At 72.5% G+C, this 56,207-nt stretch carries 48 protein-coding genes, 1 tRNA gene and 1 pseudogene; 29 read left to right on the top strand and 21 right to left on the bottom strand.

The window, feature by feature from the left end:
* Positions 1 to 51: 51 nt before the first annotated feature.
* Both HJG45_RS28975 and HJG45_RS28970 read left to right on the top strand, forming a co-directional pair.
* Positions 52 to 477: pseudogene (locus HJG45_RS28975) on the top strand (amidohydrolase family protein); the annotation flags it as partial.
* A gap of 40 nt (positions 478 to 517) precedes the next feature.
* Positions 518 to 919, top strand: a complete 402-nt coding sequence (locus HJG45_RS28970) for an amidohydrolase (protein ID WP_254452710.1) — start codon at positions 518 to 520, stop codon at positions 917 to 919.
* A 13-nt stretch (positions 920 to 932) separates the two neighbouring features.
* On the opposite strand, the gene HJG45_RS22155 is transcribed toward HJG45_RS28970, so the two are convergent.
* Together HJG45_RS22155 and HJG45_RS22150 are read right to left on the bottom strand one after the other, a co-directional pair.
* Positions 933 to 1,895, bottom strand: a complete 963-nt coding sequence (locus HJG45_RS22155; RefSeq protein ID WP_171615165.1) for an MBL fold metallo-hydrolase — start codon at positions 1,893 to 1,895, stop codon at positions 933 to 935.
* A gap of 50 nt (positions 1,896 to 1,945) precedes the next feature.
* Entirely contained in the window at positions 1,946 to 2,923 is a 978-nt protein-coding gene (locus tag HJG45_RS22150) for a D-glycerate dehydrogenase (protein WP_171615163.1), read from the bottom strand.
* Positions 2,924 to 3,053: 130 nt separating this feature from the next.
* On the opposite strand from HJG45_RS22150, the gene HJG45_RS22145 reads away from it, so the two are divergent.
* The 4 genes from HJG45_RS22145 (at position 3,054) to HJG45_RS22130 (ending at position 9,089) form a co-directional block, all read left to right on the top strand.
* The gene (locus HJG45_RS22145) at positions 3,054 to 3,845 is read left to right on the top strand and encodes an SDR family oxidoreductase (RefSeq protein WP_171615161.1); all 792 of its coding nucleotides are present in this window, start codon (positions 3,054 to 3,056) and stop codon (positions 3,843 to 3,845) included.
* Between the two features lie 159 nt (positions 3,846 to 4,004).
* Positions 4,005 to 5,270, top strand: a complete 1,266-nt coding sequence (locus HJG45_RS22140) for a Zn-dependent hydrolase (protein ID WP_171615159.1) — start codon at positions 4,005 to 4,007, stop codon at positions 5,268 to 5,270.
* A complete protein-coding gene (locus HJG45_RS22135; protein ID WP_368040654.1) occupies positions 5,267 to 7,375 on the top strand; it encodes a hydantoinase/oxoprolinase family protein in 2,109 nt (702 codons plus the stop codon). Before HJG45_RS22140 ends, HJG45_RS22135 begins: the two co-directional genes overlap by 4 nt.
* Before the next feature lie 49 nt (positions 7,376 to 7,424).
* Positions 7,425 to 9,089 carry a hydantoinase B/oxoprolinase family protein gene (locus HJG45_RS22130; protein ID WP_171615158.1) on the top strand — a complete coding sequence of 555 codons (1,665 nt, stop codon included), beginning with the start codon at positions 7,425 to 7,427 and terminating at the stop codon, positions 9,087 to 9,089.
* Positions 9,090 to 9,339: 250 nt separating this feature from the next.
* Here the strand turns inward: HJG45_RS22130 and HJG45_RS22125 are convergent, their stop codons facing one another.
* The gene (locus HJG45_RS22125; protein ID WP_171615156.1) at positions 9,340 to 10,572 is read right to left on the bottom strand and encodes an ABC transporter substrate-binding protein; all 1,233 of its coding nucleotides are present in this window, start codon (positions 10,570 to 10,572) and stop codon (positions 9,340 to 9,342) included.
* Between the two features lie 165 nt (positions 10,573 to 10,737).
* Between HJG45_RS22125 and HJG45_RS22120 the strand changes: the two genes are divergently transcribed.
* Positions 10,738 to 12,198: an amidohydrolase family protein gene (locus HJG45_RS22120; RefSeq protein ID WP_171615154.1), complete on the top strand. Its 1,461-nt coding sequence runs from the start codon at positions 10,738 to 10,740 to the stop codon at positions 12,196 to 12,198.
* 250 nt (positions 12,199 to 12,448) lie between these two features.
* Positions 12,449 to 14,131, top strand: a complete 1,683-nt coding sequence (locus tag HJG45_RS22115) for a thiamine pyrophosphate-binding protein (RefSeq protein ID WP_171615152.1) — start codon at positions 12,449 to 12,451, stop codon at positions 14,129 to 14,131.
* Positions 14,132 to 14,140: 9 nt separating this feature from the next.
* On the opposite strand, the gene HJG45_RS22110 is transcribed toward HJG45_RS22115, so the two are convergent.
* Positions 14,141 to 15,091: a LysR family transcriptional regulator gene (locus tag HJG45_RS22110; protein WP_171615150.1), complete on the bottom strand. Its 951-nt coding sequence runs from the start codon at positions 15,089 to 15,091 to the stop codon at positions 14,141 to 14,143.
* A gap of 278 nt (positions 15,092 to 15,369) precedes the next feature.
* Here HJG45_RS22110 and HJG45_RS22105 point away from each other — a divergent pair, with 278 nt between their 5' ends.
* Both HJG45_RS22105 and HJG45_RS22100 read left to right on the top strand, forming a co-directional pair.
* Positions 15,370 to 16,539 (top strand): acyl-CoA dehydrogenase family protein, encoded by a 1,170-nt coding sequence (locus HJG45_RS22105; protein WP_171615148.1) that lies wholly within the window; start codon positions 15,370 to 15,372, stop codon positions 16,537 to 16,539.
* Position 16,540: 1 nt separating this feature from the next.
* Positions 16,541 to 17,668 (top strand): CaiB/BaiF CoA-transferase family protein, encoded by a 1,128-nt coding sequence (locus tag HJG45_RS22100; RefSeq protein WP_171615146.1) that lies wholly within the window; start codon positions 16,541 to 16,543, stop codon positions 17,666 to 17,668.
* A 38-nt stretch (positions 17,669 to 17,706) separates the two neighbouring features.
* On the opposite strand, the gene HJG45_RS22095 is transcribed toward HJG45_RS22100, so the two are convergent.
* Positions 17,707 to 18,549, bottom strand: coding sequence for a transglycosylase SLT domain-containing protein (locus HJG45_RS22095; RefSeq protein WP_171615144.1), 843 nt, complete (start codon positions 18,547 to 18,549; stop codon positions 17,707 to 17,709).
* Between the two features lie 551 nt (positions 18,550 to 19,100).
* A complete protein-coding gene (locus HJG45_RS22090) occupies positions 19,101 to 19,985 on the bottom strand; it encodes an N-formylglutamate amidohydrolase (protein ID WP_171615142.1) in 885 nt (294 codons plus the stop codon).
* A gap of 113 nt (positions 19,986 to 20,098) precedes the next feature.
* On the opposite strand from HJG45_RS22090, the gene HJG45_RS22085 reads away from it, so the two are divergent.
* The 3 genes from HJG45_RS22085 to HJG45_RS28485 all read left to right on the top strand — a co-directional run bounded on the left by HJG45_RS22085 (position 20,099) and on the right by HJG45_RS28485 (position 22,261).
* A tRNA-Val gene (locus HJG45_RS22085) sits at positions 20,099 to 20,173 on the top strand.
* Positions 20,174 to 20,534: 361 nt separating this feature from the next.
* Entirely contained in the window at positions 20,535 to 20,765 is a 231-nt protein-coding gene (locus HJG45_RS22080) for a hypothetical protein (protein ID WP_171615140.1), read from the top strand.
* A complete protein-coding gene (locus tag HJG45_RS28485) occupies positions 20,762 to 22,261 on the top strand; it encodes a methyl-accepting chemotaxis protein (RefSeq protein WP_217363004.1) in 1,500 nt (499 codons plus the stop codon). Before HJG45_RS22080 ends, HJG45_RS28485 begins: the two co-directional genes overlap by 4 nt.
* A gap of 49 nt (positions 22,262 to 22,310) precedes the next feature.
* On the opposite strand, the gene HJG45_RS22070 is transcribed toward HJG45_RS28485, so the two are convergent.
* From HJG45_RS22070 to HJG45_RS22055, 4 genes are all read right to left on the bottom strand, one after another.
* On the bottom strand, positions 22,311 to 23,459 hold the full coding sequence (locus HJG45_RS22070) for a thiolase C-terminal domain-containing protein (RefSeq protein WP_174890539.1): 1,149 nt from the start codon (positions 23,457 to 23,459) through the stop codon (positions 22,311 to 22,313).
* Entirely contained in the window at positions 23,459 to 23,875 is a 417-nt protein-coding gene (locus HJG45_RS22065) for a Zn-ribbon domain-containing OB-fold protein (protein ID WP_171615139.1), read from the bottom strand. The genes HJG45_RS22070 and HJG45_RS22065 overlap by 1 nt, the downstream gene beginning before the upstream one ends.
* Positions 23,876 to 23,950: 75 nt before the next feature.
* Entirely contained in the window at positions 23,951 to 24,826 is an 876-nt protein-coding gene (locus HJG45_RS22060; protein ID WP_171615137.1) for an MBL fold metallo-hydrolase, read from the bottom strand.
* 68 nt (positions 24,827 to 24,894) lie between these two features.
* A complete protein-coding gene (locus tag HJG45_RS22055) occupies positions 24,895 to 27,183 on the bottom strand; it encodes a methyl-accepting chemotaxis protein (protein WP_171615135.1) in 2,289 nt (762 codons plus the stop codon).
* Positions 27,184 to 27,341: 158 nt separating this feature from the next.
* Between HJG45_RS22055 and HJG45_RS22050 the strand changes: the two genes are divergently transcribed.
* The 5 genes from HJG45_RS22050 (at position 27,342) to HJG45_RS22030 (ending at position 34,383) form a co-directional block, all read left to right on the top strand.
* Positions 27,342 to 27,983 (top strand): flavin reductase family protein, encoded by a 642-nt coding sequence (locus tag HJG45_RS22050; RefSeq protein WP_171615133.1) that lies wholly within the window; start codon positions 27,342 to 27,344, stop codon positions 27,981 to 27,983.
* Between the two features lie 365 nt (positions 27,984 to 28,348).
* The gene (locus HJG45_RS22045) at positions 28,349 to 29,935 is read left to right on the top strand and encodes an ATP-binding protein (RefSeq protein ID WP_171615131.1); all 1,587 of its coding nucleotides are present in this window, start codon (positions 28,349 to 28,351) and stop codon (positions 29,933 to 29,935) included.
* Entirely contained in the window at positions 29,932 to 30,309 is a 378-nt protein-coding gene (locus HJG45_RS22040; RefSeq protein WP_254452709.1) for a response regulator, read from the top strand. The genes HJG45_RS22045 and HJG45_RS22040 overlap by 4 nt, the downstream gene beginning before the upstream one ends.
* A gap of 259 nt (positions 30,310 to 30,568) precedes the next feature.
* Positions 30,569 to 32,833, top strand: coding sequence for a penicillin acylase family protein (locus tag HJG45_RS22035; protein ID WP_217363003.1), 2,265 nt, complete (start codon positions 30,569 to 30,571; stop codon positions 32,831 to 32,833).
* A complete protein-coding gene (locus HJG45_RS22030) occupies positions 32,830 to 34,383 on the top strand; it encodes a GH3 auxin-responsive promoter family protein (RefSeq protein WP_217363002.1) in 1,554 nt (517 codons plus the stop codon). Before HJG45_RS22035 ends, HJG45_RS22030 begins: the two co-directional genes overlap by 4 nt.
* A gap of 39 nt (positions 34,384 to 34,422) precedes the next feature.
* Here HJG45_RS22030 and bfr read toward each other — a convergent pair whose 3' ends face one another.
* The 4 genes from bfr to HJG45_RS22010 all read right to left on the bottom strand — a co-directional run bounded on the left by bfr (position 34,423) and on the right by HJG45_RS22010 (position 36,970).
* On the bottom strand, positions 34,423 to 34,923 hold the full coding sequence (gene bfr, locus HJG45_RS22025; RefSeq protein ID WP_171615129.1) for a bacterioferritin: 501 nt from the start codon (positions 34,921 to 34,923) through the stop codon (positions 34,423 to 34,425).
* 156 nt (positions 34,924 to 35,079) lie between these two features.
* Positions 35,080 to 35,271: a (2Fe-2S)-binding protein gene (locus HJG45_RS22020; RefSeq protein ID WP_171615127.1), complete on the bottom strand. Its 192-nt coding sequence runs from the start codon at positions 35,269 to 35,271 to the stop codon at positions 35,080 to 35,082.
* 485 nt (positions 35,272 to 35,756) lie between these two features.
* Entirely contained in the window at positions 35,757 to 36,152 is a 396-nt protein-coding gene (locus HJG45_RS22015) for a VOC family protein (protein ID WP_171615125.1), read from the bottom strand.
* A 26-nt stretch (positions 36,153 to 36,178) separates the two neighbouring features.
* A complete protein-coding gene (locus HJG45_RS22010; protein WP_171615123.1) occupies positions 36,179 to 36,970 on the bottom strand; it encodes an HpcH/HpaI aldolase/citrate lyase family protein in 792 nt (263 codons plus the stop codon).
* A 138-nt stretch (positions 36,971 to 37,108) separates the two neighbouring features.
* Here HJG45_RS22010 and HJG45_RS22005 point away from each other — a divergent pair, with 138 nt between their 5' ends.
* Positions 37,109 to 37,810, top strand: a complete 702-nt coding sequence (locus HJG45_RS22005; protein ID WP_171615121.1) for a nitroreductase family protein — start codon at positions 37,109 to 37,111, stop codon at positions 37,808 to 37,810.
* Positions 37,811 to 37,841: 31 nt separating this feature from the next.
* On the opposite strand, the gene HJG45_RS22000 is transcribed toward HJG45_RS22005, so the two are convergent.
* Positions 37,842 to 39,458 (bottom strand): cisplatin damage response ATP-dependent DNA ligase, encoded by a 1,617-nt coding sequence (locus HJG45_RS22000; protein WP_171615119.1) that lies wholly within the window; start codon positions 39,456 to 39,458, stop codon positions 37,842 to 37,844.
* Positions 39,455 to 40,645: a ligase-associated DNA damage response exonuclease gene (locus tag HJG45_RS21995; RefSeq protein WP_171615117.1), complete on the bottom strand. Its 1,191-nt coding sequence runs from the start codon at positions 40,643 to 40,645 to the stop codon at positions 39,455 to 39,457. The genes HJG45_RS22000 and HJG45_RS21995 overlap by 4 nt, the downstream gene beginning before the upstream one ends.
* 288 nt (positions 40,646 to 40,933) lie before the next feature.
* On the opposite strand from HJG45_RS21995, the gene HJG45_RS21990 reads away from it, so the two are divergent.
* From HJG45_RS21990 to pdeM, 4 genes are all read left to right on the top strand, one after another.
* The gene (locus HJG45_RS21990; RefSeq protein ID WP_171615115.1) at positions 40,934 to 41,989 is read left to right on the top strand and encodes a sensor histidine kinase; all 1,056 of its coding nucleotides are present in this window, start codon (positions 40,934 to 40,936) and stop codon (positions 41,987 to 41,989) included.
* A gap of 103 nt (positions 41,990 to 42,092) precedes the next feature.
* On the top strand, positions 42,093 to 43,652 hold the full coding sequence (locus HJG45_RS21985; protein ID WP_171615113.1) for an FAD-dependent oxidoreductase: 1,560 nt from the start codon (positions 42,093 to 42,095) through the stop codon (positions 43,650 to 43,652).
* Positions 43,653 to 43,937: 285 nt separating this feature from the next.
* Positions 43,938 to 46,505, top strand: a complete 2,568-nt coding sequence (locus HJG45_RS21980; protein WP_171615111.1) for a ligase-associated DNA damage response DEXH box helicase — start codon at positions 43,938 to 43,940, stop codon at positions 46,503 to 46,505.
* A 127-nt stretch (positions 46,506 to 46,632) separates the two neighbouring features.
* Positions 46,633 to 47,376, top strand: a complete 744-nt coding sequence (gene pdeM, locus HJG45_RS21975; RefSeq protein WP_171615109.1) for a ligase-associated DNA damage response endonuclease PdeM — start codon at positions 46,633 to 46,635, stop codon at positions 47,374 to 47,376.
* On the opposite strand, the gene HJG45_RS21970 is transcribed toward pdeM, so the two are convergent.
* Positions 47,354 to 47,959, bottom strand: a complete 606-nt coding sequence (locus HJG45_RS21970; protein WP_171615107.1) for a fasciclin domain-containing protein — start codon at positions 47,957 to 47,959, stop codon at positions 47,354 to 47,356. The genes pdeM and HJG45_RS21970 overlap by 23 nt on opposite strands.
* Positions 47,960 to 48,286: 327 nt before the next feature.
* On the opposite strand from HJG45_RS21970, the gene HJG45_RS21965 reads away from it, so the two are divergent.
* A complete protein-coding gene (locus HJG45_RS21965) occupies positions 48,287 to 49,003 on the top strand; it encodes a metallophosphoesterase (RefSeq protein WP_171615403.1) in 717 nt (238 codons plus the stop codon).
* Between the two features lie 110 nt (positions 49,004 to 49,113).
* Here the strand turns inward: HJG45_RS21965 and HJG45_RS21960 are convergent, their stop codons facing one another.
* From HJG45_RS21960 to HJG45_RS21950, 3 genes are all read right to left on the bottom strand, one after another.
* Positions 49,114 to 49,590 (bottom strand): GNAT family N-acetyltransferase, encoded by a 477-nt coding sequence (locus HJG45_RS21960; protein WP_171615105.1) that lies wholly within the window; start codon positions 49,588 to 49,590, stop codon positions 49,114 to 49,116.
* Between the two features lie 67 nt (positions 49,591 to 49,657).
* Complete coding sequence (locus HJG45_RS21955) at positions 49,658 to 50,422, bottom strand: creatininase family protein (RefSeq protein ID WP_171615103.1); 765 nt, start codon at positions 50,420 to 50,422, stop codon at positions 49,658 to 49,660.
* Positions 50,423 to 50,510: 88 nt separating this feature from the next.
* Positions 50,511 to 51,155, bottom strand: a complete 645-nt coding sequence (locus tag HJG45_RS21950) for a DUF6134 family protein (RefSeq protein WP_171615101.1) — start codon at positions 51,153 to 51,155, stop codon at positions 50,511 to 50,513.
* Positions 51,156 to 51,298: 143 nt separating this feature from the next.
* Between HJG45_RS21950 and HJG45_RS21945 the strand changes: the two genes are divergently transcribed.
* From HJG45_RS21945 to HJG45_RS21925, 5 genes are all read left to right on the top strand, one after another.
* Positions 51,299 to 51,847: a histidine phosphatase family protein gene (locus HJG45_RS21945; RefSeq protein WP_171615099.1), complete on the top strand. Its 549-nt coding sequence runs from the start codon at positions 51,299 to 51,301 to the stop codon at positions 51,845 to 51,847.
* A gap of 131 nt (positions 51,848 to 51,978) precedes the next feature.
* A complete protein-coding gene (locus HJG45_RS28965) occupies positions 51,979 to 53,373 on the top strand; it encodes a CHAD domain-containing protein (RefSeq protein WP_171615097.1) in 1,395 nt (464 codons plus the stop codon).
* A gap of 176 nt (positions 53,374 to 53,549) precedes the next feature.
* Positions 53,550 to 54,869, top strand: coding sequence for a citrate synthase (gene gltA / locus HJG45_RS21935; protein WP_171615095.1), 1,320 nt, complete (start codon positions 53,550 to 53,552; stop codon positions 54,867 to 54,869).
* A 357-nt stretch (positions 54,870 to 55,226) separates the two neighbouring features.
* Complete coding sequence (locus tag HJG45_RS21930) at positions 55,227 to 55,415, top strand: hypothetical protein (protein ID WP_171615093.1); 189 nt, start codon at positions 55,227 to 55,229, stop codon at positions 55,413 to 55,415.
* 76 nt (positions 55,416 to 55,491) lie between these two features.
* Positions 55,492 to 55,923, top strand: coding sequence for a hypothetical protein (locus tag HJG45_RS21925; RefSeq protein WP_171615091.1), 432 nt, complete (start codon positions 55,492 to 55,494; stop codon positions 55,921 to 55,923).
* 165 nt (positions 55,924 to 56,088) lie between these two features.
* Here HJG45_RS21925 and HJG45_RS21915 read toward each other — a convergent pair whose 3' ends face one another.
* Positions 56,089 to 56,196, bottom strand: a complete 108-nt coding sequence (locus HJG45_RS21915; RefSeq protein WP_408902020.1) for a transposase domain-containing protein — start codon at positions 56,194 to 56,196, stop codon at positions 56,089 to 56,091.
* Between the last annotated feature and the right edge of the window lie 11 nt (positions 56,197 to 56,207).

The raw sequence follows: 56,207 nt of genomic DNA, 5'->3' as shown, positions 1-56,207 counted from the left end.
GATCATGGCCTGGCAGGGGTCGGCGAAGGCCGCCGCGGGGAGGGACCGGGCATGCGCGAGCGGAGTTGCCAGCCCCCGGACCCCGCGCCGCGCCGACCGCGCTTCCAGCCGCCGCCCGGCGCCTGCGACGCGCATTGCCACGTCTTCGGCCCGGCCGACCGCTACCCCTATGCGGCGGGCCGCGCCTATACCCCGCCCTATGCGCCGGCCGAGGCGCTGCGCCGGCTGCACGCCCTCCTCGGCATCGAGCGCGCGGTGATCGTGCAGGCGAGCTGCCACGGCACCGACAACACGGCGATGCTGGACGCGATCGCCGGATCCGGCGGCGCCTGGCGCGGCGTCGCCATCCTCGATGCCGGCGTGACCGATGCCGAGCTCGACCGGTTGCAGGCCGGCGGCGTGCGAGGCGTGCGTTTCAATTTCGTCTGGCATCTCGGCGGCGCCCCGGACCTCGCGGTGTTCGATGCGGTGCTCGGCCGCATCGAGCGGCTCGGCTGGCATGTGGTGCTGCATCTCGATGCCGAGGACATCCTGGAGCACGCCGCGCATCGCCCGGCTGCGCGTGCCCTTCGTCATCGACCATATGGGCCGGGTGCAGGCGCGTGGCGGGCTGGGGCAGGCGCCCTTCCGGGCCTTGCTCGAGCTGCTGCGCAACCCGCTCGCCTGGGTGAAGGTCTGCGGCGCCGAGCGCGTCTCCTCCGCCGGCCGCCCCTTCGCGGATGCCGTGCCCTTCGCCGCGGCGCTGATCGAGGCGGCGCCCGACCGGGTGCTCTGGGGCACCGACTGGCCGCATCCGAACATCGTCGGCGACATGCCGAACGATGGCGATCTCGTCGACCTCTTCGCGCAATTCACCGCGGATGCCGGGCTGCGGCAGCAGGTGCTGGTGGAGAATCCAGACCGCCTCTACTGGCGATAAAAAGTTAGGCGCCTCAGCTCCACTCGGTTCGCAGGAAGCGATAACCCTCGCCCTCCCGCGCGACATGGCCGGTTGCCGGAAAGGGGAAATGGTAGCCGATGACCCGGATGCGGTCGGTCGCCGCCATGTCGAGCACCCGACGGCGCGTCGCCTCCGCCGCCTCGGCATCGAATTCGAACAGCGAATGCAGGCCGGGGCGGCGCAGGAACAGCTCCGGCCGGTGGCTGGTATCGGCCAGCAGCAGCACCTGCTCGCCGTCATCGGCGATGCGGAAGATGCAGTGGCCGGGCGTGTGACCGAAGGCGGCGATGGAGTCGATCCCGGGCGCCACCGCCGCGCCGGGGACGAATTGTCGCAGCCGCGCCTGATAGGGCGCGAAGCGGCGGGCGACATTGGCGAAGTTCACCCGCTGCCCTTCCGGGCTGCGGCTCTCATTCGCCGGGTCGCTCCACCAGGCCCATTCCGGCTCGGCGACCGCCACCTCGGCATTGGGGAAGGTGGCGGTGCCGTCGCGCGCGGTCAGGCCGTGGATGTGGTCCTGGTGGCAGTGGGTGACGACGACGAGCCCGACCTTCTCCGGCTCCAGCCCCGCCGCCGCCATGTTCCGCGCCAGCAGCCCGGCGGTCGGCGCCATCTGGCCGCCGGTGCCGGCATCGAAGGCGACCAGCATCCGGCCGGTCTCGACGAAGGTGACGGTGTAGGGGCCGTCATAGGTGGCGGTCGGCAGGAAACTCTCGGCCAGCACTGCCTGCACCTCGGGCAGCGGGGCGTTGCGCACCAGCCCCTCGGTGCCGCGGCGCGCGAAGCCGTCGGAGACGGTGGTGACGGTGAAGCCGCCGAGCCGGAAGCGGTACCAGCCCGGCGCCTGCGCCAGCGGCGCGGGCGCCGCCGCACCCGCCCGCCGCGCCAGTGGCGGCAGGGCGAGGCCGGGAGCCGCCAGCGGCACGAAGGACAGGGCACGGCGTCTGGTCGGCAAGAGGACCTCCCGGGTTCGATGCGGCGCACAAGATGCGCCGCAGCCGCGGGTTACGCCACCCGGTGCGGGGGGGCACTGCCCTTCAGCAATACGGCATCGAGATTCTCCAGGGCGCGGTTGCCCATCGCATCGCGCGTCTCGATCGTCGCGCTGCCGAGATGCGGCAGCAGCGCCACGTTCCGCAACGGCAGATAGCCCGGATCGACCTTCGGCTCGCCGTCGTAGACATCGAGGCCGGCGGCACGGATATGGCCGGATTTCAAGGCGGCGATCAGCGCCGCGTCATCCACCGAGGGGCCGCGGCCGGTGTTGATGACGATCGCCCCCTTCTTCATCTTCGCCAGCCGCTCGGCATTCAGCCAATGCCGCGTGCCCGCGCCGCCCGGGACATGCATCGAGATCATGTCGATGGTCGAGAGGAAGCTGTCCTCGTTGTCATGATAGATGGCGCCCTGCTCGAGATCCGGCGGCAGGCGCTGCATGTCGCGGTAGTGGATCTCCATGCGGAAGCCGCGCGCCATGTTGGCGAGCTCCCGCCCGATCCGGCCGAAGCCGAGGATGCCGAGCTTCTTGTGCTCGAGCGTCACGCCCATGAGCTGCGTCGGCGCCCAGCCCTTCCATTGGCCGCTGCGCACCAGCGCCTCGCCCTCCACCGCGCGGCGGGCCGCCATCAGCAGCAGGGTGAAGGCGCATTCGGCGGTGGCGAAGGAGAGCACCTCGGGCGTGTTCACCACGACGATGCCGCGCGCCTTCGCCGCCTCGACATCGATGTGGTCGAAGCCGACGCTGAAGGTGGCGATGACCTTCACGCTGTCCGGCAGCGCCTTGATGCAGGCGGCGTTGAACTGGTCGCCGGCGGCGCCGAGGATGCCGTCGGCCTTCGCCGCGGTCGCGCGCCGGGCGATCTCGGCGCCGTCGGTGGACCAGGGCTCGTCCTGCGGGTTGAGGCGGGCGTCGTAGTCGCGCGACGCGCGCGCCTCGATGGCCTCCGGCAGCTTGCGGGTGACGAGCAGGATCGGCTTGGGCATGCGGGCATCTCCTCTGGCCTCGCGGTTTACCAGCGGGCGCGTCTCTTGCCATCCCGGAAGGCGCGCCCCGGCTTGCCAGGGGCCGGGCCGGCGGGCACCGTCCCGGCCGGATTGAAGGGAGGCCAGGCAGATGGATCTCGGGTTGAAGGGCCGCCGCGCCCTGGTCATGGGCGGCACCAAGGGCCTTGGTCGGTCGATCGCCGATGCGCTGGCCGGCGAGGGCGCGGCGCTGGTCATCAGCGGCCGCGACCAGGGGCGGCTGGACCAGGCGGCGGGCGAGCTGAAGGCCGCGGGCGCCGCCTCCGCCGCCGGCGTCATCGCCGACGTGGCGCGCAGCGCCGACATGGACCGGCTGGCCGAGGCGGCGCTCGCCGCCATGGGCGGGGTCGACATCCTGGTGCTGAACCATGGCGGGCCGCCGCCCTGCACCGCCTCGCAGATCACCGAGGAGGCGCTGCTGGAGTGGTTCCAGCACATCGTCGTCTCGCCGATCCGCATCGCCAACCGCCTCATTCCGGCGATGCGCGAGCGCGGCTGGGGCCGGGTGATCGTGGTCGGCAGCACCGGCATGCAGCATCCGATCCCGACGCTGGCGCTGTCGAACACGCTGCGCGCCTCGATCTGGGGCTGGCTGAAGACCCTCTCGGGCGAGGTGGCGAAGGACGGGGTGACGATGAACATCCTCGCCCCCGGCACCATCCAGACGGACCGGGTGACCCAGACCACGACCGTGCGCGCCAAGCAGAAGGGCGTCTCCTTCGAGGACGCGCTGGCCGAGGCGGCGGCCGAGATCCCGGCCGGGCGGCTCGGCACCCCGGCGGATTACGGGCCGATGGGCGCCTTCCTCGCCAGCGAGAAGGGCGCCTACGTCACCGGCAGCATGATCCGCGTCGATGGCGGCCGCGTCCGCGGCATGGTGTAGAACACCCCTCCGCGAAGCCGCGGCAGGCCCGGCGGGTGCCGCGGAGCCGGACAGGCCGCGGCAGCCGGGCCGCGGCCAGGGCCAGGCCGGCGGAGCGGCATGGTATGTGCTACTCCGGCAGCCGACGGGGGCGCGATGCGTCCCCGCAAGGAGTTCTGGATGCTGCCCAACCTTACCCCCGATGTCGCGCTCGCCGAACGGCTCTTCGCCACCCTGCGCGAGCGGAGCTTCGACGGCACCGGCATCACCCGCGAGGCCTTCGGGCCGGGCGAGCGCATGGCGCATGCGCTGATGGCCGAGACCGGCGCGGCGCTCGGCCTCGAGCAGCGGGTCGATCCGGTCGGCAACCTCTACCTGACCCTGCCCGGCATCGACCGCGCGGCGAAGCGGGTGCTGCTCGGCAGCCATTTGGACAGCGTGCGCTCGGGCGGCAATTTCGACGGCGCGGCCGGGGTGCTCGCCGGCATCGCGGCCCTCGCCGGCATGCGCCGCGCCGGCTACGCCCCGGCGCGCGACATCACCGTGATGGCGATTCGCGCCGAGGAGGCGGGCGCCTGGTTCCCCACCTCCTATCCCGGCAGCCGCGGCGCCCTCGGCGCCATGCGGCCGGAGGAGCTGGAGGTGCGCCGGCTCGACAGCGGCCGGACGCTGGCCGAGCACATGCGCGAGGAGGGGTTCGACCCGGATTTCGTCGCCCGCGGCGAGCGGGCGATCGCGCCCGAGGGCGTCGCCGCCTTCCTCGAAGTGCATATCGAGCAGGGGCCGGTGCTGGAGGCCGAGGGCATCCCGGTCGGCATCGTCACCGGCATCCCCGGCAGCCGCCGCCTGCGCGCGGCGCGGGTGATCGGCGAGTGGAACCACTCCGGCGCCACGCCGCGGAAATACCGCAAGGACGCCGCCATCGCGCTGGCCGACCTCGCCGTCGCGCTGGACGAGGCCTGGTGCCGGCAGGACGCGCTCGGCCAGGCGATGGTCTGCACCTTCTGCGTGCTGGCGACGACGCCCGAGGCGGGCTTCACCAAGATCCCCGGCGAGGCCGTGTTCCAGCTCGATATCCGCAGCGTCAACCTGCATGTCTGCGACGCGATGTTCGAGGTGCTGCACGAGAAGGTCGCCGAGATCGAGGCACGGCGCGGCGTGCGCTTCGAGCTCGGCGCGGAGACGGGCAGCCGCGCCAGCCCGATGGATGCGGGCGTGCAGGCCGGGCTGCGGCAGGCGGCCGAGGCGCTCGGCATTCCCTACCACGTCATGGCCTCGGGCGGCGGGCACGACGCCGCGGCCTTCGCCCAGGCGGGCATCCCGACCGGGATGCTCTTCGTGCGCAACCAGAATGGCAGCCACAATCCGAAGGAAGGGATGCGGATGGAGGATTTCGCGCAGGCCTGCGCCGTCGCGCAGCGTTTCGCCGCGGAGCATGCGGCGTGACGGAGAGCCTGGCCGAGCCGGATACGGGCGCGCGTCTCGCCGTCGATATCGGCGGCACCTTCACCGATCTCGCCGTGGAATGCGGCGCCGGGCGCTGGACCGCCAAGGTGCTGACCACGCCCGCCGCGCCCGAGCAGGGGGTGCTGGAGGGCGTGCGGGTGGTGCTGGAGCGGGCCGGGCTGGCGCCCGCCGACATCGCCCTCGTCATCCATGGCACAACGCTCGCCACCAATGCCGTCATCGAGCGCAAGGGCGCGCGCACGGCGCTGCTGACGACCGAGGGCTTCCGCGACGTCCTCGCCCTCGGCAATGAGAGCCGCTATGACCAGTACGACCTGAACATCGAGCTGCCGCAGCCGCTGGTGCCGCGGCGCTGGCGCCTGCCGGTGCCGGAGCGGCTCGACAATGCCGGCCGCGTGCTGCTGCCGCTCGACGAGGCGGCGGTGGCGCGACAGGTCGCCTTCATGCGGGACGAGGGGATCGAGGCGGTCGCCATCGGCTTCCTGCACGCCTTCGTCAATCCGGCGCATGAGCAGCAGGCGGCCGGGATCATCCGCCGGCTCTGGCCCGAGGCGCCGCTCTCCCTCTCCTCCGAGGTCTCGCCGGAGATGCGGGAATGGGAGCGCTTCTCCACCACCGTCGCCAATGCCTATGTGCAACCGCGGATGGCCCGCTACCTGCAGCGGCTGGAGGTGGGGCTGCGGGAGGCGGGCCTCGCCTGCCCGATCTTCATGATGCTCTCGGGCGGCGGCCTCACCACCCTCGACACCGCGGCGCACTTCCCGATCCGCCTGGTCGAGAGCGGGCCGGCGGGCGGCGCCATCTTCTCGGCGCATGTGGCGCGCGAGCGCGGGCTCGACCGCGTGCTCTCCTTCGACATGGGCGGCACCACGGCGAAGGTCTGCCTGATCGACGGCTTCCAGCCGCAGGCCAGCCGGACCTTCGAAGTGGCGCGGGTCGGCCGCTTCAAGAAGGGCTCCGGCCTGCCGCTGCGCATCCCGGTGATCGAGATGGTGGAGATCGGCGCCGGCGGCGGCTCCCTCGCCGCGGTCGACAGCATGGGGCGGATCACCGTCGGGCCGGAGAGCGCCGGCGCCGATCCCGGCCCGGCCTGCTACGGCCGCGGCGGCGCCAGGCCGGCCGTGACGGATGCCAACCTGGCGCTCGGCCGCTACGACCCGGTGGCCTTCGCCGGCGGCGCGCTGCGCCTGCATCCCGGGCCGGCGCTCGACGCGCTGGCCGCCGAGGTGGGCGGGCGGCTGGGGCTGTCGCCGGAGATGGCGGCGCTCGGCGTCGTGGAGATGGTGGACGAGAACATGGCGAATGCCGCCCGCGTCCATGCCATCGAGAGCGGCAAGGGCTTCGAGGGCCGCGCCATCATCGCCTTCGGCGGCGGCGGGCCGGTGCATGGCTATCGCGTCGCGGAGAAGATCGGCGTGAGGCGGCTGCTGGTGCCGAGCGGCGCCGGCGTCGGCTCGGCCATCGGCTTCCTCCGCGCCCCGGTCGCCTATGAGGTGGTGCGCAGCCTGTATCAGCGCTTCGCCACCTTCGATGCGGCGGCGGTGAACGCGCTGCTCGCCGACATGGCGGCGGAGGCCGCTTCGGTGGTGGCGCGCGGCGCCTTCGGGGCCCCGACGGTCGAGAGCCGCATCGCCTATATGCGCTATGTCGGCCAGGGGCACGAGATCGCCGTGCCGTTGCCCGCGCGCGACCTGGAGGCGGCGGATGTCGAGGCCGTCCGGGCTCTCTACGACACGGAATATGCCCGCTTCTACGACCGGCCGGTGCCCGGCAGCGATGTCGAGATCCTGAGCTTCGCGGTGACGGTCGCAACCCGGGTGGCGCCGGTCGAGCCGGCGGCGCCGGCGGCCGAGGCCCCTGCCCCGGCGCCGATCCGCCATCAGGCGGTGCGCGACACGGTGAGCGGCGAGGTGGCGGACTGGCCGGTCTATGATCGCGCCGCCATGGCGCCGGGCTGCCTCGTGGCGGGCCCCTGCATCGTCGCCGAGGCGGAGACCAGCACGCTGGTCGGGCCGGGCTGGGTCTGCCGCATGGACAGCCTGTTCTATCTCGACCTCGAGGACCGGCGCGGGAGGGCGGCATGACCTGCCCCCTGCCGCGCCGCCGCGGCCCCGCGACCACAGGAGGCATCGCATGAGCGAGGCACTCGCCAAGATCCAGCGCCAGATCCAGTGGAACCGCCTGATCGCGGTGGTCGAGGAACAGGCGCAGACCATGATCCGCACCGCCTTCAGCACCACGGTGCGCGAGGCGGGCGACCTCTCGGCCGGCATCTTCGACCTCCAGGGCCGGATGCTGGCCCAGGCCGTCACCGGCACGCCGGGCCATGTCAACTCCATGATGGAGAGCGTCGGGCATTTCCTGGCGAAATTCCCGGCGGAGACGATGCGGCCGGGCGACCACTACATCACCAACGATCCCTGGCTCGGCACCGGGCACCTGCACGACCTCACCGTCGTCACGCCTGCCTTCCGCAAGGGGAGGATCGTCGGCCTCTTCGCCAACACCGCGCATATCATCGATATCGGCGGCCTCGGCATGGGGCCGGAGGGGCGGAGCGTCTTCGAGGAGGGCCTCTACATCCCGATCGTCAAGTGCTTCGACCGCGGCGCGCCGAACGAGACCTTCTTCGACTTCCTCCGCGCCGGCAGCCGCACCCCGGTCGAGCTGGAGGGCGATGTCTACAGCCTCTGCGCCTGCAACGATGCCGGGGCGCGGCGGCTGGTCGAGATGCTCGACGAATTCGACATGGACAGCCTCGACCCGCTGGCCGAGTTCATCTTCGACAGCTCGCTGGCCGCGACGCTCGAGGAGATCCGCAAGCTGCCGCAGGGCACCTACCGCGCCGAGATCCGCTCCGACGGCTATGAGGCGCCGGTGACGCTGCAGGCGGCGATGACGGTCGAGGAGGAGCGGATCGTGGTCGACTATGCCGGCACCTCCGGCCTCTCGACCCGCGGCATCAACGTCCCGCCCGCCTATTGCCGCGCCTATGCCTGCTTCGGGATCAAATGCGTCGTGGCGCCCGAGATCCCGAACAACTGGGCGAGCCTCAGCCCCTTCCAGATGCAGATCCCGGAGGGCTGCATCCTGAACGCGCCGCGGCCCTATCCGGTCTCCGTGCGGCATGTGGTCGGCCAGCTCCTGCCCGACCTGATGATGGGCTGCCTGCACCAGGCGGTGCCGGACCGGGTGAATGCCGAGGGCTCCTCGGCGCTGTGGAACCCGCCGCTGCGCGGCGGCGCGCAGGTCTCCGGCCAGGCGGCGGAGGTCGAGGATTTCGAGATCATCACCTTCAACTCCGGCGGCACCGGCGCCCGCCCGGGCAAGGACGGGCTGGACGGCATCGCCTTCCCCTCCGGCGTGCGCACCATGCCGGTGGAGGCGACGGAGAATGTCGCGCCGGTGATCTTCTGGCGGAAGGAGCTGCGGCCGGATTCCGCCGGCGCCGGCCGCACCCGCGGCGGCTTCGGGCAGGTGATGGAGATCGGCGCCAAGGGCGATGCCGAGTTCGCCGTGAACGCCATCTTCGACCGCGTCGCCAACCCGCCGAAGGGCCGCGAGGGTGGTGGCGAGGGTGCCGCGGGCTGGGTCGGGCTGAACGACGACAACGGCACGCCGCTGCGCACCAAGGGCTTCCAGGTGATCCCGAAGGGGCGGCGGCTGCTGCTGAAGCTGCCGGGCGGCGGCGGCATGGGCGACCCGAGGTCGCGCGACCCGGCGCTGGTGCGGCGCGACGTGGCGGATGGGCTGGTCTCGCAGCGGGCGGCGAGGGAGCTCTACGGGGTGGAGGATTGAGGGCGTGAAGGGGGCGCCGCGCCGGGCGGGCGCCCCCTCCCTCCGACACCAGGCCCGCCGGCTCTCGACCATGGCGCCATGGACCAGGTCCTTGAACAGCATCCGGGTACGGACCCGGTTGCCCCGCCCCTGGGCCATCAGGATGGCGACCAGCTCCTCCGCCCGGTCGATGGTGAAGCCGGCAGCAAGCCGCACGCCCAGGCGCATGGGGGCCGCTTCGCCCCGCCCGCGACCGGCGCCAGGGGCGATGTCAGCCGCGGACGAGCGGGCAGCCGCCCTCGCTGAGCGGCCGAAAGGCCTCCTCCGCCGGCACGCTGCCAACCGGCTTGTAGTAGTCCCACGGCCCGCGGCTCTCCGCCGGCGCCTTCACCTCGAAGAGATAGGCGGGGTGGATCTTGCGCCCGTCCTCGCGGATGCGGCCGGGGCCGAAGCAGTCGTCATCGGTCGGCATCGCCTTCATGCGCTGCACCACCTCGAGGCCGCTGGCCTTGGCCCGCGCCGCGCCGAGATCGGCCACCGCCTTCAGGTAGTGCAGGCAGGCGGAGTAGGTGCCGGCATGCTCCTGGTTCGGCCAGTTCTGCGGCGTCTTCGCCTTCACGCGATCAAGGAAGGCGCGCGTGCGGTCGTTCAGGTCCCAGTAGAAGACCTCGGACAGGAACAACCCCTGCGCCGCCTCCAGCCCGATGGCGTGGATGTCGGTGGTGAACATCACCAGCCCGGCCAGCTTCTGGCCACGCTTCGCCAAGCCGAATTCCCGCGCCTGCTTGATGCAGTTCACCGTATCCGCGGCCGCGGTCGCCAGGCCGACCACCTTGGCGCGGCTCGCCTGCGCCTGCAGCAGGAAGGCGGAGAAATCCGTCGTGCCGGGGAAGGGAAAGCGCGCCGCGCCGAGCACCTTGCCGCCCGCCGCCTGCACCGCGCGGCTGGTGTCACGCTCCAGCTGATGGCCGAAGCCGTAATCGGCGGTGATGAAGTACCAGCTGTCGCCGCCGGCGCGGACGGTGGCGCTGCCCACGGTCTTTGCGAACATCCAGGTGTCGTAGGTCCACTGGATGGTGTTGCTGCTGCACTGCTCCCCGGTCAGCGCTGAGCTGGCGGCGCCGGAGGCGAGCTGGACCTTGTCCTTCTCCCGCGCCAGGGTGCCGACCGCCAGGGCGACGGCAGAGTTGTTCGACTCGCAGATCATGTCCACGCCGTCCTGGTCGAACCAGCGGCGGGCCAGAGAGAGGGCGATGTCGGGCTTGTTCTGATGGTCGCCCTGGATCACCTCGACCTTCAGCCCGCGCGCGGCGACGCCGGAATCCTCGACCGCCTGCCGGGCGCAGACGACGGAGGTCGGCCCCGAGGTATCGCGATAGGGGCCGGAGAAGTCCGCCAGCACCGCGATGCGGATCGTGGCCTCACGCGGCTGGGCCCAGGCGCGCCCGGCGGCGGGCGCCGCGGCGAGGCCGGCAAGCAGGGGCCGGCGTCCGATAGGGGGCATGGTGGATCGTCTCTCCCGGAAATCCGTCTGATCCGACGGTGGGCCATGCATGGTCCGGCAGCCCGCGCCTGGCAAGCCTCGGCCCGCGCGGCCGCGCTTCCCCGCCGGGCGCGGGGCGGGTATCGCTTGGCGACCGCCTTCTCCGTACCGGGAGTGCCCGCGCCCATGGCCCTGCGCTGCGACCTCATCATCCGCGACGCCACCCTCCTCGACGGCACCGGAAGCCCGCGCCGGGTCGGCGATCTCGGCGTCAGCGGCGACCGCATCGTGGGCGTCGGCGATCTCGGCGGCGCCAGCGCCGACCGCGAGGTGATCGCCACCGGCAAGGCGCTCGCCCCCGGCTTCATCGACGCGCATACCCATGACGACCGCGCCGTGCTCTCCGGCTGCGAGTGCCTGCGCTGCAAATCCTCGCAGGGCGTGACCACGGTGGTGGTCGGCAATTGCGGCGTCAGCCTGGCGCCGCTGGAGGGCGGCCGGGGCAAGCGGCCGCCGCCGCCGCTGGACCTCGTCGGCGACAGCGGCTTCTCCTTCGCCAGCTTCGGCGACTATGCCGAGGCGGTGCGCAGGACGCCGGCGGCGGTGAACACCTATGCCATCATCGGCCACCAGACGCTGCGCTACCGCGTCATGGGCGACGACCTCTACCGCCCGGCGACGGACCGCGAGATCGCCGAGATGCGCCGCCTCGTCGCCGAGGCGCTGGCCGAGGGCGCCTCGGGCTTCTCGACCGGGCTCTGGTACAAGCCGAACATGCATGCGCCGACCGAGGAGGTGATCGCGGTCGCCGAGCCGCTGCGCGCCGCGGGCGGCATGTACTTCACCCATATGCGGGACGAGGCGGACCGCGTCTGCGCCTCGATCGAGGAGACGCTGAAGATCGGCAAGCGGGTCGGCGTGCCGGTCTGGATCAGCCACCACAAATGCTCGATGCCGGAGAATTACGGCCGCAGCGTGCAGACCCTCGCCCTGATCGAGGCCGCCGCCTCGATGCAGGAGGTGGCCTACGACATGTACCCCTACCCGGCCGGCTCCACCGTGCTGATGCCGGACCGTCTGCGCGAGGATGTGCGGGTCATCGTCACCTGGTCGGTGCCCTTCCCGGAGATGGCGGGCAAGGACCTGGCCGAGGTGGCGCGCGGCTGGAACACCGATCTCCGCAGCGCCGCCGAGCGGCTGCTGCCGGCCGGCGCCATCACCTTCCAGATGGACGAGGAGGATGTGCGGCGGATCATGCGGCATCCGCTCTCGGTCATCGGCTCGGACGGCATCCCGCACGACGCGCATCCGCATCCCCGGCTCTGGGGCACCTTCCCGCGCGTCCTCGGCCTCTATTCGCGCCAGCTCGGCCTGCTGAGCCTGGAGGAGGCGGTGCACAAGATGACCGGCCGCACGGCGCAGCTCTTCGGCATGGTGGATCGCGGCGTGCTGCGCCCTGGCGCCTATGCCGATCTGGTGCTGTTCGACCCGCACAAGGTGCTCGACCGCGCCACCTTCGAGGATCCGAAGCAGGAGAGCGACGGCATCGAGGAGGTCTGGACCAATGGCGTGCCGGTCTTCCGCGCCGGGCAGGGCCTGACCGGCGAGGCGCCGGGCCGGCTCATCCGGCGCAACCGGGACCACTAATCCCCACGACGTCGCTTCGCGCCGCCGCGGGGGCCCCGTTTGCGCACCTGATCCTTGGTGCGTCACAGCCTGCCACGGCGAAGCCGCGGCAGGGCAACGGGCGGCGCGGGCGGCGAGGCGCGTCCCGAGATGGCGTGGCGCGGGTAGGCAAGGTGGCGGCGGCGCGGTAGTCCGGGGCATCGAAGGACAGGCCGGCGCCGCCCCCCCGCGGGCGAGGCCGTCAGTCCCAGGGAAACGACCGGAACGCCGCATGCCGACCGCCGCCGAACGCCTCGTGGAATTCCTCGCCCGGCAGGGCATCGACCGCGCCTTCTGCGTGCCGGGCGAGAGCTACATCGCGCTCCTCGATGCGCTGCATGCGCATGACCGGATCGATCTCGTCACCTGCCGCTCGGAGGGCGGGGCCGGCTTCATGGCGGTCGCCGATGGCAAGCTCACCGGCCGGCCCGGCATCGTGCTGGTCTCGCGCGGCCCGGGCGCGTGCAATGCCAGCATCGCCGTCCACACCGCCGAGCAGGATGCGGTGCCGCTGATCCTGCTGATCGGCCAGGTGGAGAAGCGCGACCTCCGGCGCAACGCCTTCCAGGAGATCGACTACGCCAGCATGTTCCGCGGCGTCGCCAAATGGATCGGCGAGGCGACGGAGCCCGACCAGGTGCCGGAGATGATCACCCGCGCCCACGCCATGGCCATGGGCGGCGTGCCGGGGCCGGTGGTGCTCTCCCTGCCCGAGGATGTGCTGGCCATGGCCTGCGCCGCCCCGGTGCCGCCGGCGACCCTGCCCTCCCCGCTGCCGCCCTCGCCGGCCGATGCCGCGCGCCTCGCCGCGCTGCTGCGGGCGGCGGAGCGGCCGATCCTGCTCGCCGGTCACGGGCTCGACACGCCGGGCCATCCGGACGGGGCCGAAGGCCAGGGCGGGGGCCAGGGCCATCGCGCCGCACTGCGCGCCTTCGCCGAGGCCTGGTCGCTGCCGGTCGCCGTCTCCTTCCGCCGCCAGGACCTCTTCCCCAACGACCATCCGCTCTATGCCGGCGATCTCGGCCTGCGGAACCCCGACGCGCAGCGCGCCGCCTTCGCCGAGGCGGATCTCGTCCTCGCCCTCGGCACGCGGCTGACCGACATCACCACCCAGGGCTGGAGCTGGCCGGCGCCCCGGAATGGCGAGAAGGGCCAGCGCCTGGTGCATGTCTGCGCCGATCCGCGCTTCCTCGGCTGGCTCTTCCCGGCCGAGCTGGCGCTGGCCGCCGATGCCGGCGCCACGATCGCCGCGCTGGCCGCCGAGGCGCCGGGCGCGCCGCCCGGCCGCGCCGCCTGGAATGCGCGGCTGCGGGCGCTGCAGGTGGCTGACATGCAGGTCGCCACGGGCCGCTGGCCGGATGGCGTCGCCTTCGCCACCGTCGCCAGGCTGATCGAGCAGGTGGCGCCGCCGGATGCCATCGTGACGCTCGATGCCGGCACCTTCGGCGCGCCCTTCTACCGCAAGACCGCCTGGGTGCCGCCGCAGCGCCTGCTGGCGCCGATCTCGGGCGCCATGGGCTTCGGCGTGCCGGCCGGCGTCGCCGCGGCGCTGCGCTGCCCGGAGCGGTGCGTCATCGCCCTGGTCGGCGATGGCGGGGCGCTGATGACCGGCGGCGAATATGCCGTGGCGGTCGCGCGCGGCGCGCCGCTCAAGCTCGTCCTCTCGGACAACGGCACCTATGCCAGCATTCGCATCCACCAGGAGCGGGTGCATCCCGGCCGGGTCTCCGGCACCACGCTGGTGAACCCGGATTTCGCGCAATGGTGCGCCGCCTTCCGGGTGCCGGTGACGGTGGTGGAGAGCGAGGCGGATTTCCCGGCGATGGAGGCGGCGCTGCGGGCTCCGGGCGCGGCGGCGATCCTGGTGCGCACCTCCCTCGCCGCGGTGCTGCCACGCCCGCTGGCGGCGGAATAGGCCGGCGCCTCAGGGCACGGCGCGCCGCCGCACTACGCCGCCTGGCTCCAGCGAACGCCAGTCGCCCGCCGCGGCCCGCGCCGCCACCTCCCGCCGCAGCAGGCCGAGCACCGTCGCGGTGGCACGCGAGGCCGGCCGGTCCGGCGGCAGGGCGAGAACCACCTGCCGCCGCGGCACCGGCCGCACCAACGGCGCGCTGCGCAGCCGCCCCGCCGCCTCCTCCGCCCGGATCGCCGAGCGCGGCAGCACCGCCTGGCCGAGCCCCGCCTCCACCAGATCCTTCAGCACGCCGAAGCTGTCCGCCTCGAACCCCACCTCGAGCGTGATACGGGCGCGGCCGGCCGCCGTCTCGACGATGCGCCGCAAGCCATGCGCCCGGCTCGGCAGCACCAGCCGGCGGCCGGCAAGGGTGGCGAAGGGCACCGGCGCCGGGCCGATCCCGCTGCCGGCATCGCCGACCAGCACCATCTCCTCAAGCAGCAGCTCGGAGACGCGGAGATGCAGCGCCTGGGCCGGGCCGTAGAGCAGGGTCGCATCGGTCACCCCGCGTTGCACCCATTCGACGAGATGGCCGGTATAGCCCTCCACGATGCGGAGCGAGAGGCCAGGATGCTCGGCCGCGACGCGGCGCGCCAGCGGCCCGGCAAGGACGCAGGCCAGCGTCGGCATCATGCCGAGCGCCACCTGGCCGCTCACCGCGCTGCCGAGCGCCCGCACCTCCTCCCCGGCGCGCTCGAGCTGCCGGACCGGGCCGAGGATGCGGTCGAGGAAGGCTTGCCCCGCCTCGGTGAGCTGCATGCCGCGGCCGTGGCGGGCGAAGAGCGGGGTGCCGATCTCCTCCTCCAGCATCCGGATCTGCCGCGACAGGGCGGGCTGGGCGAGGCGCAGGCGATCGGCGGCGCGGCTGAGCGAGCCGGCCTCGGCCACCTCGCGGAAGGTGCGGAGCTGCCGGAGGTCCATGGGAGAGTCTTATACCACCGCCCCTCAGGCGCCGGGCGCAAACCTCTGGTTTGCTTAGCGTCGCCGCAACTGCAGCGGGCCCCGTTCGGGGTCTCGGACCGGTCAGGGGACCGATCCGCCAGCATTAACCAAATTCGATGGCTTCTATCGCCGCTTTCGAATTCCCTGAAGGCCCGGCAGCCGCGATGCTGCGGCCGAGCGATGGACGTCCAGGCGGCCGGCTGCCTTGCCAGCCGGTTCCGGCGCGTCCTAATCCCGTCCTCCGGAGGAGTAGCGCCATGGACCAGCCCATTCTCGCCGCCGACCCGCATGCCGAGATCCGGGAGGAGGTGGCGAAGCTCTGCGCCCGCTTCCCCGGCGAGTACTGGCGCAATGTGGACCGCGAGCGCGCCTACCCGACCGAGTTCGTCCAGGCGCTGACCGAGGCCGGCTATCTCGGCGCGCTGATCCCCGAGGAATATGGCGGCGCCGGCCTGCCGCTCTCGGCGGCGGCGGCGATCCTCGAGGAGATCCACCGCTCCGGCGGCAATGCCGGCGCCTGCCACGCCCAGATGTACATCATGGGCACGATCCTGAAGCACGGCAGCCCGGATCAGAAGAAGCGCTACCTGCCGAAGATCGCCTCCGGCGAGCTGCGGCTGCAGGCCTTCGGCGTGACCGAGCCGACCAGCGGCACCGACACCACCGCGCTGCGCACCGTGGCGAAGCGCGAGGGCGACAGGTACATCGTCAACGGCCAGAAGATCTGGACCAGCCGGGCGGAGCATTCCGACCTGATGCTGCTGCTCGCCCGCACCACGCCGCGCAGCGAGGTGGCGAAGAAGACCGAGGGGCTCTCGACCTTCATCGTGGACATGAAGGCGGCGCTCGGCCACGGGCTCACCATCCGTCCCATCCGGACGATGATGAACCACAACACCACCGAGGTCTTCTTCGACAACATGGAGGTCCCGGCCGAGAACCTGGTCGGCCAGGAGGGCCGCGGCTTCCGCTACATCCTCGACGGCATGAATGCCGAGCGGCTGCTGATCTCCTCGGAATCGATCGGCGACGCCAAGTGGTTCATCCGCAAGGCCGTGGACTACAGCAAGGAGCGGGTGCTGTTCGGCCGGCCGATCGGCCAGAACCAGGGCGTCCAGTTCCCGATCGCGCGCGCCTATGCCCAGATGCGCGCCGCCGAGGCGCTGCTGCGGCAGGGCCTGGCCAAGTTCGAGACCGGGCAGCCCTGCGGCGAGGAGGCGAACATGTCGAAGATGCTCGCCGCCGAGGCCGCCTGGGCGGCGGGCGAGGCCTGCATCCAGACGCATGGCGGCTTCGGCTTCGCCGAGGAATACGATGTCGAGCGCAAGTACCGCGAGGCGCGGCTCTACCAGGTGGCGCCGATCAGCACCAACCTGGTGCTGAGCTATGTCGGCGAGCACGTCCTCGGCATGCCGCGGAGCTACTGAGATGGCCTCGCAGCCGCTCAAGGGCCTGCTCGTCGTCTCGATGGAGCAGGCGGTCGCCGCGCCCTATTGCGCCTCCCGCCTCGCCGATGCCGGGGCGCGCGTCATCAAGATCGAGCGGGCGGAGGGCGACTTCGCCCGCGCCTATGACGCGGTGGCGAAGGGGCAGTCGAGCTACTTCGTCTGGCTGAACCGCGGCAAGGAGAGCCTCTGCCTCGACATCAAGGCGCCGGCCGACAAGGCGCTGCTGGAGCGGCTGCTGGCGAAGGCCGATGTCTTCATCCAGAACCTCGCCCCCGGCGCCATGGCGCGCGCCGGCTTCGGCTCGGCGGCGCTGCGGGAGAAGCACCCGCGCCTCATCACCGTCGACATCTCCGGCTATGGCGAGGAGGGCGAGTATGCCGGGATGAAGGCCTATGACCTGCTGGTCCAGGCCGAGAGCGGCCTCGCCTCCATCACCGGCCGGGCCGAGGGGCCGGGGCGCGTCGGCGTCTCGGCCTGCGACATCGCCTGCGGCATGCATGCCCATGCGGCGGTGCTGGAAGCGCTGATCGAGCGCGGCATCACCGGCCGCGGCAAGGGCATCGCGGTCAGCCTCTTCGACGGCATGGCGGACTGGATGACGGTGCCGCTGCTGCAATACGAGGGCACCGGGCGGAACCCGCCGCGCATCGGCCTCGCGCATCCCTCCATCTGCCCCTATGGCGCCTTCGACACCAAGGACGGGCAGCTCGTCCTCATCGCCATCCAGAACGAGCGGGAATGGGCCAGCTTCTGCGCGCATTTCCTCGACGAGCCGGACCTGCCGCAGCGCGAGGGCTTTCGCGTGAACAACGAGCGCGTCGCCAACCGGCCGGTGGTGGATGCGCATATCGCCCGCATGTTCGCCTCGCTGACGCGCGAGGACTGCGCCGCCAAGCTGCGCCGGGCCAACACCGCCTATGGCTTCGTCAATGACTGTGAAGGGCTGCGCACCCATCCGGCCCTGCGGCGGGTGACGGTGGAGACGCCGGAGGGGCCGGTGCAGATCGGCGCGCCGCCGGCGAAGCTCTCGGACGGGGCGCGGGCCCTCGGGCCGGTGCCCGCGGTCGGCCAGCATTCGGCGGCGATCCGGGCCGAGTTCGGCGGCTGAGCGTCGCCGCGGCGGGCGGCGTCCTGCCGCCCCCCGCGTTAGCGCGGCCGGCTGGCGCCCGGCATCTCCGCCAGTTCCATCATCATCACCTGCCGGCCATTCACGCTGCGGCGGGTCGGCGCCACCGGCGGCTTGCCATTGCCCGGCCGCAGCACCGGCGTTCCCATCAGCAGCAGGGGCTGGCCCGGCCCGCGCGCGGTTGCCGCACCGCCCCGGATCGCCATCGCCACCACCTGGAAGCCGTTCTGGCCGATCGGCTTCGCCTCCACCACCTTGCCGTTCGACCAGGCGGTCACCAGCGCCTCGCGCCGCCGCTCCTCGGCCAGCTTGGCCGCCATGGCCGGCCAGGCGGCCATGACGAGTTGGCGATAGGCGTCGCCGAGCTCGGGCGTCGCCGAGTGGTAGTTGGCCGCCGCCTGCTCCCAGCTCTTGGTCTGGCCATAGAGCCGCTTGAGGAAGAGCGCGGCATAGCGGGCATTGGCCACCGGATCGAAGGCCGCCTGCAGATCGGGGAAGGCCTGCGGGTGATGATAGAGGTTGACCTGGAGGCAGCCGACATCGATCAGCTTGACGCCGCGGGCCCGCAGCGCCTCGACCGCGGCGATCGCCTCCTCCTTGCTGTCGAAATACCGCCCCTGCCCTTCGGCATTGATCGTCCAGGGCCAAGCGGTCACGCCCTTGCCGGAGGGGTCGGGCCGGCCGGCCTCCACCGTGCCGATGGCATGCAGCAGTCCGCCTGGCAGCTTCTGCTCGGTCTCCGCGGCCTGGATCGCCTGGCGGCAGAGCTGCGCCGGTGTCGGCGCAGGCGGGGCCGGTCGTTCCGCCCTGGCAGCCGCCCCGGTCACGAGCAGGGCAGTGGCGGCGAGGACGACACGACGCATACGGTTTCTCCTGAAGCGGGAACAGTCAGTCACGGTCACGAGCCCGCCGCGCCGCTGCTTGCTTGGGGCGCGGGGGGGCAATCGCGAGTTGGGCTTTAGCCCATTGTTCTCAGAGCTTCTTCACCCGTTCGGGTGATCCCGGCCGCACCGAAGCCGCTACGGGCACATTGGGGTTAAGTCCCGAGGCGGCCGGTCATGGCTTCACGAGAGCGAGAAAAAAGCGCAACGATGCCGAAAAGAGATTTCGCGGTGCAGAATTCCCTTGTCAGGCGTCATGCGGGCGCCTAACTTGTGCATCGCAGCAACACGGCCCAGCCGGGTTGTTTGCCTTTCTTGGACGTTTCCTCCCTAAACTCGGCGGTGCCTCTGGCACCGCCTTTTTTTTGCCCGTGGCCTGGGGCGATCCGCCCTGCCATGCCGCGGCAGGTGCCGGTTTTGCCATATTGCGCTGCGGCGCGATATCACTCAAACGTGAGTTACATCACGTTCTCGTTTCCCAGCCTGCTCGCCGGCGATGCCCATCCATGCGCTTGCTCGGTCACGAGCCTCGCTCAGCGCAGGCAGGACCAGTCGGCGGCGGCCAGCCCCTCGATCATCCGCGTCAGATCCGCCTGCAGTCCCAGCATGCGCGGCAGGCGCTCGATCCGGGCCTCGTCCATGTAGAGCGGCCGCGAGACCTCGACCTGCAGGGCGTGCACGCCCTCGCGCGGCCGGCCGTAATGCCGGGTGACATAGCCACCGGCATAGGGATCGTTGCGCCGCACCCGATAGCCGAGGCCCGCCAGCAATTCCTCGGCGAGTCGCGTCGCGCGCGGCGCGCAGGATGTCCCATGCGCATCGCCGAGGACGAAATCCGGCGGGCTGCCGATCTGCGCCGGATGGGTCGGCATCGAATGGCAGTCGATCAGCAGGCAGTAGCCGAAGGCGTCCCGCGTCTCGGCGATCAGCGCCGCCAGCGCGGCGTGATAGGGCTGCCAGTAGCGGCGGATACGGTCCTCCGCCTCCTCGAATCGCAGCTTGTGCCGGTAGACGGTCTCGCCGCTCGCCACCACGCGGGCGATGGTGCCGAGCCCGGCGCCGACCCGCGGGCTCGCCGTGTTCACCCAGGCCGGCAGCGGCCCGTCGAACATGCCGGGATCGAGCTCCCAGGGTTCGCGGTTCACGTCGCAGAAGACGCGCGGGAAGGTCGCCGCCAGCAGCGGCGCGCCGAGCTCGGGCGCCGCGCCGAAGAGCTCGTCGACGAAGCCATCCTCGGAGCGGCGCAGGGCGATGGGATCGAGCCGCGCCGCCGCCACGAAATCCGGCGGATAGAAGCGCCCGGAATGCGGCGAGGCGAAGACGAGCGGCGTCGTCCGGCAGGCCGGGCGCGTCAGCAGATAGGGCGGCGGCTCCGCGGCGAGGGGCGCGGCGGGCGGGAATTCCTGTGGCAGGTCCATGGGCGATGGCCATGAAGCCACAGCCGCGAGCGGCTGTCAGCAACCCGAATCATTCATCTCAGGGAGGCTTGCCGGCCCGTCTGGCCCGGGCTAAAAACCCGCTCCCGGTCGATGGGCGCGTAGCTCAGCGGGAGAGCACTACCTTGACACGGTAGGGGTCACAGGTTCAATCCCTGTCGCGCCCACCATCGACCCTCGTGCCTTCGCGGCACCCTGTCGATCCTCGCACCGGGCGCTTCCATCTCTCCAACACGTTGCAGCGGCCGCTCCTTCGCGGCACCGGTTGCGGCGCCGTGCCGGGACGCGTGACCGATCCTCGCGCATCGGACGGGCTGCCGATCTCCCGCGCCCGTCCCGCAGGCCGCCGGGACATCGCCGCAGCGCCTCCCGGCATTAGCGCCGCTTTCACCTCCCGCGCCTACGATCCCATCCGTGTTGCAACCCTCGCCGACGCCGCGGCGCGCCTGGTGCCGACCCCTGCTCCTGAGCGCGTTGGCGGCCTGCGCCATCGCGATCCTTTCCGCCGGGCTGCGGCCGGGCGATGCGGTGATGCTCCTGCTCGCGCCCGGCACGGAGGCCGGGCAGGCGGCGCTCCGCATCGCCGATGCGCCGGGCTGGCGGCTGCTGCGGGACGGGACGTTGCTGGCATGGCCCTTCCTGATCGCGGTGCCGGAGGCCGGCGCCGATCGCGACCGGCTGCGCCGCGCCGTCGGCGGGTTGCTCCTGCTTTCCACCGCAGCCGTGGGCCCCTGCCTGCGGCCGAGCAAGGACGCTGAATGATGGATCTCGCCCGGATCCGACGGGGCACGGGGTGGCTGGTGATCGGCCTGCTCTGGGCCGCCGTCGCCGCCGCCGGCCTTCTTGGCCTGTTCCAGGATGGGTCGGGCCCGCCTAGCTTCGGCCAAGCGGGCTTTGGCCAAACCGGCTTTGGACTGGCGGGCTTCGGTTTGGCGGGCCTTTCGGCCCTGGCCGCGAGCCTCGCCTGCCGCCACGGCTTCGAGGCCCAGGCGGCGCGGTTCGCCCTGGCCGCCGCCGCCGTGGTCGCGGTCTCGGTCCTGGTCGCCATGGTGCCCGCCTGGCTGCGGATCGACCTCCACATGGCCTATTTCGCCTGCCTGGCGCTGCTCGCCGGCTTCTGCGACCGCCGCACCATCGCGGTCGCCACGGCGGCGACGGCGCTGCACCACCTGCTGCTGAACTTCGCCCTGCCGATGCTGGTCTTCCCCGATGGCGGCAACCTGCCGCGGGTGGCGCTGCATGCCGCCATCCTGCTCGCCGAGGCCGCGACGCTGTTCTGGATCACGGGCGCGCTGGAGCAGGCGGCCGGGGCGGCCTCCGACGCGCTGGCGGCGGAGGCGGCGGCGCGGAGGCGCGAATCGGCGGAGACCGCAGCGCGGCAGCGGGCCGAGGCCGCGGCGGCCGGGGCGGCGCAGGGCATGCGCCAGACGCTCGCGGGACGCATCGAGCAATCGGTCGGCGGCATCGCCACGGCGGTCTCGGGCGCGGCGTCGATGCTGGACCGCTCGGCGCAGGAACTGGCCGAGACGGCGCAGCATGCCGCCGCCGGCGTCACCACGGCCTCGCAGGCGGCGCAGGACGCCTCGATCGGCGTGCAGACCGTGGCGGTCGCGGCGGAGGAGCTGGCCTGTTCGGTCTCCGAGATCTCGCGCCAGGTCGCGCATGCCGCAGAGATGAGCCGCCTCGCGACCGAGCGGACCATGGCGACCGACGCCACCGTCCACGGCCTGACCGCGAGCGCGCAGCAGATCGGCGACGCGGTGCGGCTGATCAGCGACATCGCGGGGCAGACGAACCTGCTCGCGCTCAACGCGACGATCGAGGCGGCACGCGCCGGCGAGGCCGGCAAGGGCTTCGCGGTGGTCGCCGGCGAGGTGAAGGCGCTGGCCAGCCAGACCGCCAGGGCCACCGAGGAGATTAGCCAGCAGGTCGCGGCCATGCGGGCGGCGACTGATGCGGCGGTCGCGGCCATCCGCGGCATCCGCGAGGTGGTCGGCGGCCTCGACGGGGTCGCCGGCGCCATCGCATCGGCGGTGGAGGAGCAGGGCGCGGCGACGCGGGAGATCGCCGGCACCGCCGACCGCGTCGCTCGGGCGACGGGGGAGGCCGCCGCGGCGGCCTCCAGCGTGCAGGATGCCGTCGCCAGGGCGTCCCGCGCGGCGGCGGCGCTGAAGGGAACCGCCAGCAGCCTGTCCGCCGACGGCACGACACTCCGGCGGGAGCTCGACGCGGTGGTCGTCGGGCTGCAGGCGGGCTGACGCCCGCCGCATCCCCTGGCCAGGCGGGTCCGCCTGGCCAGGATCCGCCTCAGGGCCGCTGGTTCGAGAAGACGACAGTGCCCGAGGCGCTGAACATGCCGCCGACGCCGTGGCAGACCGAGACCTTCGCCCCCGGCACCTGCGCCGGCGCGGTGCCGCGCATCTGCCGCACGCTCTCCTGCAGGGCGAACATGCCGTACATGCCCGTATGAGTGTAGGACAGGCCGCCACCATTGGTGTTCAGCGGCAGCTTGCCGCCCGGGCGGGTATTGCCCTCGCGGATGAAGCCCGCCGCCTCGCCCGGCTTGCAGAAGCCGAGATCCTCGAGCCCGTAGAGCGGCAGATGCGCGAAGGCGTCGTAGATCATCATGTGATCCACGTCCTTGCGGTCAATCCCCGCCGCCTCGATCGCCGTCGGCCCCGCCACCCGGAAGGCGGAGGAGGAGGTGAAGTCCTTCATCTGCGAGACCATGTTGGTCTCGACCGATTCGCCGGTGCCGAGGACATAGACCGGCTTGGTCGGGAAGTCCTTCGCCCGGTCGGCACTGGTCAGGATCAGCGCGCCGCCGCCATCCGTCACCAGGCAGCACTGCAGGATGCGGAAGGGATAGGCGATCATGCGGCTGTTCAGCACGTCCTCGACCGTGATCGGCTCGCGGAACATGGCGCGCGGGTTCTTCCCCGCCCATTCCCGCTGCACCACGGCGACCGTCGCCAGATCCTCATGCGTCACGCCGCGCTCCTTCATGTAGCGCAGCACCGGGATCGGGAAGAGCGTCGGCGGGCCGAAGGGGCCGTAGGGCATCTCGAACTGGCCGTTCAGGCTCTCCGGCTCGGGCGGGCGCGGCGTCGCGTTGATGCGCGACTTGCCGCTCTCGCCATGCGTGATCAGCACCGTCTTGCAATAGCCGGCATGGATGGCGGCCGCCGCGTGCCGCAGATGCAGCATGAAGGAGCAGCCGCCGACGCCGGTGCCGTCCACCCATTTCGGGGTGATGCCGAGGTAATGCGCGATCTGCTGCGGCATCATCGGCCCGACGCAGGCGACGCCGTCGATATCCGCGGGCTTCAGCCCGGTCTCGGCCATGGCGTTCAGCGCCGCGTCCGCATGCAGCATGATCTGCGACATGCCGGGAACCACGCCGATCTGCGTCGATTCCGCCGCGCCGACGACCGCGATCTCGCCGCGCCCGATCATCAGCGGGACTCCTTGGCGGGACGGAAGAGCGGCAGGCTGATCTCCTCGTCCATCGGGGTGAAGGCGACCTCCAGCTTCATGTCGAGTTGCAGCGCCTCGGGCGTCTGCTCGCAATCGACGATGTTGGTCATCAGGCGCGGCCCCTCCTCGAGCTCGACGACGGCGATGGCATAGGGCGGCGTGAAGCCCGGTACGGGCCGGTGGTGGATGACGTAGGAATGCAGCGTCGCCCGGCCCGAGGCCTCGAAGACGCTGACATTGCGCGTGCCCGTATAGGGGCTGAAGGGGCGCGGCGGGAAATACGCCTTCCCCGTATCGCCGCAGCGCTGCAGCAGCAGCTTGCCCTGCTTGCAGCCATCCCAGAAATGCTTGGTCTCGGGCGTGGGCTTCGGTTTCGCCCGGCCGGGTGCGAGCATGCCCGTCTCCTCCTTCGCTATGGCGGCGGGGAGCCTGCCACGGCCGGCGCGCCACGGCGAGGGGGGGCGGCCCGCCTACATGGCGGGGTACCAGCCGTCGTTGATCATTGCATAGCCGTCGCCGTGCCGGACGAGGTGCAGGAAGCCCGGGAAGTGCATGTGCATCCCCGCCACCGCCTGGCCGTCGCGCGCCACCATGTCGAAGACGCGCCGGCGCGTCGCCGCCGCCTGCGCCGGATCGATGTCGAAGGCCATCGTCACCTCCGGACGGGGGATCTGGATCTCGGGCACGTGGATGATGTCGCCCCAGATCAGCAGGCTCTCCCGGCCGGAGGCGATCATGTAGCCACTATGCCCCGGCGTGTGGCCGGGGAAGGGCATGGCGGTGACGCCGGGGAAGACCTCGCCGCCGGCATGCGTGCGGGTACGGTCGCGATAGGGCGCGACCTGGCTGCGGCCGGCCTGGAAATTGCGCTGCCGGCTGGTCTCGTCCGCCCGTGCCATCGCCGCGTCGTCGTGCCAGAAGGCGAGCTCGTCCCGGTGCAGCACCAGCTCGGCCCGCGGGAAGAAGGGGTTCCCGGCGGCATCGGCGAGCCCGTTCGAGTGATCGGGATGCATATGCGTCAGCAGCACCGTATCGATATCGACGGGCGCGACGCCGAGGGCCGCGAGATTCTCGAACAGCTTCCCGCCGGTCGCCGCCATGTGGCCGCCGCAGCCGGTATCGACCAGCGCCACCCGCCCGCCGCTGCGGATCAGGAAGCAGTTCACCGCGGTGCGCCGGGGGACGGGGCGGAAGGCGTCGCGCAGCAGCTGCGCCGCCTCCGCCTCACCGATGTTCTGGATCACGGCCATGGAGCCGTCGAGATAGCCGTCGCTGACCGTGCTGACGATGATCTCGCCGATCCATCGGTGATGCACCGCCGGAACCTGCTTCTCCGGTATGGCCATGGCCGTTCCCCTGATGATTGGGACGGAGCCTAGGCCGGACGGGCGCGCGCCGCCTACCCCCCCGCGCGCTATCCCTGGCGGACCTGCGCCAGGAACTCGCCGGCGCGGCTGCGGAGCGTCGTCGCATGGCCGGAGAGGTCGTTGGCGGCGGCGAGCAGCCCGGCCGAGGCCTCGCCCGTCTCCTGCGCCGCCCGCCGCACATCGCCGATCCGGCCATTAACGGCGGCGGTGCTGTCGGCCACCTGCGCCGCGCTGCGGGCGATCTCGCGCGTCGCCGCGCCCTGTTCCTCGACCGCCGCCGCGATGGCGCTGGTGACCTCGTTCATCCGCTCGACCGTCGCGCCGATGCCGCGCAGCGCCGTGACCGCCTCGCCGGTCGCGCCCTGGATGGCGGCGATCTGCGCCGCGATCTCCTCCGTCGCCCGCGCCGTCTGGCTCGCCAGGGTCTTCACCTCGCTCGCCACCACCGCGAAGCCCTTCCCCGCCTCCCCGGCCCGCGCCGCCTCGATCGTCGCGTTCAGCGCCAGGAGGTTCGTCTGCCCCGCAATGTCGCCGATCAGCCGCACCACGTCGCCGATCCGCTGCGCCGCCTGCGCCAGGCCCTGCACCGTGCCGTCGGTCGCCCGCGCCGCCTCAGCCGCGGCCCGCGCGACGGCCGCGCCCTCGGCGACCTGGCGGGTGATCTCGGCGACGCTCGCCGCCAGCTCCTCGGCCCCCGTCGCCACCGCCTGCACGTCGCAGCCGGCGCGGTTGCTCTCCTCGGCGACCGCCCCGGCCTCGCGGCCGCTGGTCGCCGCGGCGCCGGAGAGCGCCTCGGCCGCGCCATGCACCTGGCCGGCCGCCGCCGCCACCGCCTCGACCACGCCGCCCACCGCGACCTCGAAGCTGTCGGCGAGGCGCGCCTGGGCGGTCACCACGGACCAGACCAGCATCGCTCCGGTGGTCTGCCCCGCCGCGTCGCGGATCGCGCTCACCGAGAGATCGGCCGTCTCCTCGCCAAGACCGAGACGCAGCCGGTGCGGCAGCCGGTCCGGCGCGGCGAGCACCGTCGCCAGCCCGGCAAGGTCCGGATGCAGCCGCGCCGCGCTCTCGCCGAGGCTGCTGCCCGGCAGCAGGGACCGGCAGGAGGGGTTCATGTATGTCACCCGGCAATCCCCGGCCGGCTCGGCCAGCATGATGCCGGCCGGCATCTGCTCGAGCATCTGCTGCTGCGCGAAGGCCTGGCGCACGGTGCCGCGCAGCTCCTCGAGCGCGACGGCGATGGTGCCGATCTCGTCGCGGCGGTCGCGCCCGGGCACCTCGACCGACGCGTCGCCGCCGGCGATGCCGCGGATCGTCGTCACCAGGCGGCGCAGCGGCAGGCCGATCGCCCGCGCCGTCAGCCAGCCCGAGGCGACGAGCATGAGCGCCACGGTCAGGCCGATCCAGATGACGGCCGAGGCCACCGCCGCGGATGCCTTGGCGCTCGCCTCGGTCATGGCGGCGGCATGGCGGCCGAGCAGCGCATTCGTCTTGGCCAGCGCCGCCTCCAGCCCCTTGCGCGCCGGGATGCTGCGCTCGGCCCGGGCGGTCTGCAGCGCCTCCTCGAGCCGCACCACCTCGAGCGCCGCCGTGGCGATCGCATCGGCGATCCCGACCAGGCGCTGCAGGTCGCCGCCGCCGGTCCCCTTCGCCTGGATGCCCGTCAGGGCGCGGCCATGCACCCGCAACTGCGCCGCGGCCCGCCGCACCCGGCGCGCCTGCGTCTCCTCGCCGGTGGCAAGGAAGCGCTGGCTGGCCATGCGGACCTCGCCGACCGCCTGGTGGAAGGTGAGCAGCCGCTGCCGCGCCTCCTCGCGCTCCGCCTCCGGCACGTCGATATCGACCATGCTCGCCACCGCCTCGAAGGCCTGGTCGTAATCCGCCGAGCGCGGGAAGAAGGCGGTGTCGCGCTGATTGATCAGCTCGACGCGGAGCGCGAGCTGCTCGGCCACCGAGGCGGCGTAATCGGCAAGGTACCGGGCGGCGAGGCCGAGCTGCTCGGCCACGGCCGGATCGTCCGACAATGTCCCGGCCGCCCCCAGGTCCTCGCGGGCCTTGCCCAGCTCCCGCTCCATCCGCGCCCCGTGCTGCGACGCGGCCTCGGCGGTGACGGCGAGCTGGCCGTCGCGCACGGCGACGGCGGCCCGCGCGACCTGGACAACGGCGGATTGCGCGGCCGCCGCAGCCTCGATCGCCGCATGCTCGGCACGCTGCCTGTCACGGGCCGTGGTGAGCTCCCGCTCGACGATCAGGACCAGCCCGCCGAGCAAGAGGATGGCGAGAGCGACACTCGCGGCCAGCTTTCGGCCGACCGAAAGATTGCGGAACAGACGCATCAGGGGTCCTCCTCGCCCCAACCTGCGCCGGCATGGGTTAAGAATGCCCGAGCATGCGGAAGCGCCGCCCCCCGACGATGCGCCCCCCCACGGCGCGGACCCTCGACAGCGCTGGCCCGCCGCACCACCCTCCCCGGGACGATCCAGGAGACCGCCGCATGCTGTTCGATTTCGAGACGCTCGCCCCGCAGGACCGCTACAAGCTGGTGGTGTCCTCGGTCGTGCCGCGGCCGATCGCCTGGGTGGTGAGCCAGGACGCCGCCGGCACCGTCAACGCCGCGCCCTACTCCTTCTTCAACGCCTTCTCGGACGATCCGGTGGTGATCGGCTTCGGCGCCGGGCCGCGGCCGGAGGGCGCGCTGAAGGACACCGCGGCCAATATCCGGGCGACCGGGGAATTCGTGGTGAACCTGGTGCCGGAGAGCGCCGTGCACGGCATGAATGCGACGGCGATCGACTTCCCGCCGGGCACGGACGAGCTGGCGGAGGCCGGGCTGACCAAGGCGGCCTCGGCCCGGGTGAAGCCGCCGCGCATCGCCGAGAGTCCGGTGGCGCTGGAATGCGTCACCTTCCAGCTCGTCCCGGCGGGGCGGCACACCATTGTCCTCGGCCGCGTCGTGGCGGTGCACATCCAGGACGACTGCGTGCTCGATCCGGTGAAATGCTACGTCGATACGCCGAAGCTCGGCCTCATCGGCCGCATGCATGGCCGCGGCTGGTATACCCGCACCGCCGACCGCTTCGAGGTGCCGCGGCTGACGGTCGCGGAGTGGGAGGCGCGCAAGAAGGCCGCGGAATAGCGCTCAGGGAATGCATCCGGGGGCATGCACGCCATGGGTGCAGCCGGGGCCTCGTATCGCCGGCTAGGCCGGCATCGTGGGCCGCGACGACGCGCTGGCCGAGCGCTTGGCCCATCAGATGCCGCGTCGCCGCACTCTCGTTCTAAGTGACTGTCCCAGGCCGATTTAGCTCGGCCTGGGCATGTTGCAACTCGCTTAACTACACTAAGATTTTATATTATTCTTCATATGTTCGGCTATCACGTTTTTGTGGGCCAAAGGCTCTTGGCCTCGCAACTGCGAGATGCATGCGGCATTAGACATTCCTGAGGCGTCGCTAATCCGCCCGCCTTCCGTCCATTGCATTCTGGGTGAATCTCCCGCGCATGCCGAGCCTCGCCGCGCTGTTCGATACCGAGGCCATGGCACCGCAGGGGGTTTGCCTGCTCTGGCGGCCGGAACTCGTCTGGCTGCACGCGGCGTCGGACCTGCTCATCGGCATCGCCTTCTGCTCGATCCCCGTCGCCCTCGCCCTTCTCGCCAGGCGGCGCCGTACCCTCTTCGCCACGGGGGCGATCGGCCTCTTCGCCTTCCTCATCCTCGCCAGCGGCGTGACGCACCTCCTCTCGGCCTGGACCATCTGGAGCCCGGACCATGGCGCGGCCGGCCTCGCCAAGGCCGTGGCCGCGGCGCTCGCCGCCCTCACCGCCGTGCTGCTCTGGGTCATGCTGCCCCGGCTGAGCGCCATGCCCTCGCTGGCCGACCTCACCGAGGCCAACCGGCGACTGACGCGCGAGATCGGCGAGCGGCGCGAGGCGGAGCGGCGCGCCCGCCGCAGCGAGGCGCGGCTCGGCGGCATCTTCGAGCATCTCAACGACGCGCTCTTCGTCCTGCGCGACACGCCGGCCGGCTCCGTCTTCGAGACCGTGAACCCGGCCTTCTGCCGCATCGTCGGCACCGAGCGCGGTCGCATCGAGGGGGCCGGCCCGCAGCAGGTGCTCAGCCCGGAGGCGGCGGCCGAGCTGCAGGCGCAATGCGCCGCCTGCCTCGCCACCGGCGCCGCGCGAGACTGGGAGGGCACGACCGTGGGCCCCGACGGGCTGCGCCTGCACCACTACCATGCCGTGCTCGTGCCGCTGCCCGCCGATGCCGGCGCCGATGGCGAGGCCCGGCTGCTCGGCAGCCTGCGCGAGGTCACCGAACTCCGCCGGCTGCAGACCGATCTCGTCGAGACCGCCAGACGCGCGACCATCGGCGCCATGTGTGCCGGCGTCGCGCATGAGATGAGCCAGCCGGTGAACATCATCGGCCTCTGGGCCGACCGCGCCCGCGCCCTGCTCGAGCCGGGGATGAGCCGGCCGCGCCGCGCCATGGAGGTCGTGCTCGACCAGACCCGTCGCCTCGGCACGCTGCTCGAGCGCATGCGCGACCTCGCCCGCGACGCCCCGGCCGATGCCGAGGCCTTCGACGCCGCCGCCGCGGTCGATGCCGCGGTCGAGGTGGCGCGGCGCGCCTGGGCGCTCGACGGCATCGAGATGGCGATCGAGCCGCATGCCGGGGCGCCGGTGCGCGGGCGCCCCGCCCAGCTCGAGCAGGCGGTGCTGCACCTGCTCGAGAATGCCCGCGACGCGGTGCTGCAACGGCGGCAGCAGGAGCCGGACTCGCCGGCGCGGATCGCCGTCTCGGTCGCCGCCGGCGCCACCCCGGGCAGCGTCACCATCGCGGTGCGCGACACCGGCGGCGGCGTGCCGGCGGCCATCGCCGCGGAGATCCTCGATCCCTTCGTCACCACGAAGGATCCCGGCCAGGGGACCGGCCTCGGCCTGCCGCTGACGGTCGGCATCGTCCGCGGCATGGGCGGCCGGCTGTCCTGGGCCAATTGGGCCGAGGGCCGGCCGGAAGCCGGCGCGGTCTTCCGCCTCATCCTGCCCATGATCGAGCCAGAGGCGGCGACGGCGAGCGCCGCGGCATGAGCGGATCGCTGCGGGTCCTGATGGCCGAGGACGAGGTGCTGGCGGCCGAGGTGCTGGCCGAGGGCCTGTCGGAGGCGGGCTTCACCGTGCTCACCGCGCCCGACGGCCAGGCGGCGCTGGAGCTCGCCGCCGCCGGCGCCGCCTTCGACCTGCTGCTGACCGACCTGCGCATGCCGCGCATGGATGGCCGCGAGCTGATCGCCCGGTTGCGCTCGGAACGGCCCGACCTGCCGGTGGTCGTCATGACCGGCTTCCCGCCGCCCGACGGCCCCGCGGCCCTGCACTCCGGGCCGGCGCCGCTCCGCCTGCTGACCAAGCCGATCCAGATCGCGCCGCTGGTCGATGCCCTGCGCTCGGTGGCCGGCCTGGCCTAGAACTCCCCACGACGTCGCTGCGCGCCGCCGCGGGGGCCTTGTGAGGCGCTCCTGAACCTGCATGCGTCACAGCCTGCCGCGGCGAAGCCGCGGCAGGACAACGGGCAGCGACGGTTCTGGCAGGCGTTTCAAGGGCCGGCCGCCCGCGCGGCCGTCCGGGGCCGGTTCACCTGCCGCATCCCCGCCGCTTCCGGGCTCAACCCGCAGGCCGGCATCGGCGTTGAGCCGCGGCACGGGCGGGCAGGACGAGGGGGCTGGCTTGGCGGGACGCAACCGAAGTCGCCGCGGCACGGGCCTGGTGCTGGCGATGCTTGCCATGCTGCCCGGCTGCGCCGCGCTGCTGCCGCGCGAGCGCAGCGTCGCCGAGCGGATCGCCGCGCTGCCGCAGGCCGGCCTGCCGCTGGAGCAGCCGGTCACCATCCGCTGGAACCCGCATCTCGTTCCCTGGATCGAGGCGTCGAGCGATGCCGATCTCGCCTTCGCCCTCGGCCTCGTGCACGGCCATCTGCGGGGGGCGCAGATCGCCCTGCTGCGCATGGTCAGCCGCGGCCGCCTCGCCGAGATCGCCGGGCCGCTCGCCACCGAGATCGACCATGCGCTGCGCATCCTCGATTTCGGCGGCGCCGCGCCGGAGATCGAGCGCCGCTGGCCGCCCGAGACGCGCGCCTTCGTCAGCCGCTTCGTCGCCGGGCTGAACCACGCCACGCTGCACGGACCGCGGCCGCCGGAATACGGGCTGCTCGGCCTGCGCCCCGAGCCCTACAGCCCGGCCGACATCCTGGCGATCGGCCGCCTCGCCGGCACCGACATCAACTGGCTCTCCTATTTCTCTCTGCTCGCCGAGCGCGGCCAGCCCGGCTTCGCCCGCCACTGGCAGCGGCTGCGCGAGGCCGGCGCCGGCACCGCGCGCCCGGCGGGCGAGGCGGAGGCGGCGCTCGGCGCCCTGCTGCAGGGGCTCTCGCGCAGCGGCAGCAACACGCTGGCGATCGCGCCCGCCCGCAGCGCCTCGGGCGCGGCGATGCTGGCGGCCGATCCGCATCTCGGCCTCTCCCTGCCCAATCTCTGGCTGCTGGCCGGGATGCGCTCGCCCTCCTTCCATGCGGTCGGGATGATGATCCCCGGCCTGCCCATCCTCGGCCTCGGCCGCAACCCGGATCTCGCCTGGGGCGGCACCAACCTGCGCGCCGCCTCCTCCGACCTCTTCGATGTCGGCCGGCTGCCGCCGGAGGCCTTCGCCGGGCGCGAGGTCACGATCCGGCAGCGCCTGTGGTTCGCGGCGCGGCGACGGGCGCGGCTCTCGCCGCAGGGGCCGGTGGTGACGGATGCGAGCCTGGTGCCCTCGCGCCCCGGCGAGGCGATCGCGCTGCGCTGGGCCGGGCATGAGCCGGGGGATGAGATCACCGCCCTGCTGCGCGCCGCCCGCGCCCGCAGCGGCGCCGAATTCGCGGCGAGCTTCGCCGGCTTCGCGGTCTCGCCGCAGAACATGCTCTATGCCGACCGGCAGGGGCATATCGGCCGGGTGACAGCGGCCTTGCTGCCCTCGCGCGCCGGCTTCCCGGCCGAGGATCCGGTGCTCGACGCGCGCGACCCCGCCGCGACCGCGCCCTGGGGCCGCTTGCAGGATGCCACCACCCTGCCCCGCCTCGCCGATCCGGCAGAGGGGGTGCTCGCCTCGGCCAATGAGAATCCGGCGCTCTGGGCCAAGGAACCGCCGCCGATCGGCATCTTCTTCTCCGATGGCGACCGGGTGGCGCGGCTGCGCGCCCTGGCATTGGCGAAGCCGAAGCTGACCTCGGCCGATCTCGCGGCGATCCAGGCCGATACCGTGGCGCCCAAGGCGGCGGTGCTGGCGGCGGGGCTGCTGGCGCGGCTGGAGGCGCTGCCGGGCGGCGCGCCGGAGCCCGGCCTGCTGGCGCCGCTCCGCGGTTGGGATGGCGACTATGCCGCCGGCAGCCGGGCGGCGCTGGTCTTCGAGCTGCTGCTCGGCCAGCTGGTGCCGGCGCTGCAGCCCGAGGCGGGCGGACGGGGGCCGGAGACGAGTTGGAACTTCCTCACCACCTTCCTGCTGCGCGACCTCGACGCCCTGCCCGCGGCGCGGCGCGAGGCGGTGCTGCGCGCGGCCGTCGCGGGCGCGGCGCCGCTCGCCGCGCGGCACCGCGACTGGGGCAGCGTGCACCGGCTGCGGGCGGCGCATTGGCTGGTGAACCTGCCCCTTCTCGGCCGCGCCTTCGTGCTCGGCGACTGGCCGGTCGGCGGCTCGCGCGAAACGGTGATGAAGACCGGCCATGGCCTCGTCACCGGGCGGCACGAGGTGAGCTTCGGCGCCATGGCGCGGCAGGTCTCCGACCTGGCCGATCCGGACGCCAATTGGTTCACCCTGTTCGGCGGCCAGGATGGCTGGCTCGGCAGCGCCGCCTTCGCCGACCAGCTGCCGCTCTGGCGCGGCCGGCAGGGCATCCGCCTGCCGCTGCGCCCGGCGACGGTCGCGGCCGAGTTTCCGCATGTGACGGTGCTCCGCCCGTGAGCGCGGCCGCAGCCCCAACCGGCGTGCCCCCCGGCGTGCCCTTCGATGCGACGCCGCTGCTGCGCGGCTTCGCCGGATTGCGCTGGCGGCGGATGGCGCGGCTCGATCCGGCCGCGACCCAGGCCGCGCTGCTGCGGCGCCTGCTGCGCCAGGCGGCCGGCACCCGCTTCGGCCTGTGGCACGATTTCGACCGCATCGACAGCGTCGCCGCCTATCAGGCCCGGGTGCCGCTGCGGCGCTACGAGCAGTTCTGGCAGGATTGGTGGCAGCCCGCCTTCCCGGTGCTGGCGGATGTCACCTGGCCCGGGCGCGTGCCCTATCTCGCCCTCTCCTCCGGCACCAGCAGCGGGACGACGAAATACATCCCGGTGACACGGCCGATGCTGCGCGCCAATCGCGGCGCGGCGCTCGACGTCCTGGCCTGGCACCTGCGGCACCATCCGGACAGCCATGTCTTCGGCGGCCTGTCCTTCCTGCTCGGCGGCTCGACCGCGCTGCGCTGCGTGGCGCCCGGCATCCGGGAGGGCGACCTCTCAGGCATCGCCGCCGCCGAGATCCCGGCCTGGCTGGCGCGCTGGAGCTACCCGCCGCGCGCGCTGGCGCTGCTCGAGGACTGGGATGCCAAGCTCGCGGCGCTGGCCGAGCGCACGCCGGTCGCGGCGGTGCGGATGCTCTCTGGCACGCCCTCCTGGCTGCTGCTGCTGCTGGAGGCGCTGGCGGCGCGGCACGGCAGCCCGCCCATGCCGGGACTCGAGCTGCTGGTGCATGGCGGCGTCGCCTGGGCGCCCTATCGCGACCGCCTGGCGCCCTACCTGCCGCCGGGCTGCGCGACGCGCGAGGTCTATCCGGCGAGCGAGGGCTTCTGCGCCATCGCCGACCGCGGCGACGGCGAGGGGCTGCGCCTCATCCTCGATCGCGGCGTCTTCTGGGAGTTCGTGCCGGTGGGCGAGATCGAGGCGGCGAACCCGACCCGGCACTGGACGGCGACGCTCGAGCCCGGCATCGACTATGCCGTGGTGGCGACCACCTGCGCCGGGCTCTGGAGCTATGTGCTCGGCGATACGGTGCGCTTCCTCGATCGCCGGCCGCCGCGACTGCTGGTCACCGGGCGCATCGCCTACGACCTCTCCGCCTTCGGCGAGCATCTCGGCGGCGAGGAGATCGAGCGGGTGCTGCTGGCGACGGCCGGGCGGCTCGGCCTGGTGGTCGCCGAATACATGGTGGGGCCGGTCTTCGGGCCGGTGCAGGGCGGCCATCACTGGCTGGTGGAGGCCGCGGCGCCGGTGGATCCGACGCTAGGGCCGCGCCTCGCCGCGGCGCTGGACGCGGCGCTGATGACGACGAATGCCGATTACGCGGCGCATCGCCGCGGCGGGCAGATGGCGCCAGCGGAGGTCCGGCTGCTGCCGGGCGGCGCCTTCGCCGCCTGGATGCGGGCGGAGGGAAAGCTCGGCGGCCAGCACAAGGTGCCGCGGGTGCTGGCCGATCCGGAGCGCTTCGCCGCGGCGGAGGCCGGGCTGACACGGGCCGCCGGTGGGCCGGCGGGCTGATAGGGGTCGCCGGGAGGATCGCCCCGGCGACCGCGATGATCAGTCGCCGCCGGCTTCGTGCTGCTCCGGCGCCGAGGCGCTGTTGAGCTGGATGTAGCGCTCGATGCCGATCAGCTTGATCAGGTCGAACTGCCGCTCGATGAAGTCGACATGCTCCTCCTCATTGTCGAGGATGCGGCGGAACAGATCGCGGGAGACGTAGTCCCGCACGCCTTCCATATAGGCGATGCCCTCGCGGAGATCGGCCATGGCCTTCTCCTCGAGCGCCAGGTCGGCCTTCAGGATCTCCTCGACCGTCTGCCCGATCATGAGCTGGTTCAGCCGCTGCAGGTTGGGCAGGCCGCCGAGGAAGAGGATGCGCTCGATCAGCCAGTCGGCGTGGCGCATCTCCTCGATCGACTCGTCGTATTCGTGCTTGCCGAACTTCGTCACGCCCCAATGGCGCAGGATGCGGGCGTGGAGGAAGTACTGGTTGATCGCCGTCAGCTCATTGGTGAGCTGGGTGTTCAGGAATTCGATGACCTTGGGGTCGGACTTCATCGACTCGCCTCTAAGCAGGGATGGCGTACAGACAAACCCGTCCCTGCCGGGCTTTTGGCCACCCAGCATCCCACGATTTCGCGAGTAGGCAAATTTCTCCTGTCCGGTGTTAGATTACCCAACACCAGGGGTCAGAAATGCGCCTGGAAGTTTATGTCAGGGCAGGCCGGCTGGGTTCGTCGATGCGGTCGGCGTCTCCCGGATCATGGTGAGGATCGTCTTGGTGCAGGTGCCGCACTGGGCTGTCCCACCGCAGGCGCAATAAACATCCTTCGGTCGACGAGCGCCCTTGGCGATGGCATCGGCAAGCTGCGCATCGCTCAGTGCGTTGCAGAGGCAGACGATCACGGCCCTCTGTTCCCCCCTAGCGCCGGCCGGCTTGCTGCGATTTCGGCAGCATTGCCGCAGGCACGGCGTTGATCCTCCCGACCTCGCAGGCCCTGGCGCCGAGGCGCCGGATGGCCCGCCGTGCCGGGTGCAGCGACACCCCCTGGCCCCACTGAACCCCGCGCACCGCCAATCCCGTGCGCCGCGTCGCTCGCCATCCGCGCGGCGCAGCCGGAGCCGCCCCTTTCGGGGCAGGTCCGGTGGCGGTCGGGCGGAAGAGCCGGCGCGTCGGGCGGGCGGTCATCAGGGGCTCCGCAGGGTGCGCAGCCATCATATGAATAATGCGAACCATTCGCAAGTCACTTCGTCGGCCCGACCGGGAGCCGCGCCCCTGCTGCATTGGACCTCGGGCGGAAGTTGACGCAAATGCGATGCGGCCGCAGCTGCGAAGGCCGTGGCTGGGCGTGCCGCCAGGGTGGCCGGCCCCCCGAACCTCGGGCCGGCTCCTATTGGTACCGGCCGAAGCGCTGCAACACCTCGGTCCGGTAGCCGTCCGGATCGGGGATGAAGAAGAAGCGGGCGAGCGGCGCGCCGGCATGCGCCAGCTCGCGGATCGGGCCCGGCGCGATGCCCGTCCCCGCCATCCGCGCGTGCTCGGCCTCGAGATCCTCGACGACGACCGCGAGATGGCCATAGCCGTCGCCAAGGGCATAGGGCTCGCTGCGGTCGTGGTTGACCGTCAATTCCAGCTCGAAGGGCCCCGCCGGCGCCCGCAGGTAGAGAAGGGTGAAGCCCTCGAAGGGCAGCCGGTCGACCACCTTGAGCTCGAGGGCCCGGCGGTAGAAATCGACCGAGCGCGCCTCGTCGAGGACGCGGATCATGGAATGGACGAGCCTGGCCATGCGCGCGCTCCCCCTCCGCGCGGCGGTCAGCCGCCCGGCTGCAGCCCGCGCAGGAATTTCGAGCGCGCCCCGGCCCCCGCCATTAGGAAGCTCTGGTCGTTGCCCGAGAGCAGCAGCCGCGCGCCGAGGCCGATATAGGTCTTCGCATGCACCTCGTCGTAGACGCCGCCCATGCCAAGGCTCTTGCCATGTCGCTTGCAGGCCGCCGCCACCGCCTCATAGGCCGCCTTGACGCGGGCATGGCCGATCTGGCCGCTGATGCCCATGCTGGCCGTCAGGTCGCTGGTGCCGATCATCAGCGCGTCGATCCCCGGCACCGCAGCGATGGCCTCCGCCGCCTCCACCGCCTCGGGCGTCTCGATCATCACCGTCACCAGGATCGCCTGGTTCAGCTCCGCCTGCGCCTCGGCATTCGAGGGCGGCAGCATGTTGTAGGCGAAGGGCGGGCCGCCCCAGCTCCGCGTGCCGACCGGCGGGAAGCGGTAGGCGGCGGCCACCGCCCGCGCCTCCTCGGCGGTGTCGACATGCGGCACGACGACGCCCATGGCGCCGTTGTCGAGCGCCCGCGTGCCCTCGAAGAGCGCGTCCTTGCAGCAGCGCACGATCGGCGTCACGCCCTGGTTCAGCGCCGCGATGGCGATCTGCGTCGCCTCGTGCACGCTCATCGCGCCGTGCTCCATGTCGATGAACAGCCAGTCATAGCCGGCCGCGGCGGCGATCATCCCGGTGCCGGCGGTGCGCAGGTGGTGCACGCCGAAGCCGAGCGCGAGCTCATCCTTCGCCAGGCGCTGCTTCACGCGGCTGGGTGCGAGTGGCATGGCGTTTCCCCCGATCTTGGCGGCGGCGAGCGCAGCATGCGGCTCCCAGCCGGTCAAGCCAGCCGGGGATGGAGGGCGGCCGCGGATCTGCTCTACTCCCGGCGCCCGACGGCGATGCCCGGGCCCGGGAGAGCCACCATGACCGAGATCGGACTCTTCGAGGCCCTCTATTCGGCCCGCGCGCTGCGCCGCTTCCGCCCCGACCCGGTGCCGGAGGCGCTGATCACCCGGCTGCTGGACGCGGCGATCCGCGCCCCCTCGGCCGGCAATGCGCAGAACTGGGCCTTCCTCGTGGTGCGCGACCCGGCGCAGCGGGCGCGCATCGGCGCGATCTACCGCAAGGGCTCCGACATCGCCGCCGCCGTCTATGCCGCGCGCGAGCGGCCGGCGCATCTGACCGAGGCGCAATGGGCCCGCATGCTCGGCACCGGCGCCTGGCTCTGGGAGCACATGGCGGAGGTGCCGGTGCTGCTGGTGCCCTGCCTGCGCCGGCGCGACATGCCGGAGGCCGCCGCGCTGCCACCGGCCATCGCCGCCCGCCATGCCGAGGAGCTCGCCTATCTCGACCGCATCCGCGGCGCCAGCATCTATCCGGCGGTGCAGAACATCATCCTCGCCTGCCGCGCCCTTGGCCTCGGCACCGTCATCACCACCAACCACCTGCGCTGCGAGGCAGAGTTCAACGCCGCGCTCGGCCTGCCCGAGGACGTGCAGAGCTTCGCGCTCATGCCGGTCGGCTATCCGCTCGACCGCCCCGGCCCCCTCTCCCGCCGCCCCGTCGCCGAGGTGGCCCATGCCGATCGCTGGGGCGCGCCCTGGCCGCCGGGCGGCACGCCCTGAGCCGGCCGCCAGGCGCCGCCGCGCATCGCCGTCAGCCCTCCTCCGCCAGCGCGCCGGCCGCGGCGACATGCACCATCAGCGTCTCCAACCGGTCCGCCTCGGCGGCGGGCTTGTCGGTGCGGATGCGGGCGATGCGCGGGAAGCGCAGCGCGACGCCCGATTTGTGCCGGCTGCTGCGCTGCGCCGCGTCGAAGATCACCTCCAGCACCAGCGCCTTCTCCACCTCCCGCACCGGGCCGAAGCGGCCGGTGGTGTGGTTGCGGATCCAGCGGTCGAGCCAGCCGAGCTCCTCGTCGGTATAGCCGGAATAGGCCTTCCCCACGGGGACCAGCTCCTCGCCCCCCTCCCCGTCCGGCCGCCACAGGCCGAAGGTGTAGTCGGAATAGAAGCTGCTGCGCTTGCCGTGGCCGCGCTGGGCGTACATCAGCACCGCGTCGATGCTGAGCGGGTCGCGCTTCCACTTCCACCACAGCCCCTTCACCCGGCCGGCGACATAGGGGCTGTCGGCGCGCTTCAGCATCAGCCCCTCGATCGAGGCGGCGCGGGCGCCGTCGCGGATCTCGCCGAGCTGCGCGACGGAGGCGAAGGCGATCTGCGGCGAGAGGTCCATCCGCGCCGGCGCGACCCGCGCCACCCACTCCTCCAGCCGTGCCCGGCGCGCATCGAAGGGCAGCGCCCGCAGATCCTCCTCGCCCTCGAAGAGCAGGTCGTAGAGCCGCACGCCGGCCGGGTGGTCCTGCAGCATCTTCGCCGTCACCGCCTTGCGGTTCAGCCGCTGCTGCAGGTCGGCGAAGGGGGCGACGAGGCCGTCGCGCATCACCAGCAACTCGCCGTCCAGCACGGCGTGGAAGTCCATCGCCTCGAGGATCTCGGGGAAGGCGCCCGAGACATCCTCGCCGCCGCGGCTCCAGATGCGCCGCCCGCCGGGGCCGGCGACGAGCTGCACGCGGATGCCGTCCCATTTCCACTCGGCCCGCCATTCGCCGGGATCGAGCGCCGCCACATCCGGCTCCTCCAGCGGATGCGCCAGCATCAGCGGGCGGAAGACCGGCACGTCGCGCGGGTCCGGCCGCGCCGCCTGACCCTCCAGCCAGCGGAACAGCGGCAGGTAGGGCGGCGCGACGCCATGCCAGACCTCCTCGATCGCCTCGACCGGTTGGCCGGACCACTCGGCCAGCGCGACGCGCGCCAGCCGGCCGGAGACGCCGACCCGGAGCCCGCCGGTGATGAGCTTGATCAGCGCCAGCCGGCCGCTGGCGTCCAGCGCGTCCAGCCAGCCGGCGATCAGCCCCGGCAGCTCGCCCTTCGGCGTCAGCTCCAGCGCCTCCACCACCTCGGCCAGCGAGGGCGGCGGCGCGTTCACCCCGACGCGGGCCGGCCAGATCAGCGCCACCGTCTCGGCCAGGTCGCCGACATAGTCGTGGCTGAGCGCGAAGAGCACCGGATCGGTGCGGGCCACGGCGAGGTCGCGGATCAGCCAGGGCTTGGCGGCGGTGAAGACCAGCTCCTCGGTCAGCGCGGCGAGGCCGATGCCGCGATCCGGATCGGGCTGATGCGCGAACCAGTCCCGCAGCAGGGCCAGCTTGGCGAGGCGCCCGGGGGTGAAGACCAGCCGCTCCAGCAGCGCGGCGAAGGCCGGCACGCTCATGTGCTTTCGCCGCGGCGCGCGGCCGCATCTTCCGTTTCGCCGCGGCGCGCGGCCGCCCCGCCAACCCCGTGCGCCGCGGCGGTGGCGGCTTCGCCGCCATCGTCCGGAACCGCGGCGTTCGCGCCCTCCGATGCCGCACCGGGCGGCGGGTCGTCCTCCTCCTCGCCGAGGCCGACCAGGTGCAGCGCCCGGCCGCGGATGCCGCGCTGCGCCAGGGCATGCACCAGCGCATCGTCGCGGCCATGCGTCACCCAGACCTCCGGCGCCCCCACCTCGTCGATGGTGCGGTTGAGGTCGTCCCAGTCGGCATGGTCCGAGATCACCAGCGGCAGCTCGACGCCGCGCGTCCGGGCGCGCTGCCGCACCCGCATCCAGCCGCTCGCCAGGCCGACCACCGGCTCGGCCAGCCGCCGCGCCCAGCGGTCCTGCACCGCCGAGGGCGGCGCCAGCACGATGGCGCCGCGCAGCGCCGCCTTGGCCGCGACCGTCGCCGGCGCCAGCGGGCCGAGCGGCACGCCGAGCTCCTCATAGAGCCGGCAGAGCGACACCAGCGCGCCGTGCAGATGGATCGGCGCCTCCCAGCCCGCCTCCCGCAGCAGCCGGATCAGCCGCTGGCACTTGCCGAGGGCGTAGCAGCCGACGACATGCGTCCGCTCGGGGAAGAGGGCGAGGCTCTTCAGCAGCTTCGCCACCTCCTCCTCCGGCGGCGGGTGGCGGAAGACCGGCAGGGCGAAGGTCGCCTCGGTGACGAAGACGTCGCAGCCGCCGAGGCCGCCGCCGCGCGACGGCACCACCTCGAAGGGGGCGCAGGTCGGGTCGCGCTGGCGCTTGTAGTCGCCCGAGACCACCGCCCGGCTCCCCTGCCAGTCGAGCACCACCTGGGCCGAGCCGAGCACATGCCCGGCCGGCAGGAGGCGGATCTCGACGCCCCCTTGCCGCAGCACCTCGCCGGGCAGGATCGGCTGCTGCACCCGCCCCGCCCCGGCCTCGCCCATGCGGGCGCGCATGATGGCGAGGGTCTCGGGCGTCGCCAGCACCGCGTCATGGCCGGGGCGGGCATGGTCGGCATGGCCATGGGTGATGACGGCACGCTCGACCGGGCGGACCGGGTCGATGGTGAAGCCGCCCGGCTCGCAATGCAGCCCTTGCGGCGTGACGCGCAGCCATGTCTCTGGATGCGGAGGCATCTGGTCTCCGGATGTCCTACCCTAGAGCATTTTCCGTTCACCTGCGTTCACGGCAAATGCTCTATCCTGTTGTTTTCAGAGCATCTTCACCCGTTCGAGTGTGTCCACTCGAACGGGATCTGCCCTAGGCGAATTCCCGGCCCCCCTTGGCGGGACACGGCATGGGGTCGATACAAGCTGTGTCGCATGTGACGCAGGACAAGCCGCGGCATCCCGTGATCGGAACCGCGCGGCGCGTTGCGCGTCCTTCAAGACCGGTCTCGCAACGGCATGGGGGAATGGCGCCGCATGGCGGCAGAGGGGCAATCACCGGAGCGCGCGGCCGGACCGGCGCCGGCAGCGCCGCGGCCGGCCGGGGAGGACCAGTTCCGGGCCCTCGCGGATGCCGCGCCGGTCATGATCTGGCGGGCCGATCTCAGCGGCGGCTGCGACTATGTCAACCAGCCCTGGCTCGACTTCACCGGCCGGGCGCTGGAGCAGGAGCTCGGCCAGGGCTGGGTCGAGGCGGTGCATCCCGAGGACCTCGAGCGTTGCCGCCGCATCTTCGACGCGGCCTTCGAGAGCCGGCGCGAGTTCACCGTGGATTTCCGCCTGCGCCGGCATGACGGCGCCTGGCGCTGGCTGCTCGGCAAGGGGCGCCCCTTCCAGGCCGAGGGACGCTTCGCCGGCTTCCTCGGCAGCTGCATCGACTATACCGAGGCGAAGCAGGCGCTGGAGGACCACCGGCGGGCGCTGGAGGAGCGCGAGGAGCTGCTCTCCGAGCTGCATCATCGGGTGAAGAACAACACCCAGGCCACGACCTCCTTCCTCAGCCTGCAGGCCAGCCGCGCCAGCGACCCGGCGGTCGCGGCCGCCCTGCGCGGGGCGGCGATGCGGGTGATGCTCGCCACCCTGGTGCAGGACCGCATGTTCCGCGTGCCGCCCGATGGCGGCGTCGATCTCGGCGCCGAGCTGGCGACGACGGCCAACACCGCCCTCGAGGTCGCCGGCCGGCCCGGCATCGACTTCACCCTGACCCTCGAGGACCGGCTGACCCTGCCGGTCGCCCAGGCGACGCCGATCGCGCTGATCGTCAACGAGCTGGTGGTGAACGCCGCGCGGCACGCCTTCCCCGGCGGCCGGCCGGGCCATATCCGCCTGGCCCTGCGGCGCCCGGGCCCCGGTCTCGGCGAGGTCGTGGTCGAGGATGACGGCATCGGCCTCGCCGAGACCCTGCCGCGCAACACGCCGCAGGGCTGCCTCGGCCTGCACCTGATGCCGCGGCTGGCGCGGCAGGCGCATGCCACGCTGAAGCTCGACGGCCGCGACGGCGTGACGGCGGTGCTGCGCTTCGCCTGCCGCTGACGCGGAAGGGCGCGGCGCGCCGCCACGGGCATGTGATCCGCCGCCATGCCGCCACGCGGCCCGGCCGGGCGTCCCTCCGCATGGCACGGCGGAGGGCGATGGCATGGCCGGGAGGGAGAACGGGGCCGAGGCGGAGAAGGGCCCGGACCTGGCGGCGGGCGTGCCGCTCTCGGCGCTCGCGGATGGCGGGATGCTCGCCGGGCATGTCGGCGAGGAGGCGGTGCTGCTCGCTCGCCGCGGCGAGGAGGTCTTCGCCCTCGGCGCCCATTGCACGCATTACGGCGCGCCGCTCGCGACCGGCCTCATGGTCGGGGAAACGGTACGCTGCCCCTGGCACCATGCCTGCTTCTCGCTGCGGACCGGCGAGGCCGAGCGGGCCCCGGCCTTCGACCCGCTCGCTCGCTGGGAGGTGTTGCGCGAGGGCGAGCGCATCCGGCTGGGCGGCAAGCTGCCCGCCCCGGCGCCGCGCCGGCTGCCGCCCGCCCCCACCGCCGCCCCCGGGGCCCCGTCGCGCATCGTCATCCTCGGCGGCGGCGCCGCTGGCTTCGCCGCGGCCGAGCGGCTGCGGCGGGAAGGTTATGCGGGCAGCCTCGCCCTGCTGAGCGAGGATGCGGACGTTCCCTATGACCGGCCCAACCTGTCGAAGGACTACCTGGCCGGCGAGGCGGAGGAGGGCTGGATGCCGCTGCGCCCGGAGGGCTGGTACGGGGAGCAGGGCATCGACCTTCGCCTCGCCACCCGCGTCGACCGCATCGACCCGGCCGGCCGCACCGTTCATCTCGCCGCTGGCACCGCCCTCCCCTATGACCGGCTGCTGCTGGCGACCGGCGCCGAGCCGGTGCGGCCCCCCTTCCCCGGCGCCGAGGATCCGGGCGTGCTGGTGCTGCGCTCCTGGGCCGATTGCCGGGGGCTGATCGCCCGGGCCGAGGGCGCCCGCAGCGCCGTGCTGGTCGGCGCCGGCTTCATCGGCCTTGAGGTCGCGGCGGCGCTGCGGCAACGCGGCCTGGCGGTGACGGTGGTGGCGCCGCAGCCGCGGCCGCTGGAACGGGTGCTCGGCCCCGAACTGGCCGGGGTGGTGCGGCAGGTGCACGAGGGCCAGGGGGTGCAGTTCCGCCTCGGCGAGGAGGTGGCGGCGGTGGCGCCGGACCGGGTGCGGCTGAAATCCGGCGCCGAGATCGTCGCCGACCTCGTCCTGCTCGGCACCGGCGTCAGGCCGCGTACGGCGCTGGCCGAGGCGGCCGGGATCGCGGTGGAGAACGGCATCCTGGTCGATGCGATGCTGGAGACCAGCATCCCCGGCATCTTCGCCGCCGGCGACGTGGCGCGCTGGCCGGACCCGCATAGCGGCGGCCGCATCCGGGTCGAGCACTGGGTGGTGGCCGAGCGCATGGGCCAGGCGGCGGCGCTGGCCATGCTCGGCCGCGGCGCGCCCTTCGATGCGGTGCCCTTCTTCTGGAGCCGGCACTACCACGACCTCAACATCGACTATCTCGGCCATGCCGAGCGCTGGGACGGCGTCGCCATCGAGGGCGACCTGGCGGAGAAGCGCGCCGTGCTGCGCTACCGCGCCGGCGGCCGGGTGCTGGCGGTGGCGACGGTGGACCGGGACCGGGAGAACCTGCGTCTCGAGGCGGCGATGGAGGCCGGGCCGCTGCCGGCCTGACACCAAGTGCGCGAAGGTTTCACCTTCGCGCCCCTCGAACGCCGGGCGCTGCCTCCGGCAGCTTGGCTTCGCGCCGCTCGGCGCGGCGCCCATTCGGGCGCTCGGCCCTGCGGGCCGGAGGTCGGTACTTCGTGCCCCGGGTATGACACCAATGGCCCCTGTCCTCGCTTCCGGGGCTTCTGGGGCGCCGGGCGGTTGGCGCCGCGAACATGTCGCTTGTATGAAGCGCGCCGCGCCGCGCGGGCGCTTCACCGTTGCGGTGCGGGCCGTCATAGTGGCCCCCGAATGCGAACATTACCGGAACCTTTCGCCGGCTGGTTCGCCGCCCGCGGCTGGACGCCGCGGCCGCACCAGCTGGCCCTCTGCCGCGCCGCGGCGGCGGGGGAGAGCGCCCTGCTCATCGCCCCGACCGGCGGCGGCAAGACCCTCGCCGGCTTCCTCCCCAGCCTGATCGCGCTGGCCGACCGGCCGCGCCGCGCGGGGCCGGGGGCGCTGCACACCCTCTATGTCTCGCCGCTGAAGGCGCTCGCCGTCGACATCGCCCGCAACCTCCTCGCCCCGGTCGAGGCGCTCGGCCTGCCGATCCGCATCGAGACCCGTACCGGCGACACGCCGCAGAACCGCCGCGCCCGGCAGAAGGAGGACCCGCCGGAGATCCTGCTGACCACGCCGGAAAGCCTGCTGCTGCTGCTCTCCCAGCCGGAGGCGGCGACCTATTTCGCCGGGCTCGGCGCCGTGGTGGTGGACGAGATCCATGCCCTGGCCGGCAGCAAGCGCGGCGACCAGCTGGCGCTGGCTCTCTCCCGCCTCGCCACGCTGGCGCCGGCGGCGCGGCGGGTCGGCCTCTCGGCGACGGTCGCGCATCCCGAGCCGCTGCGCGCCTTCCTCTCGCCGACCGGCCGGGCCGGGGATGTGCGGCTCATCCAGGTGCGCGGCGGCGCGCCGCCCGCCCTCTCCGTCGTGCTGCCCGAGGGGCACCTGCCCTGGGGCGGGCATATGGGCCTCGCCTCGGCACCCGAGATCTACCGCCGCATCGAGGCGGCGCGCGTCACCATTGTCTTCGTCAACACCCGCGCCCAGGCGGAGCTGGTCTTCCAGGCGCTGTGGAAGCTGAACGACGCCGTGCTGCCGATCGCGCTGCATCACGGCAGCCTGACCATCGAGCAGCGCCGCAAGGTCGAGGCGGCGATGGCGGCGGGCAGGCTGCGCGGCGTGGTGGCGACCGCCTCGCTCGATCTCGGCATCGACTGGGGCGATGTCGACCAGGTGATCCAGGTGGGGGCGCCGAAGGGCGTGGCGCGGCTGCTGCAACGGGTTGGCCGCGCCAATCACCGCATGGACGAGCCCTCGCGGGCCATGCTGGTCCCGGCCAACCGCTTCGAGGTGGTGGAATGCGCCGCGGCGCTCGAGGCGGTGCGGCACGAGGAGCTGGATGGCGACGCGCCGCGGCCGGGTGGGCTCGACGTGCTGGCGCAGCACATCCTCGCCATGGCCTGCCACGCCCCCTTCCGGCCCGACGACCTCCATGCCGAGGTGACGCGCGCCGCGCCCTATGCCGGCCTCTCCCGCCGCGACTTCGACGACGTGCTGCGCTTCGTCGAGGATGGCGGCTATGCGCTGCGTGTCTATGACCGCTTCCGCAAACTGTTCCGCGATGCCGAGGGCCTCGTGCATGTGCGGGACCAGCGCGTGGCGCGGCAGCTCCGGATGAATCTCGGCACCATCGTCGAGAGCCCGATGGTCAAGGTGCGGCTGCGCGGCGGTCCCGTGCTCGGCGAGGTGGAGGAGTGGTTCGTCTCCACCCTGGAGCCGGGCGACAATTTCATGTTCGCCGGCCAGGCGCTGCGCTTCGAGGCGCTGGATGCGATGAGCGCCGTGGTCTCGCGCGGCGGCGAGGGGGAGCTGCGCGTGCCGACCTATGCCGGCTCGCGCATGCCGCTCTCCACCTGGCTGGCGGCGCGGGTGCGGGAGATCCTGCACGAGCCGCGCAAGTGGCGCCTGCTGCCGGCGCCGGTGCAGGACTGGCTGCGGCTGCAGCGCCGGCGTTCCGCCCTGCCGGAGAAGGACGGGCTGCTGGTCGAGACCTTCCCGCGCGGCGGCCGCTGGTTCATGGTCGCCTATTGCTTCGAGGGGCGGCTGGCGCACCAGACCTTGGGGATGCTGGTGACGAAGCGCATGGAGCGCGCCGGCTTCGCCCCGCTCGGCTACCTCGCCACCGATTACGTCCTCGCCACCTGGAGCGCCTTCGAGCCGGAAGGCATCGAGGCGCTGTTCGAGGAGGACCTGCTCGGCGAGGATCTCGAGGAGTGGATGGCCGAGAGCTCCATGCTCCGCCGCACCTTCCGCAACATCGCCACCATCGCCGGCCTGATCGAGAAGCACCATCCGGGACACGAGAAGCGCCCCCGCCAGATGACCATGAATGCCGACCTGATCTACGACGTGCTGCGCAAGCACGAGCCCGACCACATCCTGCTCCGCGCCACGCGGCAGGAAGCCGCGGGCGGCCTCACCGACGTCGCCCGCATCGGCCTGGTGCTGGCGCGCGCCCGCGGGCGCATCCGCCACATGCGGCTCGACCGCGTCTCGCCCCTCGCCGTGCCGGCGCTGATCGAGGAGGGGCGCGAATGGGTCGCAGGCGGCGCCGAGGATGCGCTGCTCGCCGAGGCGGCGGCGCTGGTCGAGGAGGTGACCGGCGGCGACGAGATCTTCGCCGAGACGCTCGCCGAGGTGACCGAGGGCATCCGGGTGCGTGCCGGCGTGGTGGACACGCCGCGCCACCGCCACGGCAAGGAGCGGCCGCGCCGCGCCCGCTTCGTCCGCAGCGCCCCGAAGAGCCTGAACGACGCATGATACCGTCGCGCCTGCATCCTGACTTGCAGCCGGCGATGCCGGTTAAGCGCCCGAATGGGCGCCGCCGCTGGTGCGGCTTAGCCAAGCGACGGAGGGCGTTGATGTGGCAACATCAATGCATGCGGGCATGACCCCAGCGCCGCTGCACATCGCCGGCGAGCGGCTGATGCTCGACCCCGCCGGGCTGCTCGCCTGGCCGGCCCGGCAGACCCTCGTCGTCGGCGACCTGCATCTGGAGAAAGGCAGCGCCTTCGCCCGCGCCGGGCGCTTCCTGCCGCCCTACGATACGCGGGAGACGCTCTCGCGTTTGCAGCTCGCGCTGCGCCGCTGGCGGCCGGCGCGGCTGATCGCCCTCGGCGACAGCTTCCACGATGCCGAGGGATCCCGCCGCATGGCGGCCGAGGATGCGGCGCTGCTGCACCGGCTGCTGGCCGGGATCGAGATGCTCTGGGTGCTCGGCAACCACGATCCCGCACCGCCCGCCGGCCTGCCCGGCACCGCGGTCGAGGAATACCGCGAGGGGCGGCTGACCTTCCGCCACGAGGCGCGGCGCGGCGCGCTCGCCCCGGCCGAGATCTCCGGGCATTTCCACCCGAAGGCGACCATGCCGACGCGCTGCGGCGGCGTCACCCGCCCCTGCTTCGTCGCCGATGCCTGGCGCGTCATGCTGCCGGCCTTCGGCGCCTATACGGGCGGGCTCGATGCCGGCGATCCCGCCATCGCCGGCCTGTTCCCGCGCGGGGCGCGGCTCTTCCTGCTCGGGCGCGACCGGCTCTACAGCCTGCCGACCGGCCCGGTCCGCGCCCGGCCGGCCGCGGCCGCCACTGGTTCCGCCAAGGATGGCGCCGCTACGGATACAGGAGCTGGGTGATCGGGTAGATCACGCCATTGGTGGCCGGGATGCCGGGCCCGTCGATCAGGGCCGGCGCGCCGACATTGAGGCCGCCCGCGCCGAAGGTGCCGGATTGCTGCTCGGGGGCAGGGTTGGTCAGCGCGATCACGCCGTTCTGCGAGGCGATGCGCACCACGCCGCCGGCGACGGTCTTGAAGGTGTTGTCGCCCTGCATCTCCGCGGGCGTGAGGGCGACGCCCGAGATCACGTGGTAGCCGATCAGCGCGCGCAGCCGCAGCAGGTCGGGGCTGGCGCCCGAGAGGGTGCCGCCGCCGCCCTGCTCGCCGCCACCGCCGCTGCCCTGGGCGAGCAGGTTGTTGATCAGCGCCGCCGAGGCCTGGTTGAAGGCGGAGGCGGTCGGCGCGAAGACGGTGACCATGGCAGCGCTGCGGAACTGGTCCGTCGTCCCGGCCCGGCCGACCAGTTCGACGAAGCGGTTGAAGCGGCTGTCGCCGGCCAGGGTATCGATGACGTTGCGCGACTGCGCCCGGGCGGCGGGCAACCGGGCGAGCAGGCCGAAACCGGCGGCGCCGAGGAGCAGGCGTCGGTCGAGGAGGGGCATGCGGGATGTCCTTTCGTGGCGCCGGACCGGCCCGGATGGGCGGGTCGCGGGTGCCACGCGGCAACGCCGGGCGGCCCTGTCGGTTCGCCTGGAAACCGAGTTACGCTTGGCGCGTTTCAACCATTCGTGCCAAGACGCGCTCGGGCTGTAGGCGAAACGTTGCCGTGACGTGACCGGCCTAGCGCATCGTGCAATGCCGAGGGCGCCCTACATCAATCCGATGGATCAATCTGTCCTGTTCTCCTGCCGGCAAGCTCCGCCGTTCGGCCATGCAGCAGTCTCGAAGTGCGCCCGCCTGCGGCGGGAGAGCCCGTGACCGCGGGCGCCATGGCCGATCTGCAGCGGCGCGGCTTCGCCGGGCTGCGGGTGGTGGGCGACGTGCATGGCGACGCCGTCGCCTTCGGCCATGCGGTGGCGGGGGCCGAGGCGGAGAAGCTCTTCCTGCTGCAACTCGGCGACCTGACGGATCACGGCCCGGACAGCCCGGCGGTGCTGCGCCTGATCTTCGGCCTGATCGATGCGCGGCGCGGCCGCTTCCTGCTCGGCAACCACGACCACAAGCTGCGGCGGGCGCTGCTCGGGCAGCGGGTGCATTTCGCCGCCGAGGGCCTCGGCCGGACGCTTGATCAGCTCGCCCAGGCGCCGGACGGGCCGGCGCTGTCGCAGCGCGCCATCGCCGAGATCGCCGTGGCGCCGGCTTGGCTGCGGCTCGGCACCTGGTTCTTCGTGCATGCCGCCTGGCATCCGGCGATGCTGACGCGCCCCCCGCCGCCTGATGCCGGGGCGCAGAAGCCGGATCCGGTGGTCTCGCGCGCGCTGTTCGGGCTGGTGACCGGGCGGGTGCAATGGGATGGCTATCCCGAGCGGCTGCATGGCTGGATCGACCGCATCCCGGCCGGGATGGTGGTCTATTGCGGCCATGATGTCCGCTCGCCCGATGGCCGGCCCTATGTGCAGGAGGGCGAGGCGGGCGGCCGCGCCGTCTTCCTCGATACCGGCGCCGGCAAGGGCGGGCATCTCTCCTGGATCGACCTGCGCTGGTAGGGCAGGCCCGCTCGTCCATGCCGGTTCGCAGGGCGCTTGCCGTGCAGCCGGCTGAGACCGGCGCTGGCGACCGAAGGCGTTCGTGCGCCAGCGCGAGCGCACATTAATTCTCACCCATCGCGGCGGATGATGAAGCCGTTCGCCACCCGCTCCATGCCGAGCTTCGGATACCAGCGCATCGGATCGGGCGCCGAGAGCAGCAGCAGCATGCAGCCCGGCCCGAGGATGCGCTTGGTCTCGGCGATCAGCCCGCGCCCGACGCCCTTCCCCTGCCAGGCGGGATCGACGCAGAGATCGGAGAGGTAGCAGCAATAGGCGAAGTCGGTGACGGAGCGCGCCACGCCGGCGAGCCGCCCCTCTGCGTCGCGCGCGGTGACGACGAGGTTGGCGCCGGCCAGCATTGCCGCCATGCGCCCTGTGTCCTGCACCGGCCGGCCGAGGCCCGAGGCGCGCACCACGGCGATGAACTCCGCCGGGTCCAGCCGCCCCTCCTCGCGCGCGAAGGCGATGCCGGGCGGCGGCACGGCGAGGGCGGCCCAGGCGGCATGGCCGGCGAGGATGGGCGGATCGGGCGCGGGATCGGTCATGCCGCCATGCTCCCCGGCCCGGGCCGCGCCGGCAAGCGCCTCTCCAGGGGCCGGACGTCGTGGGGCGCTACGCCCAGAGCTTCGGGTTCAGCAGCAGCCCGGCGATCGCCGCCGAGATGGCCTCCAGCAGCCGTTCCCCCTTCTCGGCGCTTGCCGTCCGGGCATCGCCGATCACCCCGCTCTCCGAGATGGCGCGGAAGGAGCGGCGCAGCGCCAGGCCGGGCGGCTGGCCCTCGACGCGGGTCGACATCGGCCCATGCGCCTCGGCGAGGCGGTCCAGGCGCACGCTGTCGGGCCGCAGCGCCAGCATCATGCTGGTCTCCGCCTCGCAGGCATGCATCAGGCCGGATTGCCGCTCGAGGATCGGCGCGATCACCTCCGGCACCATGTGCCAGTAGGTGCCGGCCGCGACCTTGATGCCGAGCGCGATGGTGAATTCCGAGGCGGCGACCATCACCGCCTCGGCATTGCCGCCATGGCCGTTCAGCAGCATCACCCGCCGGAAGCCGTGCCGCGCCGCCGAGCGGGCGATGCCGCGCAGCGCGCCGGCGAAGCTCTCGTAATCGAGCGTCACCGTGCCGCCGAATTCCATGTGGTGCTCGGCGAGGCCGGTCCAGACGACTGGCGTCACCACCACCGGCGCCCCGGCGGCGGCGATGCGCGCCGCGGTGCGGGCGGCGACGCCGCCGGCGAGGAGGATGTCCACCCCCGTCGCCATATGCGGCCCGTGCTGCTCCAGCGAGGCGACCGGGACGATCACCAGCGCATCCGCGGCGGCGCGGGCGCGCAGCTCCTCGGCGGTCAGCCGCATCCATTCGGTCTCGGTGGCCATGCCCCCTTCCCCCTCGCTGCCCGGCGATCCTGGCATCCCAGGTGGGCGGCGTCAGCCCGGGGATGCCAGGATTGCCGGCCCCTGCCGGTCACGTTGCCCGCTCGTAGACCACCGTGCTGCCATCCTCGGCGCGGGTCTTCCAGCCGATCCAGGTGCCGTCGGCGGCGTAGCGGGCCTCGGACTCCGTGTCGCCCGTCGCGTGCCAGAGCGTGCCGCCCTCGGGCAGCGCCTGGCGGCTCCACTGGACCCGCAGCAGCTGCCCGCTGTCGTCGTCGAAGAGCGGCCGGCCGAAGCGGCGGCTGTCCCACCAGGTCAGCGGCGCCGCCGCCGCCGGCAGGCGGAAGCGGCCGGACGGCGCCTGGACCTGGACGGCATCCTCCGCCGCCTCGGCCCGCATCTCGGTCACCGTGCCGTTGCGGTCGAGCCGGGAGGCGGCGCGGCGCAGCCGGTCCCCGGCCCAGACCTCCTCGAAGCGGTGGCTGAAGCGGAAGACGGTGATGCCGAGCAGCTTCACCAGGATGTCGACCTCGGTACGGGCGGTGAGCTCGCCGGCGGATTGCACGAAGGCCACGCGGTGGGTGCCGATGGCGCTGCCCTCCCGCATCACCCGGAAGCGGATCTCGCCCGGCAGCGCCCGGGCCGGGCGGGCGAGCAGCAGGCCGAGCGCCGGCAGGGCGCGCCGCGGCAGGCGGCGCGCCGGCAGGGCGGAGGCCAGGGGGCGGGCGGGTGGCATCGGGCGGGTCACTCCTGCAAGGGGCGGGGAAGATAGAGATGGCAAGACGGAGATAAAGGGCGGGGAGATAAAGGGTGACGGGGCAGACAGGGCCGCCGAAGGGGGCAGGACAAGGCGGGCGGGAAGTGGCAACATGCGGGGCGATGCGACAGCTCCTGCTGCTGCGGCACGCGAAGTCCTCCTGGGACGACCCGGCCCTCTCCGACCACGCCCGTCCGCTCAACGCGCGAGGCCGCCGGGCGGCGGCGGCCATCGCCCAGGCCATGCGGGAGCTGGGCCTCGGCCCCGACCTCGTCCTCGTCTCCTCCGCCCGGCGGACGCTGCAGACGCTGGAGGCCCTGACCCCCTTCGAGGATGCGGCGCTGATCGAGCCGATGGACGCGCTCTACCTCGCGCCCTGGCGCCGGCTGCTCGAGGCGCTGCAGGAGGTGCCGGAGACGGTGCGCAGCGTGCTGCTCATCGGCCACAATCCGGGGCTGCACGAGCTCGCCCTGGTCCTGGCCGGGCCGCAGGGCGTCAGCCGCGGCGGTGCCGACATGCAGCGGCTGGCCGAGGGCTACCCGACCGGCGCGCTGGCCGAATTCACCATCGCCAGCCCCTGGCGCCTGCTGGATTCGGGGGGTGGACGACTTGTGCGATTCATCCAGCCGCGCGACCTTCTGGCAGCCGATTCGACGGAGACCCTCTCCTGACCAACCCCGTTGGGGCGGAAGCCCTGGCGCCGCCCGAGCCCCAGGTCGAGACGCCTGCATCCGACACTGGCCTGGCGCTGGAATTCGCGCTGGACCCGGAAGCCGCGCCCCGCCTCGCGCGGCATCCGGCAGTGGCGGGCGCGCGCGGCGGCCGCGCCCGCGGCGCCGCCTCCGATCTCATCTGGCTCGACACCGCCGAGGGCAAGCTGGCCGCGGAGGGCCTGGCGATCGAGGAGGGCCAGCGCGGCCAGCGGCAGGTGCTGCGGGTGATGCCCGAGGCGGACCAGGCCTGGCTGCCAGGCACGCCGCCCATGCCCCTCGACGGGCAGGCGCCGCAGCCGGGGCATGTGGTGCCCATCGCCGCCTTCAGCGGCCGCCGCAGCCTGCTGCCGCTGACGACGCCTCTCGGCCCGGTGCAGGCGCTGCTGCGCGCCGGCAAGCTGCGCGCGGTGGCGGATGAGCGGCCGGTGGCGCGGCTGCAGCTGCAGGGGGAGGTCGAGGCGGTGCTCGGCCTCGCCGGACGGCTCGCCGCAGACCTGCCGCTGCTGCCGCCCCGGGCGGCGCTGGCCGAGGAGGGGCGCGCCTTGGCCCGCGGCGAGACGCCGCGCCCCCGCCGCCGCGGCCCGCCCGACCTGGCCGGGGCGGCGACGGTGGAGCGGGCCCTGCTCGCGGCGATCGGCCATCTGCTGGAGGTGATGCTCTACCAGGAGCCCGCCTGCCGGCTCGGCGCCGGGCCCGAGGGGGTGCACCAGATGCGCGTCGGGCTGCGCCGGCTGCGCTCGGTGCTGAAGGTCTTCCGCCCCGCGGCCGGCGGGCCGGCGCTGCGGGAATTCGATGCCGGGCTGAAGGCGCTGGCCGACCGGCTGGGGCCGGCGCGGGACTGGGATGTCTTCCTCGGCGGGCTCGGCGCCCAGCTCGCCGAAGCCATGCCCGAGGATCGGCGCATCGCCGCCCTGCTGAAGGCGGCGGAGGCGCGGCGGCAGGCCGCCTATGTCGCCCTCCGCGCCACGCTCGACGGCCCCGGCTTCCGCGCCCTGATGCTGACCGGGCTCGGCCTGCTGCTGCGCCGGCCCTGGCGCGAGGCGCCGCCGGACGAGCCGGAGGCGGCGGAACGGCTGGCGCGGCTGGACGAGCCGCTGCCCGATTTCGCCGCCGCCCTGCTCGACAAGCGCTGGCACAAGCTCTGCGCCGAGGGCGAGGATATCGAGGCGCATTCCGCTGCGGCGCTGCACGAGGTGCGGCTGGAGGCCAAGCGGCTGCGCTACCCGGCCGAGCTCTTCGCGCCGCTCTGGCCGGGCAAGGCGACGCGGCGCTTCCAGCGGCGCCTCGCGGCGCTGCAGGAGGCCCTCGGGCTGGCCAATGACACCGCGGTGGCGCGCAGCCTCGTCGCCTCGCTCGGCGGCGCCGTGCCGGCCTGGGCGGTCGGCGCGGCGGAGGGCTTCGCCGCCGCCCGCAGCACCGCGGCCCGCACGGAGGCGCTCGAGGCCTGGGCGGCGCTGATGGATGCGGGACCGTTCTGGGATTGAGATCGGGTTTTCGCGGGTTCCATCGCGATGCGCCCGGCCTGCGCCGGACCGGACCTGCGCGACGCTTCGGCACCGGGCCCGATGCGTTGCCAAACGCGCGCCATGCGACGATATCTTGCGGCGCACCACGCGTTCGCCCTCCTTGGAGGCGCCGCAATCCTAAGGACTGATAAGCCATGAGCAGCTCGGCAACCGGGGCGGCAAAGCCGACCGTCACCGTCACGCTTGATGGGTCCAACCGCAGCACGCGCCTGCCTGTGCTCTCCGGCTCGATCGGCCCGGACGTGGTGGATATCCGCAAGCTCTATGGCGATCTCGGTGTCTTCACCTTCGATCCCGGCTACGGCGCGACCGCGAGCTGCGAGAGCAAGATCACCTATATCGATGGCGATGCCGGGGTGCTGCTCTATCGCGGCTACCCGATCGAGCAGCTCGCCGAGCAGTCGGACTTCATCGAGGTCTCCTACCTGCTGATGTATGGCGACCTGCCGACCCCCTCGCAGCTCGAGGCGTTCCGCAAGGGCGTCACCTACCACACCATGGTGCACGAGCAGCTGCGGCGCTTCTTCGACGGCTTCCGCCGCGACGCGCATCCGATGGCGGTGATCTGCGGCGTGGTCGGGGCGCTGGCCGCCTTCTACCACGACAACCTCGACATCAACGATCCGCACCAGCGCGAGATCGCCGCCTACCGGCTGATCGCCAAGATCCCGACCATCGCAGCCTGGGCCTACAAATACTCGATCGGCCAGCCCTTCATGTATCCGCGCAACGACCTGAGCTATGCGGAGAATTTCCTCTACATGCTCAACGCCGTGCCGTCGGAATCCTGGAAGCCGAACCCGATCCTGTCGCGCGCCATGGATCGCATCCTGGTGCTGCACGCGGACCACGAGCAGAACGCCTCCACCTCCACGGTGCGGCTCGCGGGCTCGACGGGTGCCAATCCCTTCGCCTGCGTTGCCGCCGGCATCGCCGCCCTCTGGGGCCCGGCGCATGGCGGCGCCAACGAGGCGGTGCTGAAGATGCTCGGCGAGATCGGCAGCCCGGAGAACATCCCGCAATTCATCAGCGAGGTGAAGGACAAGAACTCCCACACCAAGCTCATGGGCTTCGGCCACCGGGTCTACAAGAACTTCGACCCGCGCGCGAAGATCATGAAGGAGACCTGCCACGAGGTGCTGGCTGAGCTCGGCATCAAGGACGAGCCGCTGCTCGACATGGCGATGGAGATGGAGCGTATCGCCCTCTCGGACGACTACTTCATCCAGCGCAAGCTCTACCCGAACGTCGACTTCTATTCGGGCATCATCCTGAAGGCGATGGGCATCCCGACGAGCATGTTCACCGTGCTCTTCGCCGTGGCGCGCACCGTCGGCTGGGTGAGCCAGTGGAAGGAGATGATCGAGGATCCGTCGCAGCGCATCGGCCGCCCGCGGCAGATCTATACCGGCGCGACGCAGCGCGACTACGTGCCGGTCGACCGCCGCGGCTGAGCACGGCGCGCCGCTCCGATGCCAGGGCCCGCCGGACATGTCCGGCGGGCCTTTTTTCTGACCTGGCCGGCAGCGGCGAAAAGATGCGGAACCAGAACGTAGACTGAATGCAGAATACGCGATGCAATAATACGCGCATCAACCGTGGAGAATGCGAAGGATTTCAGAACAAATTACGCTTCAAACGAAAAACGCCCTTGCGTCATGCCTTACGCAATCACAACATTGCGAGTACGGTACATTAAGCTCACGGGAATACCCTCAATGAACGAGGCGCACGCCGCGGTTTGTCACGTGGGACTCGATCGCCAGGTTCGACGTCAGCTGCGCAAATGGCCTCAGCGTCCGCCGGGCGTCATGCCGAGCCTGAACCAGCCCGGCACCTGGCTGCGCGGCCGGCCGGGCGATGCCGCAGGCCCGGCGCATCCCTTCCTCAAGCTGCCGGGTTCCAACCGGCTGCGCACGCTGCCCGACGGGCTGTGGCTGCATTTCAGCCCCTCGGCCGGCGATCCCTATGTCGACATCCTCGGCCTTATGGCGCTGTGACACCTAACCTAATCGTTAATCGTTGACGTAACCCTGTGGTGCTGATCGGATTGCGGTTAACCGATCAGAGGCGCCAATGGCCGACCAAGTGATGCCTGCTCTCGTTAAGCGTCGCGCCGAGTTGATGGCTGAGTTGGAGAAAGCCCAAGGGCACGTGCAGCAGCTCCACGCCGACCTCGCCAGCCTCGACGCCGTGATCCGCCAGTTCGATCCCGACTATCCTGTGGGGAACATCCGGCCGCGCTACCGACGTGCAGCGTCGGCGGCCGAGTTCGGGTCGATGAGCAGGACTGTGCTGGACATTCTGCGGCGGGATGGCGGGGCGCTGAGCACACGGGACATAGCGGATCAGATCATCGCAGAGCGGGCGCTCAACGCCGGCGACAAGGGGCTGCGCAGCAACATGGTGAAGCGGGTCAACATGGCACTGCGCTATCAGCGCACCAATGGCATGGTGCGCGAGGTAGCTATGGCCGGCGCGGAGGCCGCGTGGGAGATCGCCACCTAAACTAGGCACACGTCGAGGCTACGGCGTGTTCCTGAGCGATCTTGATTCGGGTGATCGTGTCCACTACGCCTGCTCGGAGCATCGGCCGGAGCGGGGGGTGGATCGCAGCAACATGGGGATGACGCTCGAAGAGAAGAAGCGGGAATTCAACGCCCATAGTATGCGTCAGCCCACGCTGGTGGGTTGACGGCTTGGCCTGAAGTTCCAGGGTAGCAGCTCGTCGATACGGGTGATGGGGTGGCCATTTGCGAGGCGGTCGAGCACGGCTGCGATGTAGGCTTCCG

The sequence above is a fragment of the Roseicella sp. DB1501 genome (genome assembly GCF_013112485.1).
Taxonomy (GTDB): domain Bacteria; phylum Pseudomonadota; class Alphaproteobacteria; order Acetobacterales; family Acetobacteraceae; genus Paracraurococcus.
Note: the sequence above shows the minus strand (reverse complement) of the source record. Positions and strands in the feature narration are given on the sequence as shown.

Coding starts and splice junctions, on each gene's coding strand:
- HJG45_RS28970 (WP_254452710.1), top strand. CDS start 518: ATGCCGAGGACATCCTGGAGCACGCCGCGCATCGCCCGGCTGCGCGTG.
- HJG45_RS22150 (WP_171615163.1), bottom strand. CDS start 2,923: ATGCCCAAGCCGATCCTGCTCGTCACCCGCAAGCTGCCGGAGGCCATC.
- HJG45_RS22145 (WP_171615161.1), top strand. CDS start 3,054: ATGGATCTCGGGTTGAAGGGCCGCCGCGCCCTGGTCATGGGCGGCACC.
- HJG45_RS22140 (WP_171615159.1), top strand. CDS start 4,005: ATGCTGCCCAACCTTACCCCCGATGTCGCGCTCGCCGAACGGCTCTTC.
- HJG45_RS22130 (WP_171615158.1), top strand. CDS start 7,425: ATGAGCGAGGCACTCGCCAAGATCCAGCGCCAGATCCAGTGGAACCGC.
- HJG45_RS22125 (WP_171615156.1), bottom strand. CDS start 10,572: ATGCCCCCTATCGGACGCCGGCCCCTGCTTGCCGGCCTCGCCGCGGCG.
- HJG45_RS22120 (WP_171615154.1), top strand. CDS start 10,738: ATGGCCCTGCGCTGCGACCTCATCATCCGCGACGCCACCCTCCTCGAC.
- HJG45_RS22115 (WP_171615152.1), top strand. CDS start 12,449: ATGCCGACCGCCGCCGAACGCCTCGTGGAATTCCTCGCCCGGCAGGGC.
- HJG45_RS22110 (WP_171615150.1), bottom strand. CDS start 15,091: ATGGACCTCCGGCAGCTCCGCACCTTCCGCGAGGTGGCCGAGGCCGGC.
- HJG45_RS22105 (WP_171615148.1), top strand. CDS start 15,370: ATGGACCAGCCCATTCTCGCCGCCGACCCGCATGCCGAGATCCGGGAG.
- HJG45_RS22100 (WP_171615146.1), top strand. CDS start 16,541: ATGGCCTCGCAGCCGCTCAAGGGCCTGCTCGTCGTCTCGATGGAGCAG.
- HJG45_RS22095 (WP_171615144.1), bottom strand. CDS start 18,549: ATGCGTCGTGTCGTCCTCGCCGCCACTGCCCTGCTCGTGACCGGGGCG.
- HJG45_RS22090 (WP_171615142.1), bottom strand. CDS start 19,985: ATGGACCTGCCACAGGAATTCCCGCCCGCCGCGCCCCTCGCCGCGGAG.
- HJG45_RS22080 (WP_171615140.1), top strand. CDS start 20,535: ATGCTCCTGCTCGCGCCCGGCACGGAGGCCGGGCAGGCGGCGCTCCGC.
- HJG45_RS28485 (WP_217363004.1), top strand. CDS start 20,762: ATGATGGATCTCGCCCGGATCCGACGGGGCACGGGGTGGCTGGTGATC.
- HJG45_RS22070 (WP_174890539.1), bottom strand. CDS start 23,459: ATGATCGGGCGCGGCGAGATCGCGGTCGTCGGCGCGGCGGAATCGACG.
- HJG45_RS22065 (WP_171615139.1), bottom strand. CDS start 23,875: ATGCTCGCACCCGGCCGGGCGAAACCGAAGCCCACGCCCGAGACCAAG.
- HJG45_RS22060 (WP_171615137.1), bottom strand. CDS start 24,826: ATGGCCATACCGGAGAAGCAGGTTCCGGCGGTGCATCACCGATGGATC.
- HJG45_RS22055 (WP_171615135.1), bottom strand. CDS start 27,183: ATGCGTCTGTTCCGCAATCTTTCGGTCGGCCGAAAGCTGGCCGCGAGT.
- HJG45_RS22050 (WP_171615133.1), top strand. CDS start 27,342: ATGCTGTTCGATTTCGAGACGCTCGCCCCGCAGGACCGCTACAAGCTG.
- HJG45_RS22045 (WP_171615131.1), top strand. CDS start 28,349: ATGCCGAGCCTCGCCGCGCTGTTCGATACCGAGGCCATGGCACCGCAG.
- HJG45_RS22040 (WP_254452709.1), top strand. CDS start 29,932: ATGAGCGGATCGCTGCGGGTCCTGATGGCCGAGGACGAGGTGCTGGCG.
- bfr (WP_171615129.1), bottom strand. CDS start 34,923: ATGAAGTCCGACCCCAAGGTCATCGAATTCCTGAACACCCAGCTCACC.
- HJG45_RS22015 (WP_171615125.1), bottom strand. CDS start 36,152: ATGGCCAGGCTCGTCCATTCCATGATCCGCGTCCTCGACGAGGCGCGC.
- HJG45_RS22010 (WP_171615123.1), bottom strand. CDS start 36,970: ATGCCACTCGCACCCAGCCGCGTGAAGCAGCGCCTGGCGAAGGATGAG.
- HJG45_RS22005 (WP_171615121.1), top strand. CDS start 37,109: ATGACCGAGATCGGACTCTTCGAGGCCCTCTATTCGGCCCGCGCGCTG.
- HJG45_RS22000 (WP_171615119.1), bottom strand. CDS start 39,458: ATGAGCGTGCCGGCCTTCGCCGCGCTGCTGGAGCGGCTGGTCTTCACC.
- HJG45_RS21995 (WP_171615117.1), bottom strand. CDS start 40,645: ATGCCTCCGCATCCAGAGACATGGCTGCGCGTCACGCCGCAAGGGCTG.
- HJG45_RS21990 (WP_171615115.1), top strand. CDS start 40,934: ATGGCGGCAGAGGGGCAATCACCGGAGCGCGCGGCCGGACCGGCGCCG.
- HJG45_RS21985 (WP_171615113.1), top strand. CDS start 42,093: ATGGCCGGGAGGGAGAACGGGGCCGAGGCGGAGAAGGGCCCGGACCTG.
- HJG45_RS21980 (WP_171615111.1), top strand. CDS start 43,938: ATGCGAACATTACCGGAACCTTTCGCCGGCTGGTTCGCCGCCCGCGGC.
- pdeM (WP_171615109.1), top strand. CDS start 46,633: ATGACCCCAGCGCCGCTGCACATCGCCGGCGAGCGGCTGATGCTCGAC.
- HJG45_RS21970 (WP_171615107.1), bottom strand. CDS start 47,959: ATGCCCCTCCTCGACCGACGCCTGCTCCTCGGCGCCGCCGGTTTCGGC.
- HJG45_RS21965 (WP_171615403.1), top strand. CDS start 48,287: ATGGCCGATCTGCAGCGGCGCGGCTTCGCCGGGCTGCGGGTGGTGGGC.
- HJG45_RS21960 (WP_171615105.1), bottom strand. CDS start 49,590: ATGACCGATCCCGCGCCCGATCCGCCCATCCTCGCCGGCCATGCCGCC.
- HJG45_RS21955 (WP_171615103.1), bottom strand. CDS start 50,422: ATGGCCACCGAGACCGAATGGATGCGGCTGACCGCCGAGGAGCTGCGC.
- HJG45_RS21950 (WP_171615101.1), bottom strand. CDS start 51,155: ATGCCACCCGCCCGCCCCCTGGCCTCCGCCCTGCCGGCGCGCCGCCTG.
- HJG45_RS21945 (WP_171615099.1), top strand. CDS start 51,299: ATGCGACAGCTCCTGCTGCTGCGGCACGCGAAGTCCTCCTGGGACGAC.
- gltA (WP_171615095.1), top strand. CDS start 53,550: ATGAGCAGCTCGGCAACCGGGGCGGCAAAGCCGACCGTCACCGTCACG.
- HJG45_RS21930 (WP_171615093.1), top strand. CDS start 55,227: ATGCCGAGCCTGAACCAGCCCGGCACCTGGCTGCGCGGCCGGCCGGGC.
- HJG45_RS21925 (WP_171615091.1), top strand. CDS start 55,492: ATGGCCGACCAAGTGATGCCTGCTCTCGTTAAGCGTCGCGCCGAGTTG.